Annotated in this window: 48 protein-coding genes (2 of these 48 cut by a window edge); 29 read left to right on the top strand and 19 right to left on the bottom strand. The window is 57.6% G+C overall.

Annotated elements, in window-relative coordinates; all coding sequences use genetic code 11:
• Positions 1 to 230: the end of a DNA-3-methyladenine glycosylase gene (locus tag FEM03_RS19100; RefSeq protein WP_138087896.1), read on the top strand. It extends 403 nt beyond the left edge of the window; the window shows 230 of its 633 coding nt (coding positions 404–633); the start codon falls outside the window, past its left edge; its stop codon occupies positions 228 to 230.
• A 43-nt stretch (positions 231 to 273) separates the two neighbouring features.
• On the opposite strand, the gene FEM03_RS19095 is transcribed toward FEM03_RS19100, so the two are convergent.
• Positions 274 to 459, bottom strand: coding sequence for a hypothetical protein (locus tag FEM03_RS19095; RefSeq protein WP_138087895.1), 186 nt, complete (start codon positions 457 to 459; stop codon positions 274 to 276).
• A 435-nt stretch (positions 460 to 894) separates the two neighbouring features.
• Entirely contained in the window at positions 895 to 1,359 is a 465-nt protein-coding gene (locus FEM03_RS19090; protein ID WP_138087894.1) for a L,D-transpeptidase, read from the bottom strand.
• A 127-nt stretch (positions 1,360 to 1,486) separates the two neighbouring features.
• Between FEM03_RS19090 and FEM03_RS19085 the strand changes: the two genes are divergently transcribed.
• Together FEM03_RS19085 and FEM03_RS19080 are read left to right on the top strand one after the other, a co-directional pair.
• Positions 1,487 to 2,515: an aspartate-semialdehyde dehydrogenase gene (locus FEM03_RS19085; RefSeq protein ID WP_138087893.1), complete on the top strand. Its 1,029-nt coding sequence runs from the start codon at positions 1,487 to 1,489 to the stop codon at positions 2,513 to 2,515.
• A 342-nt stretch (positions 2,516 to 2,857) separates the two neighbouring features.
• On the top strand, positions 2,858 to 4,843 hold the full coding sequence (locus FEM03_RS19080; RefSeq protein ID WP_166443000.1) for a beta strand repeat-containing protein: 1,986 nt from the start codon (positions 2,858 to 2,860) through the stop codon (positions 4,841 to 4,843).
• Between the two features lie 98 nt (positions 4,844 to 4,941).
• On the opposite strand, the gene FEM03_RS19075 is transcribed toward FEM03_RS19080, so the two are convergent.
• The 15 genes from FEM03_RS19075 to FEM03_RS19005 all read right to left on the bottom strand — a co-directional run bounded on the left by FEM03_RS19075 (position 4,942) and on the right by FEM03_RS19005 (position 25,053).
• The gene (locus FEM03_RS19075; RefSeq protein ID WP_138087891.1) at positions 4,942 to 6,102 is read right to left on the bottom strand and encodes an ROK family protein; all 1,161 of its coding nucleotides are present in this window, start codon (positions 6,100 to 6,102) and stop codon (positions 4,942 to 4,944) included.
• Between the two features lie 194 nt (positions 6,103 to 6,296).
• Positions 6,297 to 8,318, bottom strand: coding sequence for an ABC-F family ATP-binding cassette domain-containing protein (locus tag FEM03_RS19070; RefSeq protein ID WP_138087890.1), 2,022 nt, complete (start codon positions 8,316 to 8,318; stop codon positions 6,297 to 6,299).
• A 70-nt stretch (positions 8,319 to 8,388) separates the two neighbouring features.
• Positions 8,389 to 8,928, bottom strand: a complete 540-nt coding sequence (locus tag FEM03_RS19065; RefSeq protein WP_138087889.1) for a hypothetical protein — start codon at positions 8,926 to 8,928, stop codon at positions 8,389 to 8,391.
• Positions 8,929 to 8,932: 4 nt separating this feature from the next.
• On the bottom strand, positions 8,933 to 10,777 hold the full coding sequence (locus FEM03_RS19060; protein WP_138087888.1) for a C39 family peptidase: 1,845 nt from the start codon (positions 10,775 to 10,777) through the stop codon (positions 8,933 to 8,935).
• Complete coding sequence (locus FEM03_RS19055; protein ID WP_240772841.1) at positions 10,777 to 12,294, bottom strand: DUF1501 domain-containing protein; 1,518 nt, start codon at positions 12,292 to 12,294, stop codon at positions 10,777 to 10,779. The genes FEM03_RS19060 and FEM03_RS19055 overlap by 1 nt, the downstream gene beginning before the upstream one ends.
• Positions 12,295 to 12,332: 38 nt before the next feature.
• Positions 12,333 to 15,497 carry a DUF1553 domain-containing protein gene (locus tag FEM03_RS19050; protein WP_240772840.1) on the bottom strand — a complete coding sequence of 1,055 codons (3,165 nt, stop codon included), beginning with the start codon at positions 15,495 to 15,497 and terminating at the stop codon, positions 12,333 to 12,335.
• Positions 15,498 to 15,656: 159 nt separating this feature from the next.
• Positions 15,657 to 17,759, bottom strand: a complete 2,103-nt coding sequence (locus tag FEM03_RS19045) for an alpha/beta hydrolase family protein (protein WP_138087887.1) — start codon at positions 17,757 to 17,759, stop codon at positions 15,657 to 15,659.
• Between the two features lie 104 nt (positions 17,760 to 17,863).
• Positions 17,864 to 18,301 (bottom strand): large conductance mechanosensitive channel protein MscL, encoded by a 438-nt coding sequence (gene mscL, locus FEM03_RS19040; protein WP_138087886.1) that lies wholly within the window; start codon positions 18,299 to 18,301, stop codon positions 17,864 to 17,866.
• 56 nt (positions 18,302 to 18,357) lie between these two features.
• Positions 18,358 to 19,221: a nitrilase-related carbon-nitrogen hydrolase gene (locus FEM03_RS19035; protein ID WP_138087885.1), complete on the bottom strand. Its 864-nt coding sequence runs from the start codon at positions 19,219 to 19,221 to the stop codon at positions 18,358 to 18,360.
• Positions 19,209 to 19,814: a GNAT family N-acetyltransferase gene (locus tag FEM03_RS19030; RefSeq protein ID WP_138087884.1), complete on the bottom strand. Its 606-nt coding sequence runs from the start codon at positions 19,812 to 19,814 to the stop codon at positions 19,209 to 19,211. The genes FEM03_RS19035 and FEM03_RS19030 overlap by 13 nt, the downstream gene beginning before the upstream one ends.
• 95 nt (positions 19,815 to 19,909) lie before the next feature.
• A complete protein-coding gene (locus FEM03_RS19025; protein ID WP_138087883.1) occupies positions 19,910 to 20,599 on the bottom strand; it encodes a MotA/TolQ/ExbB proton channel family protein in 690 nt (229 codons plus the stop codon).
• A 228-nt stretch (positions 20,600 to 20,827) separates the two neighbouring features.
• On the bottom strand, positions 20,828 to 22,243 hold the full coding sequence (locus FEM03_RS19020) for a cryptochrome/photolyase family protein (RefSeq protein WP_138087882.1): 1,416 nt from the start codon (positions 22,241 to 22,243) through the stop codon (positions 20,828 to 20,830).
• A gap of 73 nt (positions 22,244 to 22,316) precedes the next feature.
• Positions 22,317 to 22,982, bottom strand: coding sequence for a hypothetical protein (locus FEM03_RS19015; protein ID WP_166442999.1), 666 nt, complete (start codon positions 22,980 to 22,982; stop codon positions 22,317 to 22,319).
• Positions 22,979 to 23,971, bottom strand: a complete 993-nt coding sequence (locus tag FEM03_RS19010; RefSeq protein WP_138087880.1) for a LysR family transcriptional regulator — start codon at positions 23,969 to 23,971, stop codon at positions 22,979 to 22,981. Before FEM03_RS19010 ends, FEM03_RS19015 begins: the two co-directional genes overlap by 4 nt.
• 200 nt (positions 23,972 to 24,171) lie before the next feature.
• Complete coding sequence (locus FEM03_RS19005) at positions 24,172 to 25,053, bottom strand: DUF3800 domain-containing protein (RefSeq protein ID WP_138087879.1); 882 nt, start codon at positions 25,051 to 25,053, stop codon at positions 24,172 to 24,174.
• A 191-nt stretch (positions 25,054 to 25,244) separates the two neighbouring features.
• Between FEM03_RS19005 and metE the strand changes: the two genes are divergently transcribed.
• Both metE and metF read left to right on the top strand, forming a co-directional pair.
• The gene (gene metE, locus FEM03_RS19000; protein WP_138087878.1) at positions 25,245 to 27,584 is read left to right on the top strand and encodes a 5-methyltetrahydropteroyltriglutamate--homocysteine S-methyltransferase; all 2,340 of its coding nucleotides are present in this window, start codon (positions 25,245 to 25,247) and stop codon (positions 27,582 to 27,584) included.
• Between the two features lie 156 nt (positions 27,585 to 27,740).
• Entirely contained in the window at positions 27,741 to 28,679 is a 939-nt protein-coding gene (gene metF, locus FEM03_RS18995; RefSeq protein ID WP_138087877.1) for a methylenetetrahydrofolate reductase [NAD(P)H], read from the top strand.
• Positions 28,680 to 28,685: 6 nt separating this feature from the next.
• On the opposite strand, the gene FEM03_RS18990 is transcribed toward metF, so the two are convergent.
• Positions 28,686 to 30,272 (bottom strand): hypothetical protein, encoded by a 1,587-nt coding sequence (locus tag FEM03_RS18990; RefSeq protein WP_138087876.1) that lies wholly within the window; start codon positions 30,270 to 30,272, stop codon positions 28,686 to 28,688.
• 175 nt (positions 30,273 to 30,447) lie between these two features.
• On the opposite strand from FEM03_RS18990, the gene FEM03_RS18985 reads away from it, so the two are divergent.
• From FEM03_RS18985 to FEM03_RS18975, 3 genes are all read left to right on the top strand, one after another.
• A complete protein-coding gene (locus FEM03_RS18985; RefSeq protein ID WP_138087875.1) occupies positions 30,448 to 31,182 on the top strand; it encodes a hypothetical protein in 735 nt (244 codons plus the stop codon).
• Positions 31,183 to 31,258: 76 nt separating this feature from the next.
• Positions 31,259 to 32,203, top strand: coding sequence for an alpha/beta hydrolase (locus tag FEM03_RS18980; RefSeq protein ID WP_138087874.1), 945 nt, complete (start codon positions 31,259 to 31,261; stop codon positions 32,201 to 32,203).
• Positions 32,204 to 32,225: 22 nt separating this feature from the next.
• Positions 32,226 to 33,374 carry a hypothetical protein gene (locus FEM03_RS18975; protein WP_138087873.1) on the top strand — a complete coding sequence of 383 codons (1,149 nt, stop codon included), beginning with the start codon at positions 32,226 to 32,228 and terminating at the stop codon, positions 33,372 to 33,374.
• 6 nt (positions 33,375 to 33,380) lie between these two features.
• On the opposite strand, the gene FEM03_RS18970 is transcribed toward FEM03_RS18975, so the two are convergent.
• Positions 33,381 to 38,909, bottom strand: coding sequence for a lamin tail domain-containing protein (locus tag FEM03_RS18970; protein ID WP_166442998.1), 5,529 nt, complete (start codon positions 38,907 to 38,909; stop codon positions 33,381 to 33,383).
• 201 nt (positions 38,910 to 39,110) lie between these two features.
• Here FEM03_RS18970 and FEM03_RS18965 point away from each other — a divergent pair, with 201 nt between their 5' ends.
• The 21 genes from FEM03_RS18965 to FEM03_RS18865 all read left to right on the top strand — a co-directional run.
• Positions 39,111 to 39,515, top strand: coding sequence for a hypothetical protein (locus FEM03_RS18965; RefSeq protein ID WP_138087871.1), 405 nt, complete (start codon positions 39,111 to 39,113; stop codon positions 39,513 to 39,515).
• A 179-nt stretch (positions 39,516 to 39,694) separates the two neighbouring features.
• Entirely contained in the window at positions 39,695 to 40,063 is a 369-nt protein-coding gene (locus tag FEM03_RS18960) for a hypothetical protein (protein ID WP_138087870.1), read from the top strand.
• 26 nt (positions 40,064 to 40,089) lie between these two features.
• Positions 40,090 to 40,506: a hypothetical protein gene (locus FEM03_RS18955; RefSeq protein WP_138087869.1), complete on the top strand. Its 417-nt coding sequence runs from the start codon at positions 40,090 to 40,092 to the stop codon at positions 40,504 to 40,506.
• Between the two features lie 172 nt (positions 40,507 to 40,678).
• Positions 40,679 to 41,158, top strand: a complete 480-nt coding sequence (locus FEM03_RS18950) for a c-type cytochrome (protein WP_166442997.1) — start codon at positions 40,679 to 40,681, stop codon at positions 41,156 to 41,158.
• 9 nt (positions 41,159 to 41,167) lie between these two features.
• On the top strand, positions 41,168 to 41,866 hold the full coding sequence (locus FEM03_RS18945) for an SCO family protein (protein ID WP_138087867.1): 699 nt from the start codon (positions 41,168 to 41,170) through the stop codon (positions 41,864 to 41,866).
• Positions 41,867 to 41,952: 86 nt separating this feature from the next.
• Positions 41,953 to 42,288 carry a heavy-metal-associated domain-containing protein gene (locus tag FEM03_RS18940; RefSeq protein ID WP_138087866.1) on the top strand — a complete coding sequence of 112 codons (336 nt, stop codon included), beginning with the start codon at positions 41,953 to 41,955 and terminating at the stop codon, positions 42,286 to 42,288.
• Between the two features lie 38 nt (positions 42,289 to 42,326).
• Entirely contained in the window at positions 42,327 to 44,504 is a 2,178-nt protein-coding gene (locus FEM03_RS18935) for a TonB-dependent receptor family protein (RefSeq protein WP_138087865.1), read from the top strand.
• Positions 44,505 to 44,679: 175 nt separating this feature from the next.
• On the top strand, positions 44,680 to 45,981 hold the full coding sequence (locus FEM03_RS18930; protein WP_138087864.1) for an ATP-binding protein: 1,302 nt from the start codon (positions 44,680 to 44,682) through the stop codon (positions 45,979 to 45,981).
• 36 nt (positions 45,982 to 46,017) lie between these two features.
• The gene (locus FEM03_RS18925) at positions 46,018 to 46,539 is read left to right on the top strand and encodes a response regulator transcription factor (protein WP_138087863.1); all 522 of its coding nucleotides are present in this window, start codon (positions 46,018 to 46,020) and stop codon (positions 46,537 to 46,539) included.
• A gap of 55 nt (positions 46,540 to 46,594) precedes the next feature.
• Positions 46,595 to 47,551, top strand: a complete 957-nt coding sequence (locus tag FEM03_RS18920) for a PEP-CTERM sorting domain-containing protein (RefSeq protein ID WP_138087862.1) — start codon at positions 46,595 to 46,597, stop codon at positions 47,549 to 47,551.
• 52 nt (positions 47,552 to 47,603) lie between these two features.
• The gene (locus FEM03_RS18915) at positions 47,604 to 48,365 is read left to right on the top strand and encodes a type II secretion system protein (RefSeq protein ID WP_240772844.1); all 762 of its coding nucleotides are present in this window, start codon (positions 47,604 to 47,606) and stop codon (positions 48,363 to 48,365) included.
• Entirely contained in the window at positions 48,366 to 49,205 is an 840-nt protein-coding gene (locus FEM03_RS18910) for a DJ-1/PfpI family protein (protein WP_138087860.1), read from the top strand.
• A 56-nt stretch (positions 49,206 to 49,261) separates the two neighbouring features.
• Entirely contained in the window at positions 49,262 to 50,623 is a 1,362-nt protein-coding gene (locus FEM03_RS18905; RefSeq protein ID WP_138087859.1) for a c-type cytochrome, read from the top strand.
• Positions 50,624 to 50,632: 9 nt separating this feature from the next.
• Positions 50,633 to 51,127 (top strand): c-type cytochrome, encoded by a 495-nt coding sequence (locus tag FEM03_RS18900; RefSeq protein ID WP_138087858.1) that lies wholly within the window; start codon positions 50,633 to 50,635, stop codon positions 51,125 to 51,127.
• 19 nt (positions 51,128 to 51,146) lie between these two features.
• Positions 51,147 to 52,478 carry a c-type cytochrome gene (locus FEM03_RS18895; RefSeq protein ID WP_138087857.1) on the top strand — a complete coding sequence of 444 codons (1,332 nt, stop codon included), beginning with the start codon at positions 51,147 to 51,149 and terminating at the stop codon, positions 52,476 to 52,478.
• Between the two features lie 76 nt (positions 52,479 to 52,554).
• A complete protein-coding gene (locus tag FEM03_RS18890) occupies positions 52,555 to 52,959 on the top strand; it encodes a hypothetical protein (protein ID WP_138087856.1) in 405 nt (134 codons plus the stop codon).
• Positions 52,960 to 53,176: 217 nt separating this feature from the next.
• Complete coding sequence (locus FEM03_RS18885; protein ID WP_166442995.1) at positions 53,177 to 55,300, top strand: TonB-dependent receptor; 2,124 nt, start codon at positions 53,177 to 53,179, stop codon at positions 55,298 to 55,300.
• A 133-nt stretch (positions 55,301 to 55,433) separates the two neighbouring features.
• Positions 55,434 to 56,639, top strand: coding sequence for a zinc metallochaperone GTPase ZigA (gene zigA / locus FEM03_RS18880; RefSeq protein WP_138087854.1), 1,206 nt, complete (start codon positions 55,434 to 55,436; stop codon positions 56,637 to 56,639).
• Positions 56,640 to 56,768: 129 nt separating this feature from the next.
• Positions 56,769 to 57,011 (top strand): type II toxin-antitoxin system RelB/DinJ family antitoxin, encoded by a 243-nt coding sequence (locus FEM03_RS25935; RefSeq protein ID WP_138087853.1) that lies wholly within the window; start codon positions 56,769 to 56,771, stop codon positions 57,009 to 57,011.
• Positions 57,001 to 57,321 (top strand): type II toxin-antitoxin system PemK/MazF family toxin, encoded by a 321-nt coding sequence (locus FEM03_RS18870; RefSeq protein WP_138087852.1) that lies wholly within the window; start codon positions 57,001 to 57,003, stop codon positions 57,319 to 57,321. The genes FEM03_RS25935 and FEM03_RS18870 overlap by 11 nt, the downstream gene beginning before the upstream one ends.
• Positions 57,322 to 57,407: 86 nt before the next feature.
• On the top strand, positions 57,408 to 57,671 hold the start of the coding sequence (locus FEM03_RS18865) for an efflux RND transporter periplasmic adaptor subunit (RefSeq protein WP_138087851.1). 816 nt of this gene lie beyond the right edge of the window; only the first 264 of its 1,080 coding nucleotides appear in the window; it begins with the start codon at positions 57,408 to 57,410; the stop codon falls past the right edge of the window.

Raw genomic sequence — 57,671 nt, 5'->3', positions numbered from 1 at the left:
CCGGTGATCACCACGGACTGCCCCTCACCGGCCCCGAGCGCAGCCCCCTCGGACAATTGCGGCAACCCAAACCCTCTCATACAGTAACCGTGGTCGCTGATGTTCGCGTGGGCATCAGCAAAGCGGCCGAATTCCCCTGGCGATTTCTCGCCGCCAACCATCCCCATGTTAGTGTGTCCTATGGCAAGGTCCCCGGAGCCAAAAGAAAACCGCCGACACCCAAAATTTGAGCGCGGCGGTTCTAAAGTGGAACTGATTCCTAAATCAAAAAACTCAGGCCTTTTTCTTGGCGTCAGGAGCGCAAGTGGCGCAATCTTTTTTGTCCTTCTTGGCGGAGTCACAGCACTCTTTTTTGGCTTTGTCGGTGCCGCAGCAGGAGGAACCTTTTTTGCCGTGCGTGGCGCAGGAGGCGAGGCTGAGAAGAGAAACAGAGGCGATCAGGGTAAGAATACGGGTCATGTTGAATTGGTTGAATTTAAAGATTGAGCAGGAAATCATACGCGCTCAAACACCCGCTTGATACAAAAAAAGGCAAAAAACAAGGCGCGTCGGGAATTCCCAACACGCCTTGATGATTTGGTCAACAAATCAGCAAAAATTGATTATTTGCTGCTGCTGTAGCCCATGTCCACTGGAGGAGGAGGGGCGGAGGTGGTTTTGGATTTGCAGGAGACCATTGCGACGGCGGCCATGGCGAGAGCGAGAAGAGTAAGCTTCATGTAGGATTGAATTAGATTAACGTTTGTTGATTGTGAACATTTGGAAGATTTTCCAAGCGTCCGTTCTGTATAGATGCAAGCAGGAGTTTTGCCAGCAGAAATGATTAAAACATTTCCTTCACATTAACAATCGGGTGCCCTCGTAATCCGCGTGTGTTTTTCTCCGTGGGTTGGTTCATTCATTGACCCATACCGGCATCCCCACCTTCGCTAGATCGTAGAGTTCGACCACATCCTGATTGCGCAGCCGGATGCAGCCGTGACTCGCGCGCTGACCAATTTTGTCCTCTCCATTGGTGCCATGAATGTAAACGTAGCGGCCCAAAGTGTTCGCATTGCGCTCCTCACCCCCCTCGAGCCAGAGAATCCGGCCCAGAATTAAATCTTCGCTTTCCGCCTCACCAGCATGCCATTCACCAACCGGCTCTCTCGCCTTAAAAATCGTGTGCAAACTGGCCCCATCCCCACGCTTTTCCGCGATGCGAAAATGCCCGAGCGGCGTTTTCATCGAACCTTCCTCAAACCCAATGCCAAACTTCGAAGTGCTGCACGGCCAGCTCTTCACCAATCGCGATCCATCCCACAGACTCAGGATCTGGGTGGCGATGGAAACTTCCAATCTTGGTCGGGACAGCAGCATGATGTTGAAGTTGATCGTTTTGCGGAATGTGTCATCTTGACCGCCCTCGGGCAACCGGGGAGGTGCGTTCGCCGAACCAGATGGATCAGCAAAGCGTATCAATCTAACCACACACCACCCTTCCTTAATGAGCAATCTCAAACACGTCGCGATCGTCGGTGCCACCGGCGCGGTCGGCGTGGAAATGCTGCGCTGTCTCGAACAACGCGCCTTCCCCGTCGGTGAACTTACCCTCCTTGCCTCCGCACGCAGCGCTGGCAAGACCATGAAATTTAAGGGTCAGGACATCACCATCAAGGAACTCACCGCCGACGCTTTCACAGGGGTAGACATCGCGCTTTTCAGCGCCGGAGGCGGCATCAGCAAGGAATTCGCCCCGCACGCCACCGCCGCCGGAGCCATTGTGGTCGACAACTCCTCTGCCTTCCGCATGGATGATCAGGTGCCCCTCGTCGTGCCCGAAATCAATGCTGGCGACCTCAAAAACCTTCCCAAAAACATCGTCGCGAATCCGAACTGCACCACTGCCATCACCCTCATGGCGCTCTATCCGTTGCATCAGGCTTTCGGCGTCAAACGCGTCATCGCCGCCAGCTACCAGGCCGTCAGCGGCACCGGTGCACAGGCCATTGAAGAACTCGAAGCCCAAACCCGCGAATGGGCCCGCTCCGAGCGTAAGTGGGACGACGTCCAGGTGGCCAATGAATTTGTCAAAGTCTATCCCCATCAGATTGCCTTCAACGCGCTTCCCCATGTCGACTCCTTCCTCGACGACGGCTACACCAAGGAAGAAATGAAAATGGAAAACGAGGGGCGCAAAATCATGCACCACCCCGACTTCCGCGCCAGCGTCACCTGCGTGCGCGTGCCCGTGTTCCGCGCCCACAGCGTCGCCGTGAACGCCGAGTTCGAGCGCCCCATCAGCCTCGAAGCCGCGCGCGAAGTGCTCAGCGCCGCCCCTGGCCTCGACGTCATCGACGATCCTTCCCTGAAGCAGTATCCTCTCGCCCTGAACGTCGCTGGCAAAGACAACTGTGCCGTCGGACGCCTGCGTATCGACTGCGCCTTGGACAACGGCCTCGCCTTCTGGGTCGCCGGGGACCAGCTCCTCAAAGGTGCCGCCCTCAACGCCGTCCAAATCGCCGAGTGCCTTTAAGCTAAAGCAAGGGGGGTGGACATTTCTGTCCACCTCAACCCCGTCGCGTCCATTATCTGCGACCGTCTGCCCCCACAGCAGACTCCCTAAACGCGTGCACAGCATCACCGGAGGGAACAACCCGGCACCATTTAACGCGGTTTATGTCTTGCCAAAAATAACCCCTCCCCTCACAATTTGAATCACGCGTTTTTTTGAACACGCCGTCCTGACCCTCATCCCTCCCCGCCACTCAACCAATCCTGCGGCCCATCGCTCGCCACCATGACCGTTTTCCTTTCCAAGTCCCGCCGTCCACTCCCGGTCCTTGCGATTGCATTCATTGCCGTCTTTTTGTCCTGCTTGCCCCATGCCAGCGCGGTCAACCTCTTCTGGGACGGCAGCGGAACCTCTTGGGCCGATCCCACTAGTTGGTCCACCCTGCAGACCGCCGCCACCCCTGATCCCGCCAATCCGCCCGGCGCATCCGACATCGCCATTTTCGGCACCACCACCGCCACCGTCGACCAAATCGTCAACCTGAACGGAACCCAATCCGCCCTGGGCCTCGCCACCAACACCTCCAACAATTTCGTCACCACCCTCCTTGGCGGCGGCACTGCCCAAACCCTCAACCTTGGTGCCAGCGGCATCAACCACGTGCGCGGAGCGTTCAACATCGGTTCCAATACCGACCCCCTCGTCAATGCCGTCAATCTCAGCCTTCAAGCCAACCAGACCTGGACCAGTTCCACCACCAATCCCGCTGCCGTCGCCATCAAAGTGTTCAACGGCGTCAGCACTGGCGTTGTCGGAACCGCCCTGCTCACCCTCAACGGCATCAATACCGGTTCCGAAATTAGCGGCATCATCAGCGACGGCATCGGCACCCTCGCCATTGAAAAATCCGGGACTGGAGTCTGGACCCTGTCAGGGGCCAATACCTTCAGCGGCGGCGTCACGCTCACCTCCGGCACGCTCAATCTCCGCAATGCCACCGCCCTTGGCACCGGCACTTTCACCATCAACGGCGGCATCCTCAACAACAGCGGCACCGGCCTCACCGTCACCGGCATCTTCAACAAGGTGCTCAACGGCAGCTTCACCTACGGCACTGTTGGCAGCACCTCCGGCAACAACACCACTATCGGCACTTTCAACGCCGGAACCCCCGTCATCACCCTCACCAACGACATCGAAATCACCGTCCTTGGCAGCACCCGCCTGACCATGACCGGTCACACCATCAGCGGTGCCGGTCACATCCTTACCAAACTCGGCAGCGGAGCCCTTACCCTGGGCGGAACCAATACCGCCACCACCGGAGCCGCCGCCATTCTTGAAGCCACCAACGTCTCGGAAGGCATTCTCGCCTTTATCAAATCTGGCACCTCACCGGGCGACCATCAGCTCGGCGAAACCACCGTTGCCACCGGTGCGACTCTCATTCTCGCCACCAACAACAACGCCACCCCTGTGAATTTTACCACCGGTGCCCTCACCGGAGGCGGCACCATCACCTCAGAAAGCGATCAAACCGGCGGCACCACCCAACGCAACCTGCGCGTCGGAAGTGGCAATGCTTCCGGCACCTTCTCCGGCATCATCACCAACAACGCCGTCCCCGCAACCAACGACGGAGTCATCGCCCTCACCAAACTCGGCACCGGCACCCAGGTCCTCAGCGGCGTCAACACCTACACCGGTGCCACCACCATTTCCGGTGGCACACTCCAGGTTGGCCTCGGTGGCGTGGGCTCCCTCGGCGCAGGCAGCGCTGTCACCGTCAACAACGCCGCTGCCAGCCTCTCCGGCACCGGCACCATCAACGGATCCACCACCATCACCAGCGGCTTTCTCCGACCCGGCGACGACGGTGGCGGACTCACCGGCACCATCACGCTGTCACAACTCGCCCTCAACACGGGCGGCACCGCCGTCCTCCAAATTGAAGGCGCAGGCGACAATGACCGCATCAACATCACCACTGCTGATGCCCTGACCCTCGACGGCAATGTTAACGTCACCACCAGCCTCACCACCGGCACCGGAGCCTTTGACACCGCTTTCGCCGTCGGCAACAGCTTCACCCTGCTCGGCTGGTCCGGCACCCTGGCCGGGACCTTTGATGTCGGAACCAACCTCCGCGATGGCAGCAGCGACAATGGTCTGCAATTCGACCTGCCCGACATCAGCTCCCTCACCCGTCTCTGGGACGTCAGCAACTTTCTCTCCACCGGCGTCATCTCCGTCGCCGCCATTCCTGAGCCCTCAAAAACGCTCCTTGCCCTCGTCGGACTTGGCGCTCTTGTCGTGAGCCGTCGCCGCCGTCAGTCGCGCATCATCTGATGGAGATTGCGAGGCGGGCGCTCCGGCCGTCGATCACCCGAATCTCCCAACCGGCGGCATTTTTTGTCCCCGTCTCCTCCTTGGAGACCGCTCATTCATCAGCCCATGTCATCCGGCCGCCAGCGCTCCAGCGCCAACCCCGCCGCACCGACCGCACCCGCAAATTCACCCAGTTCCGACAAATGAATCGGCACCTGCGGGTAATAGTTGCTCGCGAAAAGTGCGGACATCTCCTTCACCACATCCAGATAAACGTCACCCATCTTTGTCAGCGGACCCGACAACACCACCATCTCAGGATCGGTCACCTGCGCCATTTGCGTGATCAACCAACCATGCACCGCCGCCGCCTCTTTCAAGGCAATCATGGCTGCCGGAACCCGGCCCTCCACCGCGGCCAAAAACGCTTCCATCTCCACCTCTTCGCCACTCAATTGGAAATAACGCGACAACACTGCCGGCACACTTGCCGTCGTCTCAATCGCATTGTCCGCGCCCCAGGACCACTCGTCCTTCTGCGCATCGTAAACCGGACAATTCATCCCCCGCACCTCTCCACCCAGACCGCGATAACCGGTCGACAACTGGCCTTGATGCACAATCCCCGCCGTGATCCCCACACGCACCCCAAGACAGATCAACTCCTGACAACCCCGCGCCACGCCAAACCAGCGTTCCGCCAGCGCCATCGTGCGAATGTTGTTCTCAACAAACGTCTTCGCCCCGGTGACCTCCTGCATCTTCTCCGCCAACGGCACATCAAGAAAACCAGGCACCTGCGCATAATGCAATGCCACGCCGCGAGACGCATCCACGCGACCCGGAGTCGCCAAACCCACCGCCAGCACCGGCATTCCTGCCGCACTGCTCATGTCCTTCAATGCTCCGGCCAGCTCCTCCAAAACAAAATCCACCCCCGCCTTGCCATTCAGCTCATAACTTTTCTGCACAATGTTGTGCTGCGCAAAGTCCACCGCCGTCGCATACAGGCTGCTGGAATAAAAATCCACCCCTACAAAACAGCCTCTCCCCGCATTCGGACGCAAGCGGGTGGGAGGTCTGCCCGCCTCACGAGTTGGTTCCACGGTCTCCGTAAAATACTGCCCCGAAACCAGCGCATCCACATGTCGACCAATCGTTGAAGCCGCCACCCCCAATTCACGCGCCAATTCCACCCGTGAAAGGCCGCCTTTTTCGCGCACTTTACGAATAATCTCAGCCCCAAATTCCGCGTTGTCTTGAACCTTTAATCCTAGCATAAATTGAGAATCGAACCCTTCTTCACCCTGTCTGATGACATTTTCAAGCCATCATGTGTGATTTAGACGCATTAGACAGGCCAACGCTGCTTTTACGTCGAAAATTCATCGAACCGATCTGCACAAACGGTCGCGTTTTTCGCTCTTTGCCCAATTGAAATAAGGCTATTGAAAAAAATAAGCGCACCTTTTTCCTAATCTTCCGCAAATTTCGCCTCCACACGCTCCAGTTCCTCGCTGACTTCCGACCACTGCGAATACGCCCGGCTCAACGACTTCTCCAACTCCGCATACTTCATCGCGATCTCCCGCGCGGCTCCCGCATCTTCGCCATACCCCGGAGCATTCATCAATCCCAACTGGATCGCCTTGTCCTTTTCAATGGTCTCGATCAGCCCCTCCACCTCCTTAAGCTTCGCCTGCAAAGGTTTCAACACCTGCGTTTTTTCCTGCCGGCGCAACGCATCCAAACGCCGACGCTCCTTGTCCTTGCCCGACACCACCGTCTCATCCGCAGCCGCCTTCGCATTCGTCACCGCTGCCGGAGCCACTTTCGCCACGGGAACCGCTGCCGCCACCCGCGCCTGCGACGCCGCACGCGCCTGCTCCTCCGCCCGTTTCTCCAGATAATAACTCAGGTTCCCCAAATACAACCTCGGCGCTTCCCCCACCCTGAACTCCAGCGTCTTGTTCACAATCGGATCAAGGAAATCCCGGTTGTGCGATACAATGACATAACTCCCGCCAAACTCTTCCAGCGCCTTCTGCAGCACTCCCTGCGAACGCATATCAAGGTGGTTCGTCGGTTCATCCAGCACCAAAAAATTCGACGGACGCAGCAACATCCCCGCCAGCGCCAGCCTGCCCCGCTCCCCACCGCTCAACACCTTCACCGACTTCCACACATCATCCCCCTTGAACAGGAAACACCCCAAAAGCGTCCGCATCTCCGACTCCGACATCCGTTTCGCCGCTTTTTCAATCGTCTGAAAAACCGTCAAACTCCCATCCAGCGCATCCGCATGATCCTGCGAATAATACCCGATCGCCACCTTGTGCCCCAGCTCCAGATCCCCTCCTGTGTGCTTCTCCACGCCCGCGACGATCTTGCTGAACGTCGTCTTGCCTGCCCCGTTCACCCCCACAATCGCAATCCGATCCCCCTTAAAAATCTCAAAATCAAATGGCTGCAAAATCATCCGCACCCCATCGTAACTCTTCGCCACTCCTTCCAGCCGCATCACCGAATGACCGCTCTGCGGCGGCTGAGGAAAACGGAACCCAATCTCCGCTTCGTCGCTCTCCAGCTCAATCCGCTCCACCTTCTCCAGCATCTTGATCCGACTCTGCGCCTGCGACGCCTTCGAAGCCTTTGCGCGGAACTTGTCGATGAACTGCTGCGTCTTGGCAATCTCACGATCCTGATTCGCCTTCGCCCGCACCAATTGCTCGCGCCGCGCCGCGCTCTCCCGCAGGAAAAATGAATAATTCCCCTGATACATGCTCGCCCGACCGTTCTCAAACGCCAGCGTCCGGTTCGTCAAATTGTCCAGCAATCGTTTATCGTGACTGATCAAAATGATCGCCCCCGGATACCCCTTCAAATACTCCTCCAACCACACCACCGTCTCAATGTCGAGGTGGTTCGTCGGTTCATCCAAAAGCAACACACTCGGCTCCGCCAAAAGCAACTTGCCCAACGCAATCCGCATCTGCCAGCCCCCGCTGAACTCGTCCGTGAGCCGGTCCAAATCCGAGTGTTTGAACCCCAAACCCGTCATCACTTTCTCAATTCGCGAGCGCATCCGCGACACGTCGTGATGCTCAAGTCGCAACTGCAAATCCCCATAAAGCTCCAGCGCATCCCCGTATTCATCCGACTGCGGATCCATCTCATCCATCGCCGCGCCCACCTCATCCATCTCCTTCTGCAAATTCATCGCGTCCTGAAACGCCGTCTCCGCCTCCGCCAAAATCGTCCTTCCCTTAATTTCCACCCCCTCCTGAGGCAAATATCCCACCTGCACCGTCTTCGCCTTGATGATTTTGCCTTCATCCCCCTGCTCCACCCCCGCGATCATTTTTAGCAGCGTCGATTTCCCCGCCCCGTTCGGTCCCGCCAGCGAAACGCGTTCCCCCGCACGAATGGTAAAATTCACCTCACCGAACAATCGGCGCGGTCCATAAGAGATCCCAAGATTTTCAGCAGCAAGCATGAACCTGCCACCATGCCAGCAAAGTGCCCACGCGCAAGTTCCACAACATTTGACACGCTAGCTTTTTCGTTCAGCTGTATCTCACAAGAAGAAAGACCTCTCCGCTTTCATCATCCCTCAGTAGCCAGCCAAAAATTGCTTCTTCGGGAACAATTATCTCATACCGTCGGCCCTTTTTTCTAGAAGTCGTTGATCTCCAGAATTCAGCTGTCTCAGCTAATTCGTCGATGTCGCCGCCCCAAAAATACTCTGCGTTACGCATCGCCTCTCTTTCATATTCAGGAGGTTGATCAAAAGTTGTAGGCTCTGCATGCTCTTGAGAAAATGGAAAAATATACGGCGTAACATTTCTCAAGCTAGGTGATGCTTCGATAAAGGCAGTGAACGCGGCATCATCGCACCTAAAAGAAATCCAATACACCCTGCTAAATACGTTTCCCTCCGTTTTGGCCTTGTAATCGGAACTTGGAATCGCAGCCAGTCGAGCAGACTTCACCACAGCCTCATGAACTCGTGATTTCTCCCCCCCAGCCCACCACAAACTCAATCCGCCTAGCACTGCCGTCACACCACCGATAAAAATAAAACCCCGTAGCAGCAGCTGTTTCATAAAATCACCGTCCCTTCGGCTCCACCAGATAAACCCCAAACGTCGCATTCACCGCGTCGGTCAGCTTCATCCGCTTCAGCTCATGCCCGGCTCCCCATGAGTCACTGAACAACACCTCCTCACGCGGAATATTATACCCAATAATCAACCGCATGTGACCGCCACCCGCCTGCAAGGCCGTGTTCGGCTCTTCCGGAAACAACCCCAGCTGCAAGGCCCACAACAACGGCACCCCACGGTCAATCTGTTCCTGAATCATCTTCGCAAACCGGTCCGGTCTCGCCTCCCTCGCATCACTGCGTTCCAGCGGAGCCTTCTCCAAGAGCGCTTTGAACCGCACCTTGAACCGCGTGTTGATCTTCTTCAACGCCTCCACAAACGCCGCTCCCGTCGTTCCCCGGTCCGCCTCACTGCCCGCAATCGATGCCAGCTCATGTTGATCACAAGGAATGTTCAAATACCCAAACAACCGCTCGCACGAAGCCACCACACAATACCCTTTCGCCCCCTGATCCACCATCGGGATCCCCGTCACCAGCACATCGCCATTCGACTCCTTCTTCACAAACTGCAAAAGATCCCCACGCTTCAACGTCGTCGTCGACTGACCAATCGCCGCAATGTTCAGCAACTGATCCCTCCTCGCCACCGGCGCAACTCTCAACCTTAAAAACTCCGCCGCCGCCTTCTTCACGGTGGCCTCCGCATTATACTCCAGCAAGGCCAGCGTATGAGGCGTGTTCCACAACCAACTCGTCGTCTTCACCGCCGTCGGAGCCGTCGACCGATGCTCCACCGGCCTCGCACCGAGCAACCCAATCAGTGCCTGACCCGATTTTTTGAACCTCGCATCAAACTCATCCTTCGAAATGGGGCCGCTATCCCCCCGGTTGTATAATGACACATATACCTGAGAAAGTTTGCCATCCGCAAAATCAAACACCGCCTCCTCCACCCGATCGCGACCACCAAACATCGTCAGATCCACCGCCACATTAGAAAATGGCTGCCTCGAAAAACGCGCCGCCGTTTTCTCCGCATTCAACCATTGAAAAATCGGTGTATCCCCCGACCGGTCCACCCCAAACGCCGCCTCGAACTTTGCCGGCGTCATCTCCCACGATTGCGGAAATTTCATCAACCCATCCAGATCACAAAAATACTCCGTCGCTCCCCGCTCCAGTTCCACCACCGGCTGCGCCAGCAACACCGCAGGGTCAGTCCCCGCCGGAGCCAACACAAACCTCACAAGCTTCGCTTCAACCCCCGCATCCAAACACGCTGTCGCCTCCTTGCCCGAGTAGGACTGCGACTCCAATGACCGCACCAACTTGCTTCCAAAATACCGCTTCTGCCCCATCGCTTGCGCTCCCACCAAACCCACCAGGCCCGTCGCACAGGCCGACTTCTTCGCATCAAACTCATCCAGTCCCAACAGCCCATCCACCTCCGTGCCATGCAACACCACCAACACCTCGGTAACCTTGTTGTTGGTAAACTGCACCACCATCGTGTTCACCAACACCGTCCCGCCAAACAAAGACGCTTCGACCTTCACATTGGCAAACGGCTGACGCGAAAAAAACGCGAACCGGTTCCCACTCGTCTCCTCTGCCGCCCACTTAAAAAACGGATTCGACTCAAATCCCTCGGCAGGACACCTTTCGGCAAGCGTCTCAGGTGTCAGATCCCACAAATCCGGCAACTTCAGCACCGCATCCAAATCCAGCTTCAGCTCATGCATTCGCTCCTGGGCCGACGCCACCATCACGCCTCCCATCGACATCAAAATCAACACCACAAACACCCCCGTCCTGGCGACGGAAGCTCGGATTAAGCGCGAAATCATCAGGCCATTATAGCCTTAACCACATTTCCCGCCACATCTGTCAGTCGGAAATCACGGCCTTGGAACCGATAAGTGAAGCGCTCGTGATTGATCCCCAACAGGTGCAGCACCGTTGCATGGAAATCATTCACCGTCACCGCATCGCGGCCCACATTGTATCCCAGTTCATCACTCTCCCCGTAAGTCAGCCCACCCTTGATGCCACCACCTGCCATCCAGAATGTGAAACAATCGCGATGATGATCTCTGCCGTAGGCGGGAGTTCCGGTCTCTTTCTTCGAGAAATTCCCCTGTGAATAACTCGTCCGGCCAAACTCTCCACCCCAGATCACCAAGGTGTCCTTCAACATGTCACGATTCTTCAAATCCGTTAGCAACGCTGCACATGGCTGGTCCACTTCACGAGCCGAAGTCGGATAAGCCGACTCCTCACAAAGCCCGCCATGGTGATCCCAACCCGGATGATACAACTGGATGAACTTCACCCCGCGTTCCGCCAGTCGACGCGCCTGAATGCAATTCGCCGCAAAGCTCCCCGTTTTTTTCGCGTCATCGCCATACAACTTAAAAATGTGCTCCGGCTCGGAACTCAAATCCGTCGCCTCAGGCACACTCGCCTGCATCCGAAAGGCCATCTCATACTGCTCAATCCTCGCATTTACCCCCGCATCCGGCATCGCCCTCATCTTCTCCGTATGCATCTCCTTCAACGCATCCAACATCCGCCGCGTTGATGCCCGCGACACCCCCGCCGGTTCGCTCAAGAACAGCACCGCATCCTTGCCAGTCCGAAAATGCACCCCGGAGTGATGCGACGGCAAAAACCCGCTGTCCCACAACCGGTAACTCAATGGCTGGTCCACTCCGCGCTTGCTGATCAGCACCACAAAACTCGGCAGATCCGCATTGTCCGTGCCCAGTCCATAATTCAACCACGCCCCCATGCTCGGTCTCCCTGGCAACTGAGAACCCGTCTGCATGAACGTCAAAGCCGGATCATGATTCACCGCATCGCTCGTCATGCTCTTCACAAAACAAAGATCATCCGCCACCTTCGCCGTGTGCGGAAATAGCGAACTTATCCACGCCCCACTCTGCCCGTGCTGACGAAACTCAAACGGCGAGCCCACCATCGTGAACTTGCTCTGCGCCCCCGACATTCCCAAAGGTTTGCCGCCCTTTCTGAACGAAGCCGGGAACTCATCCCCTTGGTTCTTCTGCAACACCGGTTTGTAATCAAAACTCTCAAATTGCGACGGACCACCGCTCATGAACAAAAAGATCACCCTCTTCGCCTTGGGCGCAAAATCCGGCAGATGAGACAATCCACCCACCCGAGCCGCCGCCATTGAAGACGCTTCAGCCGCCGCCAACTTTGTCCCTCCCCCACCCATCATGTCCGCCAACGCCATCCCCCCAAGCCCCATCCCCATCTTCGAGAGCACCTCCCGACGCGACATTCCCGCCGCCGACCACGCACCTGTGCAGGCACTCGAATTGGATAAGTCATTCATCATAAGCTTTTCACTTTTCACTTATCCCTTTTCACTCAGTATCACGGCTTCACCACACTGTCCTCATAACCCAACAACGCCCGCGTCAGCATCGTCGAAGCCGCCACCTCCACCGCCGAAAGTTCCTTCGCCACCGGTGCCTCGCCATTCTCACTGCGCAAGCGCTCAGCCTCCTCGGGACATCCTGCAAAATAACTTCGTTGATCCCGCAACAACGCCGTCAACACCTCCCGCTCCATTGCATCAGCTTTGCGCCCGGTGAACAAACGAAAAGCCGTCTCCACGCGCGCCAGATCGTCGCCTGGATGGTCACGCACCAATTTCTCGGCCAACACCCGCGCCGCCTCCAAGAATTGCGGATCATTGAACAACACCAACGCCTGCAACGGCGTCGAACTTCGGTCCCTGCGCGACTTGCAAAATTCCCGCGTCGGCGCATCAAACACCGTCATCGAAGGAGGCGGCAAGGTCCTCCGCCAAAAAGTATAACAACTTCTCCGAAACAATCTCGCCCCGTGATCCTGATGATAACTGTGCTGCGTTCCTGAATCTTCCCACAGGCCGGCCGGCTGATACGGCTTCGTTGGCGGCCCACCCAAATCCTTTACCAACAACCCACTCACCGCCAGCACATTGTCCCGCAACTGCTCCGCCGACAGCCGTGTGCGCGGACCCCGCGCCAGCAACGCGTTGTCCAGGTCATCCTCCAACCAGCGTCGCTCCACCGGCATGCTGTCCTGACCATAAGTTGCCGACAACACCAGCAACCGGCACAGCGCCTTCACATCCCAACCGTTGTCCATGAACCACACCGCCAGCCAGTCCATCAGTTCCGGATGCGTCGGTAGCTGGCCCTGCACCCCAAAGTCCTCACTCGTCACCACCAGTCCGCGCCCGAAAAACTGCTGCCAGATCCGGTTCACAAACACCCGCGCCGTGAGCGGATTGCGACGGTCCACCAACCACTCCGCGTAGCCCAATCGAGTGCGCGGCAGATCCTCCGGAAACTCAAACACACTCGCCGGCACATCCGGCCTCACCCGTTCGCCAATCGCCTGAAAATGCCCCCGCTCCTGCACAAAGGTCGGGCGTCTTTTCTCCTCTGGAATCTCCCGCATCACCATCACCTCCTTCATCCTCATCGCGATGACGTTCTCCTCATCCCGCAACTCCTTCAACTCCTGCGAAAGTTTGCGCCACACCGGATCCTTCTCCCTCAGCCACCACGCGAACCAATCCTCCGGCTTGTTCGCCGCATCCCGATTCCCCAACAACTTCACCTCCACCGGTGCCAGTTCCCGATCCCAAAAATAGAACTCATCCACATAAGTTTTGTCCAGCGACTTGTCGTTGTGCCGACCCGACACCGTCAACGTCGGCGCATTCACCCCGTCCTTGTCCATGAAGGTTGCACTGTGCTTTATGTCCTTGTAGAGCCGGTCCCGATCCACCTCCGTCACCGCAGGCAACCCGTTGAGATACATTTTGATACCCGCCGCACGGCTCGATCCATCATAAGTCACCGTCACCATCGACCAGGCACTCAGCGTCAGCGGCTGATTCATCTTCACCCGCATCGCATTGCCCGGCCAGAAATGACACAACGCAAAAGACAGCCGGTCATCTTCCATCAACAACTCATAACCCTGTGATCCCGCATCCAGTCCCGCCCGCGAATAATGCACCACCAACGCCCGCTCCTGAGACACTGTCGGCTTCAACCAGATGGAAAAACTGAATGGCTGCGTGCGGCTATACTGACCCACTCCAGGAACCGTGACTGCATTGTCCTCTTTAAAATAAAGTGCCTGCCCGATGTGCCCCTCTGCAAAGTCCGTGCGCCGACGCAGCAAGCCCGATCTGTCCGCATCCGCCAAGTTCTTCAGCGTCTTCTCCTCCTTCTGCAAATACCCTTCGAAATCCAGATGCACCAAAGGCTTCGCAGCCGCCGGACGCCCCTCAAGCTCTTTCAGCCACCGCTCAAAACGCCTCTTCGCTTCCGGCAACGTCGCCTCGCGCTCCGCCTCCTTGAACTGCATCTTCAACTTCACATTGGCATGCTGCCGCTCGTCATCACCCTCATAGATGAACATGGATGGCGCAGGAATATTGGTCGTGTAAACTGTATACAACCCGCACTCATCAATGTTGTTCAGAAAAGCCGCCATGCTGTAATACTCGCGCGTTGAAATTGGATCATACTTGTGATCGTGACAACGCGCGCACTCCATGCTGAGTCCCAGGAAAGCAATCCCGTTGGTATTCACCCGGTCGGCCACAATCTCCTGCCGAAACTCCTCCTCATCACTCCCCGCCTCGTTGCTTTGCTGCGGAAGCCGGTTGAAAACCGTCGCCAGATACATGTCCTGCGTCGCCCCCGGCATCATGTCCCCCGCCGTCTGCCACTTCACAAACTGGTCATACGGCAGGTTGTCATTAAACGCCCGGATCACCCAGTCCCGATAAGGCCAGGTCTGACTGTCATGATCCTCATGCCGGCCAAATGTGTCCGCAAACCGCGCCACATCCAGCCACCCCACCGCCATGTGCTCCCCATACTCAGGAGCGGATAACAACCGATCCACCACCTTCGCCCGCGCTCCCTCGGATTGATCCGCAAAAAACGCATCCTGCTCGGCCAGCGTCGGAGGAAGCCCGGTCAAATCAAACGTCACCCGCCGCAACCAAGCCTCACGAGTCGCCTCCGCCGCCTGGTTCATCCCCTTCTCCTCCAAACGCTTCAGCACAAAAGCATCCACCTCATTCACCACCCGCGCCCCTCCCTCGGTTTTCACCGTCGGCACCTGCGGCATCACCGGCGGAATGAACGACCAGTGTTTTTCAAACTTTGCCCCTTCCGCCAACCAGCGTTTGATCAACTCGATCTGCTCCGGCTTTAACGGTTTGTGCTCCTCCGGCGGCGGCATGATTTCATCCACGTCCGTCGTCACAATCCTCTCGATCAGCGTTCCAACATCCGATCTCCCCGGCACAATCGCGTCCATCGCGATCACATTTTCCCGATCGTCCAGTTGCAGATCCGCTTTGCGCTCCTTTTCATCCTGACCGTGACACTTAAAACAGTGCTCCGCCAAAATCGGCTTGATCTCAAAATTGTAACTGACGTCAGCAAAACCAACCGACGCCCATCCAAGGGCCGCAGCAGCTACCGAAAAAGCCAGCGTGCGGGGCAACGCGAAACTCATGAATAGGAAGAAAGAATTACACCAAGAATAGCCGCGCACCCCAGATTATCAAGCAGCATCCCCGCCAGAGCCAATGAGATTCCATTCATAATCCGCCCCCCTGGGAGCGCCGGCCTCCAGACCGGCCATCATTCCCAAGCGCGAAGCGCCACTCTTTCCTCAGTGCCCCTCCTTGCGCAACTGCACCCCCCGCCCCTTCTCCCCACCCCATTCCAGTTTCTCCGCCACCCCCATCGGCAACTCCCAAGCTTCATCTTCACCTCCGTAAATAATCACCCTAGTCCGTTCCGCCGCCATCGCCACCGCCTGAGGCACATCCAAAAACTTCAGCACATTCAAACAATTCGGCGCATTGACCTCCCGATGCGATCCCGGCATCTCATGCAAGTCCAACCGCGTGATGCCTTCCTCAAACAGGGAGGCATAAACCGCATTCACCGCCTGCCCCCTCGAAGCCTGCAGCCACAATTTTGTCTCCTTCAACCCCTCTACCGCCCGCAATCCGCGAATCGCACACCGCACATCCAACACCTGCTCCGTCTCCAGCGTCGTCCCCAACAAATAAAACTTCCTCAACCACTGTGTCCGCTCCTTCTCCGTCCCAACAAACGCCGTCGGCCCCTCCCCACGCGGTGCCACATACGCCATGCCCCACTTAAAATTGCCAAACATCTTCCGCTCCGCCTCAAACGCCTCCTCATCAACCTCCGCCTTCGTTCCCTTCGGCAACAACTCTCCAAACGCTGCTCCATAAGTATTCGCAAAAGTCCCCCATCCTTCATCGTCCAGCACATTCAAAACCACCAAGTCCAACTCCTCAGGCTTCACCTTGGCGGAATGCACCAGAAACAACTCCAACGAAACTTCATCATCTATAAACAGGCGATGCCTCTTCATCACCAGCCCATCTCCCTCCGCCTGATCCTCTGAAACGCTTTTCCCACTTTGATCTCCAATCCTCGCATTCCGAAACGAAGTCTTCGTCTCCAAATCCTTCCTCCACCCATCCCGCATCTTCTCCCACGCCTTCTCATTCCCTGGCACCTCAGACACGACCGCCCCTTTTACAAACACCTCGTCCACCGTCGTGTTGATCTCATCCTTCGGCAACTCCCCCTCAAACACCCGCAGCTTTTCCATCGCCACCCCCGAAGGCACTGCCGCCCCGTCAAAAGTGCTCATCGCCTCCGCTCCCTGCAAAAACCGCGTCATCCAGTGGAACTCACCCACGTTCAGCGGCTGCACATTCGCATGACCGCCCTCCGCAATGTGCAATCCAATGTTCTTCTCCGCCCCCAGCAATCCATAAATCCGCCGCGCCCCCTCATAAACCTTCACCACCCCATCCAGCGGAAAAATCGGATCCTTGTCCGTGTTTGCGATCAACAATGGTCTTGGTGCCACCAGCGCCGCCACCTTGTCGAAATCCCATTGATACGAATTCACCATGAACATGCAGTCGCAATGACCGGACACCTTTCCATCCACCACATGATTTTTTAATGTCGTGATCCCCGCCGTCGGCACCGCCACCTTCACCCGCTCATCCAGCGCCGCCACCCACCAGGAATAGGCGCCGCCGCCACTTCGACCCGCCACCCCAAAGCGCGTTTTGTCCACCTCCGACCGCGTCTCCAGATAATCCAGTCCCCGAATCCCCGCCCAAGCCTCCACCCCCGCTGGCGTATACCCACGCGACATCCACCAGAAGCGCCCCAACCGGTGCGTGCCATGATGATGACCCCGAATCTCCCCCAATTGCACCGTGTCGATGATCAAACAAACAAACCCATGCTTCGCATACCACACCCCATGATGCGAATACCCCGACTTGTTGCCAAAACTCACCCCATCCTTCTGCTTGTCCGCATGCCCGGAAAGATAAAGCACCGTCGGCAACCGCTCGTTCACCACCTTCGGCCGATACAAATTCGCCGTCACATACAACCCCGGCATCGACTGATAATGCAGCTTCTCCACGACGATCCCCTCGTGCTCGAACTCCCCCGTCTTCGTCGCCTTCAAATCCGTCCTCTCCGGCATCGGATCAAGCCCCAGCATCTCCGCCAGCTGCCGACGATATTCCCCCTTCTTCGCCAGCCAATCTTCCTTCGTCTTCACCTCCCGCTCCAGCCCTCCTTCAATCGCCTTCACCTCCTTTTCAAACCACCGATCCATCGCCGTCTCTCCCCTCACCCCCCCACTCCCCATCCCCATCATCCACAAGCTCAAACCCACCAACAAAAAACGCGTGATCGTCATCTCCCCATAACGTCACCAACTCCCCAATTGTAGCAGCCGACGTAAGGAGGCTCCATTTCAGAACCTCCCGACTCGCAAGCCAAGAACCAAGAACCAAGAACCTCCTACTTCTCCTTCAACAAATCCCGAATCTCCCTCAACAGCACCACCTCATCCGGCGGCGGCGAAGGAGCTGCTGGCTCCGCCTCTTTCTTCCTGTGCAGCCTGTTAAGAATTTTGATCAGCATAAAAATGCAAAATGCGACGATCAAAAAGTTGAGGAAAATGGTGAGGAAATTGCCATACGCAAAAACCGGCCCCACCTTCTTCGCTTCCGCGAGAGTGGTCACCCCATTGGCCACCGCCTCCCTGCCTGCCTGCGTCAGCGGCACATACAAACTGCTAAAATCCGCATTCGCCACGATGCCCACAAACGGCATCACCAAGTCCTCCACCGCCGATGCCACAATCTTTCCGAACGCTCCCCCAATGATCACCCCGACTGCGAGATCGATCACATTGCCCCGCATAACGAACGACTTGAACTCTTCGATGATTTTCATAGACCGATTTGAATTGGATTTCTGATTTTCATCGCAGCCAACCGCCTGACCGCGCCTCACAAATTCTCGTCCATCACCCGCGGCAAGTCCACCGACAACAACGACGGATTCGTCTCCGCGCGCCGCCTCCTCATCCGCGCCAGCTTCGCCCCGTCCACCACCACCCGGTTCACCTCAAATCCCGACTCAAAAATCGCCGAACCCGACTCCCGTTCGTCCTTTTCAAACGGAACCTGCGACGGCGTCAACCACGCCAGTCGTCCCACATTTTCATCCACCAACTCCGACTTCGCCCTTCCGACCAAATGGCTCACCCCCACATAACAACCGAGCTCCACCGCCCGCGCACTCGCACATCTTCCCACCCGCTCCACCCCCAGCACACTCTCCGTCGCACTCGGAACCAGAATTAAGTCGACCCCCTTCCCCCGCAGCGCCACTGACAGCTCCGGGATCTCAATGTCCAAACAGATGATCACTGCAAACCTCACTCCGCCCAGCGAAAACAACTGCACTCCCTCCCCAGGAGAAAACGCCGACTCCCAAGGCGTCAGATTCAACTTGTCCTGATACCCCACATGATCGCCCACCACCACCGGAGCCCGATTGCGCAACATCCCATCCGTTCCCACAAACGGCACCGTCCCCAGCACCACCGCCTTGTCCGATCTCGTCAACTTCGACGACATCCCCGGCCACAATTCCTCCCAAAACAATTTCCCCACCGCCTGCAAAGCCCCAGGTCCACCCTCCACAAACCGTTCCAAACCCAGCCACGAAAACTCCGGGAACAACACCACATCCGCCCCACCATCCCAAGCATCCGTCGTTCGCGACACCAAGAAATCGGCAAACGCCTCTGGCGAAGCCGCCTCAGCGCCCACATCACACGTCATCAAATCCACCGTCAGTTCTGCCATGATTTCATCCAAAAGGTTAACATTTTGGGCGACTCCTCCGCCTCCCCCATCTCCTTCCAAACAAAAGTCGTCTGCAACTCTGGATGCTGCACATACCCCTGCGCCCTCCAAAATTCATTCAAGGGCCGATACCCCTTCGGTCTCATCGGATGATCCTCCGCCCGATCCACCGCACAAAAGGTCGTCCACTTCATCCCCAAGCGCTGCGCATGCGCCTCCCTGCGTTTGAAAAACTCCTTCCCAATCCCCCGCCCACGCAACTCAGGCAATAAAATTGACTCCCCAAAATACCCGATCTTTTCTACGTCATACCCCTTTTCCAAAAACGGCTTCTGAAACTCCTCGCCCTCATCCTTCAAAGGCAAACAAGTCGTCGCCCCCAACACCCGCTCCCCCGCCTCATCCGTCACCAGCACCACCAAACTCCCCTCCGACCTCGCATACACCTTCAAATAATCACGCTCATATTCCAGCGATCCATCATACAAATACGGATACTCCCTAAATACTGCTATTCGCAGTTCCCCCAACCCATCCAGCCAGGGCAACAACTCTTCACCTCTGAGCTCAAGAAATCGCGAACCGTCACTCATGCCCCTCTCCTAACCCACCCACTTCAAATTGCAGGCAAATTCAAATCCAAAGTCCCGTCATCTTGGTATTCTTTGTGACAACCACTCCTCAATTCTCACGCCTTCCTGCCACGCTGCTGAGCTTCGCTGTTCCGAAACTCCACAATTTGCGCACCGCCCTCCGCCATCGCCGCAGGCTCCCGATGATCCTCAAGGATGTTCACAATCTCAATTCCCGCGCGCTCCAAATCATGCATCAAATGCCGCGATTTCGCCGCCAGGAACGCATAAAAAAGATAACTCGGAATCGCCACCGCCAGCCCCAAAGCCGACGTCACCAAACTCAGATAAACCCCCTCAGAAACCTGCGCCGGTGTTGCAAATCCTCCGACCTTGTTCAGCAAAGCGAACGTGTTCATCAACCCCGCAATCGTCCCCAACAACCCAATCAGAGGGGCCGCATGCGCAATCCCGTGCAACACACTTAAATAACGCTCCAGCCTCGGCACCTCCAACTGACCCGCCTCCTGCACAATCTCCTTCAACTGCTCCCGCGGGGCATGATGCCTCAAAAGCGCCGCATGCAAAACCCGACCCGCAGGAACCCGGGTCGCCACACACTCCTGCAAAGCCTCCGCATAGTTTTTGCGACGGATCAAACTCGCCAGCCCCGAAAGAAACTCCCCAATGTTCAACTCCGCCCGGTGAAAATACGACAAACGCTCAAAAAATATGGCGATGGCCAACGCCAAACAGCCCAGCAACAAAAACACCAGGGCTCCTCCTTTGGAAATCAGATCAAGCATGGGCAGGGAAAAATCGATCAATCAACATTACAACAGATCGGCCTGCAGAAAGTGGGGTAAGTAAGGCCGGGCGAAACAGTTACAGCGGAAAGCATGCCGCCGCAATGCGGAATTTTCTCCAAGGCATGCACGTGGTTCCTCATGACAAAAGCATCTTGAAAATGAACCCCTTTCGAAGGTTGGCAACCAAAAGATCTAAAAAGCCTACAAGAAAAATCTCACCTCACTTCACCTCTTCTCCTTGCCCTGCTTGAACCGCTCCAGCGTTTTGTCGCGCTCCGCGTGATGATCCACAATCGGCAGCGGATAATCCTTCGCCAATCGCAACTTCGCAGGTTCATGCAACCGCTCCACCGGCACGTCCTTCAGTTCCGGAATCCATTTTTTGATATACATCCCATCCGGATCAAACCGTTTCCCCTGCAACCACGGATTCTGAATCCGAAAATAGGGTGCCGCATCCGCCCCGGTCCCCGCGCTCCACTGCCATCCCCCATTGTTGCTGGCAATCTCCCCGTCAATCAGCTGCTGCATAAAAAAACTCTCTCCAAGTCGCCAGTGACAATGCAGGTCCTTGGTCAAAAACATCGCCACGATCATCCTTAACCGATTGTGCATCCACCCCGTCGCCAGCAACTGCCGCATCCCCGCATCCACCATCGGAAACCCCGTCATCCCCGCTTTCCAGGCTTCAAACAAAGCCTCATCCGAATCCCACCTCACATTGCGGAACTCCGGATTAAAATCCGTCTCCAGCACCTCCGGCCAAAAATGCAGCACCGCCATGTAAAACTCCCTCCAACCCAGCTCCTTCACATACGTCTCCACCCCCTTCCGCTCACCCGTCGACATCTCCTCCGCCTTCTTACGACACCGCGCATACAACTCCCGAATCCCAATCAATCCGTAGCGCAAATCCGGGCTCAGTCCCGACGAATGCATCCCAAAAGGCACATTTCGTTTCTCTGCATACTCCGGCAATCTCCGACTCCCCACAAAATTCTTCATCCGCTCGCGCGCCGCCCGTTCCCCCGCCTCTGGCAACTCCGCCCCGCTCTCCTCCAATCCCCAATGCGCCAAAGTTGGCAACGCCTCCGATTTCACGTTGTCACCCACCGCATTCCCCAAGCTCTTCACCCTTGGCAACGGTTCCGGCTTCGCCAACCCCAACCACACCTTTGAATACGGCGTGTAAACCCGATACGCCGACCCATCCCCCTTCACCACTTCATCCGCCTCATGCAGCACCGCGTCCTTAAACGAGTGAAACGCCACCCCCATCCTCTCACAAACCTCCTTCACCTTTCCTTCTACTTCCTTCCCAAACGGATCAGGATCACGATTCACAAACAGCGCCTCGGCCTTCGTCTCCTTCAGCAACTTTTCCAATTCCCTCTCTGCCGAACCACATCGCAAAACCAACCTCGACCCAATCGCCTCCAAGTTTTTCGCCAGCGACTGCAAATTCCCGCACAAAAACGCCTGCCGGTTCGGCCCCGTCCAATCATGCTTCTTCTTCCAATCGCTCAACACATACACCGGCACCACCTGTTCCGACATCTGCTGCGCGTTCCACAACCCCGCATTGTCCACCAACCTCAAATCTCGTCGAAACCAATGCAAACTCGTCTTGTATTTTTTCATGCTCAAAAACTTAAACGCATCTCGCCCTCACATCGGCGTTCATCCGGGCAAATCCCCACCAAAAATCACCATCTCACTCCTCCAAAGCCATTTCATTCTTCCGATAAATCATCCCAATGAATCGCGCCTGAACCAGCATAAAATAAAACGACAACGCGGCCCCAAAAACCCACCCCACATACGCTGTCCTCTCCCCCAGCATCACCGCCGCGCCTCCCACCAACACCAACACCACCACCAACCCCGCAGAAATCAAATACGACGGCATGCACTTCCAAATCCCCGGCAAAACCCGATGCGGCAATACCGATTCAAACGTCTGATACACCGCCGCATTCAACAACGCCATCGGCACATACATCGCCCCCAGCACCACTGCTCCAAAAAACGCCACATCAAAAAATGCCTCCGACTCCGGCACCAAAAACCCCACCGCCAAAAGCGGTAACCCGCCACATGCCACTGACACCACGACTCGCAGATACGGAAACACCACATCCTCCCACCCATCCGCAATCGAAGGCCAGTCCGGCACCTCCTCTCCTCCCGACACCGTGGTGCCGATCACATCCAGAAAGAAGGTCGCCAGATAAGCCGCCCCCAGCAATGCGGCAATCCCGCCGAAGACCGGTGCCCACCTCGCCACCCCAAAAAACAACAGCGATAGCGTCCCAATCACCAGCATCACCGGCCCAGCCCCGCGAAACGGATAAACAAAAGCATCCTTGATCATCCTCATTCAAAATACAACGCCTCGTCAGCCCAGTTCCTGTCAATTCGGTCTTTCCCTCCCCTAAACGCCCGAACCCCCTGCAATGAGGCAAAACCCCCCCGCCGCATGATCTCCAGAAAATCCCGCATCCACGCCTTCTCCGCCATTTCCTCCGTCGTTGCCGCATAAAGCGCACTCTCCACCCCTTTTTTGCCCAGCGGCCGAGCCACCACATACTCGCGATCCAAAAACGGCTGCACCGCCCATCTCGGCATCGCCGCAATCCCACGCCGACTCGCCACCAGTTGCAAAATCGCCACCGTCAGTTCCGTCGCGCGCCGTTTCCCCGGATCAATCCGCGCCGGAATCAAAAAATCCCGCATCACATCAATCCGGTCATCCGGAATCGGATAACTCACCAACGTCTCCTTCGAAAAATCCTTCGGCGTCAAATACGGCTTGGCCGTCAATGGATGCTCCTTTGCCAGCAACGCCGAAACCTCATAACGAAACAACGGATGAAACACCGTCCGCGCCCGCTTGATCGCATGCGACACAATCACCAGATCTGCCCGGTCCTCGTGCAACAACCCAATCGGGTCCGCATGAAAACCCGACACCAAATCCTGCTCCACCTCCGGCCATCTCTCGCGAAACGCATCCATCGACGGCATCAGCCAGTCAAAACAGGAATGACACTCCACTGCGATCCGCAACTGCCCCGTATTCCCCCCCGCAATCCGCGCCAGATCCCGCTCCGCCTCCGCCATCTGCGACTCCATCAGCTGCGCAAGCTGCAACAACCGCTGTCCCCCCGGCGTCAGCCTCAACGGCACTGACTTCCGCTCAAACAACGCCAGCCCACACAACTCCTCCAACGCCTTCACCTGATGCGACACCGCCGGCTGCGACAAATGCAACCGCGCCGCCGCCTTCGACAAACTGTGCGTCTCCGCAATCGCCGCCAACGTGCGCAGATGACGAAACTCCAACGGTGACGGGGCATTGATCAACATGCAGCCTACGAATACCAAATTTCACTTTAAATCAACAATTTGAATGAACTTGAAAAAACACCCCCACATCTCAACGGGAGTCATCTGATAAAACTTGACTGCCTCAATTAACAATGGGAACTTGGCAATGCACTCTGATGGTCCGAAGCCCCACGCCTCGCGCGGGGTATTGATGTAGGATCAAAGGAGTGCTTTTTTATTTATTTAAGTGAACTCTTTGGCTTGAACAACCAATGGCGATATGACATCGACCAGTTTCCTTCCGGAAACGGCTCACACGCTGTAGAAATTTTGGGATTGAAATGAGGTTTCAATGTGCGGATTTCTGTCAATATGTGCCGGTAAAGCTTATCTTTGGCGAGAGTTCGTTTACCCCTCTGCTTCTGACCTTTGGGTTTTTCTAAATGAAGATTGTTGAGCCTGAAGGCCATCGCGCCCAAAACAATATCCACACACTGCATCAGCACATGTTCCTTGGAATCCACCTCAGTCACATGAGACAGATCAATCTTGAGATTCTTCTCTCGCAAATCTTTGTTGAGCGGTAAAGCAGCAATGTAGGCTTTGAACTGCGCCACTCGTTCGTGAGTATGGGGGAACTGGTCAAAAAACAATCTCAAGCGGGGTCCATCTTGTTGTGTGGGTATATGTGCCAATCCAAATGCGTGTTTGGCGAACTGGTAGTAAAGTTTAAAATAGCTCTCATCCCGTTGCTTTCGGCTAAGTTGCAATTCTGAATCCCTGTTATCACGGAACATCAGCCTCATTCGCACCCCGCCACCACGCAATTCATCAAAAAAACTGGAAATCATCTGCTGATACCCATTAAGCCACGGCTCAGAAACCCGTTGCCACTTGAGCTCCTTCAGAAATCCAATTTCTGCTTTGCGAATTCGTAAACGATTTTCAACTTCAGCGTGTTGGCGCGCAGCGATGATACAGCCTCCGAAGAAATTAGAGAAATAAGATCCATCCTGAACTGATTCATCAGCGAAAATCCAATATTCTTTCTCCACTCCTATCCACCCATCGGGAGGTTTTTGATCACTACCAATAAGATGGGAATTTTCAGTAGACTGCATAGATTAACATCAAATAGTTCGCTGCGATCATCGCAGACCGCAACCCTTTGGCACAAACGCTTTTTAGAAAATCAAGGCTGCATCAACGCAAAAAACATCGCAAGACACTTCCTTATCATTCTTCCGACGAATACAGAACCACACAAAGATGAATTAGCCGAAACCACCCGCCCCACGATGTTGTCCCCCTCATGCACAACATCAACACACACAACCTCGGCTATCCACGCATCGGCGAACAACGCGAACTCAAAAAAGCCACCGAAGCCTACTGGAAAGGCAACCTCTCGCTCGCCGAACTCGAAGCCACCGGACGTCACCTGCGCAAAACCAATTGGCTCAAACAAAAGCAAGCCGGCATCGACCTGATTCCCGTCAACGACTTCACTTTCTACGACCAAACCCTCGACCTCTCCTGCCTGCTTGGCAATATCCCCCCACGCTTCGAATGGCCCGGCGGCGACACCACACTCGACACCCTTTTCACCATCGCTCGCGGCACTCAACCTGCCAGCACCCATGCCTGCGAATCATGCACCCCAACTGCCTCCGTCTCCACCTTCGCCAGTGAGATGACCAAATGGTTCGACACCAACTACCACTACATCGTCCCCGAGTTCCATCCAAACACCCAATTCCAAATCAGCAGCCGCAAAATCTTCGACGAATTCGCCGAAGCCCAAGCCCTCGGTATTAACGCCAAACCCGTCCTCATCGGACCCATCACCTACCTCACTCTCGGCAAATCCCAAGAGGCCGGTTTCGATCCATTTGACCTCCTCGACAGCCTGGTCAGCACCTACGAACAAATCATTAAAAGACTCTCCGCCACCGGAGCCGAATGGATCCAGCTCGACGAACCCATCTTCGCGCTCGACCTCACCCCCACCCAACTAGACGATCTTCAGGACGCCTACCGACGCCTTGCCAGCGTTCGTGGCCAAACCAAGCTGCTCGTGACCAGTTACTTCGGGCCGCTGCGCGAAAACCTCCCTCACTTCCACGCCCTCCCCGTGCAAGCCCTGCACTTCGACCTCGTGCGCGGCGGTGAAGATCTCCCCGATATCCTCACCTCCTTCCCTACCGACAAAATCCTTTCCCTAGGTGTCGTCGACGGACGCAACATCTGGAAAAACGACTGCGAACAGTCTCTCTCCCAACTTCACGACGCCCTGAAAACCGTCGGCCCCGACCGACTATGGATCGCCCCCTCCTGCTCCTTGCAACACAGCCCCGTCACCCTCAACAACGAACCCAACCTCGATGCCGAACTCAAAAACTGGCTCGCCTTTGCCGACCAGAAACTCGAAGAAGTCGTCGACCTCCGCGACCTCCTCACCGGCAGTGGCAGCAACGAAAAACTTGTCGCCAACCGCGCCGCCACCCAAACTCGTCGCACCAGTCCCCGCATTCACAATCCGTCCGTCAAAACCCGGCTCGCCGAAGTCACCCCCGCTGACTTTGACCGCACCTCCCCCTTCCCAAAACGCCAGCAGCTCCAGCACACCAAACTCAAGCTCCCCCAGTTCCCCACCACCACCATCGGCTCCTTCCCCCAAACCGCCGAAGTGCGCTCCGCACGCGCCCGCTGGAAAAAAGGCCAGCTCAGCGACACCGACTACGAGAACTTCCTCAAAGCCGAAACCGCCCGATGCATTGCCTTCCAGGATGAGATCGGTATCGACATGCCCGTCCATGGCGAATTCGAACGCAACGACATGGTCGAATACTTCGGTGAACAACTCGAAGGTTTTGCCTTCACGTCCAACGGTTGGGTGCAAAGCTACGGCTCCCGCTACGTCAAACCCCCCGTCATCTTTGGCGATGTCAGCCGCCCCAAACCCATGACCACCGAGTGGTCTTCCTACGCTCAAACCCTCACAGACCGCCCCATGAAAGGCATGCTCACCGGACCCGTCACCATCCTGCAATGGAGCTTCGTCCGCAACGATCAGCCCCGCTCCACCACCGCCCATCAAATCGCCCTCGCCATCCGCGACGAAGTCCTCGACCTCGAACACATCGGCATCGCCGCCATCCAGATCGACGAACCCGCCATCCGCGAAGGTCTCCCCTTGCGACGCAACGACTGGAAGGCCTATCTCGACTGGGCTGTCAAAGCCTTCCGCCTGAGCGCCGCTGGCGTCAAAAACGACACCCAGATCCACACCCACATGTGTTACTCTGAGTTCAACGACATCATCGCCGCCATCGCCGGTCTCGATGCCGACGTCATCACCATCGAGACCTCCCGTTCCAACATGGAACTCCTCGACGCCTTCGTCGATTTCCAATACCCCAACGAGATCGGACCCGGCGTCTATGACATCCATTCCCCCCGCGTCCCCACCGTCGCCGAGATGGAAAACCTCATGCACAAAGCCGAAGCCCTCATCCCCAGGCGCAACCTCTGGGTCAACCCCGATTGCGGCCTTAAAACCCGAGGTTGGGACGAAGTCAAAACGTCCCTCATCCACATGGTCCAAGCCGCCAAAAACCTGCGCCAATCCATTCCCGTGACACAGGCTTGAAGCCGTGGGTGTCGCAGGCTTGAAGCCTGCCCGGTCGGGTTCTTCCACCCTGCCAAAACCCTCGAAAGTAGAAGGCCCGTCTCGGGCCTTTTCATCCCACCACAAAGGCTCGCGACGAGCCTTCTACTTTTCATCCTCCCCTATCCGCCAAATTCCATGCACATCCGCGACCTCCTCACCCCAACCCGAACCACCCCCACGATCTCCTTCGAATTCTTTCCACCCAACACCACCGAAGCCAGCGACCGCCTCACGGACACCCTCCAGCAACTCACCCCTCTCGCTCCCGATTTCGTCTCCGTCACCTACGGCGCAGGCGGCACCACCCGACACGCCACCCAACAACTCGTCACCCACCTCAAAACCCAAACGCCACTCTCGCCCATCCCCCATCTCACCTGCGTCAACCAACAATCTCACGACATCGACGCCATCCTCGAAAACTACGCCACCCAAGGCATCAGCAACCTTCTCGCCCTGCGCGGCGATGCACCACGTCACACGACCATCACCTGTAACGACTTCCCCTTCGGCATCGACCTCGTCCGCCACATCCAAAAATTCAACCAACGCCAGTTCCATCCCGACCCCCGCGGTTTTGGCATCGGTGTCGCCGGCTTTCCCGAAGGCCATCCCGCCACCCCCAACCGCCTCCTCGAAATGGACCACCTCAAAGCCAAAGTCGATGCCGGAGCCGACTACATCTGCACCCAACTGTTCTTCGACAATCGTGAATACCACGACTTCCGCGAGCGCTGCCACCTCGCCGGCATCCACATTCCCATCATCCCCGGCATCCTCCCCATCACCAGCATGGCCAACCTCCGCCGCATGGCCGAACTCTCCGGCGGCACCCGCATCCCCGCCCGACTCCTCAAAGCCCTCCATCGCGTCCAAGACGACCCCGCCGCCGTCCAACAAATCGGCCTGCATCACGCCACCGAACAAACCTTCGATCTCCTCCATCACAACGTCCCCGGCATCCATTTTTACACCCTCAACCAATCCCAACCCGTCCTCGAAATCCTCTCCCGTGTAGGTTGGAAATCGACAACCCACACGAACCTCAACAGATCATATCCTACTAATCATTGATCAGGACTAATCCGACACCTTGGCCGGCTTGGCATCGGTCGCGTTAGGTGCAGGAGTTGGCTTGGATGCCTCCTCAGCCTTGGGCACCGCTGGTATCACCAACCTTGGCTCCGGTGCTGGAGGCTCACGTCCGGGAAATCCCGGCGGATAACTTGCCCGCCCGCTGAATCGATCATAATTTGAACTTGCTGCACCACTCGGACTCACCGTCACCGCCTGTTGAGTCCCTGCCTCGTAGGCCTGGGGATGATTTTTCTTGATGTCATCCAGCATTTTTCCTATTACTTCAGCCGACACCAGCTGCGACCCACTCCGCAGCACTTGTAGATAGCCCGCCACCGCCCCCTGATACTGCCCCGCTCTTTCCAGATTGTTGGCACCAAGAAACTGCTTCATCGCACTGCTGTCGCTGGTGGTCGCCACCGACTGGATGCGCATCGTAACCGCCACGTCAATCACCCGACTCATCAGGGTCCAGTCCGAAGTGCTGCGGGCTTTTTCCAAAACCCTATGCAAGAACTGCTCGGAACTTTCATCCTCACCAATCACCATGTCCGCAGGAGCACGCAGCAAACGGCCCAGAGCAAATTTGGCCAGCAGGTCACGCACCCGTGTCAGGCCCTGCATGCCTGAGGATGACTCATGACTTGAAAAGCTGATCGAAACACCGATCCCCGCCTGGAAATCTTCGTAGTTCCGTCGGTAATTCCGCAACTGTGAACTCAATCCTGTATCTCCGTAATATCCCCCCAGCTCACGTTGCTGACGGATAAGTTCGTCAATATTTTCAATGGCACCATCGAGATCCTCCAACTGGTTCACCCCGTCTGCAATATCACCTATCTGCTTTTCAACCTCACTTTGTGAAAGTGACCTGCTCTGCAACGCTGGATAGATGCGCTCCGCCACCTCTTGTAACTTGGTCAACAGCTCCGATCGGGGCATGAATTCGGTCAGTTGACTCACCGCAGAACTGCTGTTGGATAAAATCTGCCTGGCAGGGTGATTGTCTCTCGAAACCCTTTTCGCGGATCCCTCAACCGCCAGGAATCCGTCTTGAATGGATGTGAGAATTTGTCGCACCGCCTGCAGCGCATCCCTGTTGAAGAGCACCCGTTCATCGCCCATGCGTTGCGAACTGTAGGCAATTTCTTTCTCCGACTTTAAGATTTCAAAAATTGGACCGTCCAGATCGGCTGCCTTAGTCGCATCCAATCCACTCACCAATGATGTGCGAATGGTTGAATCGAGCTTCTCCTTCAACAGCTGCATTCGCTTGGTTCTCAGCTCCTTCATCTCCTTGATCAACTCACGACAAATTGCCCCCGTTTTGGTGGGGCCAACGAGCCGCTGGACTTCCTCCAGACTCTGCAACACCTCCGACTGCCGCTCCTCCATCCCCAGCTGCTCAGCAGACAGCTGTGCCAATATCGAATCCGCACGGTCCAAGCGTATATCGTCCCCCTGTTTTTTCTCCTTTCCTTCCTTAAGTTCACTCGCCAATTGCAACTTCAGAGATTCCAACAACTTCGCGGGCTCGGCTCGTGCAGAGGACAAGAGCACTAAAATCAAAAACGCCGGGAGATATTTCATCAATTCAGTCTAAGGAGCCCACGGGCGCTGCACAAGATCGAACTATCAGGAAAGTTTCCCGCACCCACCCCCGTTTAGGTGTAACGATTATCGTCGGCATGTCGCTACACGATTAATCACTTCCCTTATATAAGTAAATGTGATGAAGTTGTTCTCCAATTCCAACCACACCACGATGAAACTTTTCGGACTCACTCTCACCCTTGTCACCGTTGCCATCGCCAGCCAGCTTTCCGCCCAAGTTCGCACTTTCACCAGCACGGATGGTCGCTCTCTCACCGCTGAAATCGTTACCGCTACGCCGGACATGGTCACCTTAAAACTTGAAAACGGTTCCACCCCCGTCGTTCCTCTTGTCCGCCTCAGCGAAGCCGACCGTGCCCATATCGCTGCCTGGCGAAAAGCCAACCCGGTCGACATCCGCTACAATTTTAATGTCGATTACGCGAAGTCACGCACCTCAGGTCCGCGCGAGCGCCCCCGCAGCGGCGGCAACAATCCCGTTTTCCGCAGCAAAGAAACCTGGGTCTGCACCTTCAAAATCCAGAACCGTTCCGGTCAGGCCATCGAGAATCTTGAAGTCCAATACCAACTCCATTGTTACGACGACGACGGCAAAAACCGCGTCATTGAGCACAAGTTCGGAAAAAAACAGATCCCACTTATCAAAACCAACGAGATTCTCTCCATCGACGCCGACCCCGTCCAGCTTGAAATCGTCCAACTCGCCGCTGGCTACGTTTGGCAGGATGGACGCAAAAGTTCCGAAGACGATGGAGTCAAGGGTGCCGCAGTGACCCTCCTTCACAACGGCAAAATCGTCCATGAATACACCACCCGCGGCATCACCAAAGCGGTCCGTGGAGAAAAGAAAACCCCGCCCAACCGGGCCGCCAGCGCCAGCCAGTAGATCATCGTCATCAAGACATCGACATCAATAGCCTGAACGAACTCCCGCCAAAACCGCGTTGAGTAGTTCTCCTATCATGATGATCCATTGCGCCCTTGCCCCCCTCCTCGCCGTTCTGGCGACCGTTACTCTCCACGCTGCTCCCAAGGATGATCAATACACCCTCGGTCCCGACTCGCTCCCACAGGAAGGCGTGCCCCACGGCAAAATCATCGCGATGGAACCCTGGAAATCCAAAATTTTTGAAGGCACCACACGCGACTGGTGGCTTTACATCCCCGCCCAATACGACGCGAACCAGCCCACTGCCATCATGGTGTTTCAGGACGGTGGCAAAGCCAAACCCGAAGACCCCAAATTCGGCGGCCCCAACAACGCCGTCTGGGTGTTCGACAACCTCATCCACCGCAAAGAAATGCCCGTCACCATCGGCATCTTCATCAGCCCCGGCATCTTTCCCAACGAAGACCCGAAAAAAGAACCCCGCAAAAATCGCAGCTTCGAATACGACACCCCCGACGCCACCTATTCTAGATTCCTTCTCGAAGAAATCCTTCCCGAAGTCGCCAAATCCTACAACCTGACCACCGACCCCACCCGGCGCTCCATCGTTGGCAACAGCAGCGGCGGCATCTGCGCCTTCACCGTCGCCTGGGAACGTCCCGACGCCTTTCAAAAAGTCGTCTCCCACATCGGCAGCTTCACCAACATTCGCGGCGGCTACATCTACCCTCCCGCCATCCGCCAGACCGCCCTCAAATACGCCAGCAAAACCTACGACACCCCCGAGAAAAAAGAACTCCTCAACCTGCGCCGATCCATTCGAGTCTTCCTTCAGGATGGCGAAAATGATGTCGACAACCAGTTCGGCAGTTGGTGGATCGCCAATCAAGACATGGCCGCCGCCCTAAAATTTGCCGAATGGGACTATAAATTCGTCACCGGCACCGGCACCCACAACGGCAAACACGGTGCCAGCATCTTCCCCGACACCATGCGCTGGCTGTGGCGCAAAAATTGATGACCGACACGCTCCGCCCCACATGTCTCACCTTCGCGCCAACCTCACCTCGGTCCTTGCAATTTTCCTCCTCAGCAGCACAACCACGCACGCCGCAGCGGATCTGGAAATTTCCGAAAACTTGCCACTCCCCGAATGCCACAGCATTGGCTGGGTCAAAGCCAACACGCATGCCAAAGGTTCCAAAACCTGGGACGGCGTGCTCGATGAAGCCAAATGGGGAACGCCCGCCCCCGATCAACTGGTGACCCGCAACTGGGATTGGAAACTCACCGATCAACAATGGCACGAAGCCGTTCAAAAACACGGCGAGGGCAAACACGAAGACGTCAAATTCGACCTGTGGATTCCCCAGGAAACCGAAACCATCAAAGGCGTCGTCGCCATCTCCGGCCACGGCAGCGGCGAAACCCTCTACCAACACGAAGAACTCCGCCGCATCGCCCGCGAACTCAACCTCGCCCTTTTCAAATTCGTCGGCAACCCCATGCAACGAGGCTTCTGGCCCAAAAGCCTGCTCTATGAACGACTCACCACCATGGGTCATAAACTTGATCACCCCGAAGTTGGTAACGCGCCTTTGTTTCTTTATGGCCATTCCAACGGCACCGGCTTCTCCGCCATCTTTCCCACCACCGAAAGTTCACGCGTCTGGGCCTGGGTGTCCATGCGGCCCGGCATCACCTTTCAAGTCTACCAACCCGATGCCGCCCAAGTCCCCGGCCTGGTCATCTTTGGCGAAAACGATTCCTTTCTCGCCCGACCCTCCAGAGAAGAAAACCTCGCCGTGGTCGAAGTCATGCGCAAGAAACACCGCGCCCTCTGGAACTCCGTTGTCGAACCCGATACCGGCCACGGTCCCGGTCCCAAAACCTGGCCGCTCGTCTTCTCCTTCCTGCGCCACACCTTCAACGCCCGAGTCCCCTCCGATGCCAATCCCACCGCTACTCCCGTAAAGCTTGTCCCTCTCCCCGAAACATCCGGACATCTCGGCCAAAACTGGGACAGCAAAAAAGGCGGATATCAAACCCTCCCCATCGCCCCCTTTGCAACCTTCCCAGCCGACAAGTCCACCGCCTCATGGCTGGTCAACCCCGCCTATGCCGCCGACTGGCAGACCTTCCAAGAAAAGGGCCAGCTCCTGCCCATCATCGATTCCAGTAAACCGTAGATCCCATCAAGGCCCCACCACGCGGGCTCTTAAAAATCCTCTCGGTTCCGTCGAACTCATCGGAATCGTATGACGGAAAGTCACCGACTCCGTGCCATCGGCATGCACTTCAGGACTCCCCAATTGCACGCCCGCTCCCAAATTCCAATCCAACAGATCCACCGACGTATCCCCAAACCAACTCACTCCCACCGCCGACCGACTGCGCACCACCTCGACACACAAATAGTCCTCTCCGTTGTCACTCTTCACATCAAACGTCACCGGATTCGCATCTCGGGTCAGTGGATCAAACCCATGCGCCCACTCCTGAAAATTCGTCAATCCATCTCCATCAGGATCGGCATTTGCACCACCAATCAACGCATTCGCCACCTGCGCCGGAGTGAAATACAACGCCTGCCATTGCACCAGCGTCATGCTCGCCGGGATTCCCAAACTCCCCCCATTCACCGGCGATGCCCGCCAGTTCAATGGCTCTTCACCCACCATCGCCAAATCCAGTTTTTCCAGCGAAGGCCCAGTTCCGTTGGCTGCCGTCGGCCATGGAGATGACACTCCAAACGTCACCTGATCGACCCTGATCCATGGCACCTCCGTCACCGCCTCATCATTTAGAAATGGCACCCCCGGCTTCTCCAGCGCAACCAACTCCCCGCTGTTGCTCAAGCCCCCCGTGAACGGTCCAAATATTCGCGTGGCCGCTGGCACTCCATACTTCGTTCGATAATTCGCTGGCGCAATTGGCACCACCAAGATCAACTCCCCGGGAGCGATCACCGTATTCGCCGGAAACCCATAGTTGATCCCGTCAAACTGCCACGTATTCAACGGATTGGCCGTGTCATACAACGCCACCGGCTGTTTGCTGATGTTGCGTAACTCCACGAACTCATCACCACCTGAAAGTGGTCGGTAATGCACCTCACTCATCACCACCGGACCCACCCTCGCCCCAGAATTAATCGCCCCAGGAGTGGCCGTCTTCTGCGCCAGGAAAAACACACTGCCCTGCGAGTTGATGAACCGCCCAAACGTCACGCCAAGCTCACTCGCCTCGAACGCATGACTGTCCGAATAGCCCGTCAGATTTCCCGCTGCATCCGCACTGGCAATTCGCGCCCGCTCCCCGTTGCTGCTGATCGAAAACGGCACCAACCCGGTCGCAAAATCCTCTTCATCAAACACCAGATATCCCCCCGGAGGAATAATGGTCCCATCCGCAATTTGATACTTCTTCGGCGTGCCATTGCTGTCGCTCAACCACCAGTGACTGATGTCCACCGCCACCGCATTCGGATTAAAAAGTTCCACCCAATCCATGTCAAACACCCCTGGATTCGACATCACCTCATTCACCCAAACCGGCAAAGCCGGCGGCGCAGGATCATCCATCCCCGGACTTCCATGCGTGCTTGAGCTGACACGCCAATAAATCGAGTTGTCCGGCTCAGGCACCGTGTTTGGACTCACTGGCACCAATGACGGTCCACCCCCATCCGCCGAAGTCGGCCACGGTGCCTTGTCAGTATAGGTCACCGAAAACACCACCCGGTCCAAGGCATTGATCAACGTCACCATCTCCCCACTGTTCGAAAGCGAAGTTCCCGACGCCCCCCACTCATCAAACACCGTCACCCCCGGATACCGCTCTGCCATCCGGCTGATGCTCTTCGCAATCACCAGATGCGACCCCGCCGCCAATGTCGCCCCCTCCGGAAACGTGTATTCAATTCCCGAACTAAACGTCATCCCACCCAACGACACCGTCTGCGTCCCCACATTCTTGATCTCCAAAAATTCATACTCATCCCCATCGACCAACCCGTTGTCAGCTGGATGATACATCAACTCCGTGAAGATCAGCGGTTCCGCCAAACCTGTGTCAAAATACGCCTCCTGCAGCGGGCTCCACTCCCCGTTGTCCAATCGCACCCGGGCCTTGATCGTCCCCGGATACGTCAACGTCAGTGCCCCGCCGTAAACCGCCCCCGCGATTCCTCCACCCGCCAGACGCGGATCACTGCCATCGGTCGTAAAGTGGATCGTTCCACCCGCGTTCAGATTCGTCATTTCCAACTGGAAACCCGGGGCCACCACTCCGCCGTGCTGACCAAACACCGGAGCCTTCGTTGCCGGCCACAACCCCTCCGCCACAAAATGCGCCGGCACCTCCACCCCGGCCACCTCATCCGTGTATCCATCAAACAACACCCGCCGTCGGCTCGGCGTATTTGCTCCACCACTCGAATACCGCGTCACATTGCCCACCCCATTGAACCATGGCGTCACCTTGTCATTCACCGCCGTCGGCGCTATCAACGGCGCAAACCCCGCCTTCATCGCATTCCAGCCCGCCAACACCCGGGCTCCCGTAAACGCCCCGCCATTAAAAAAATGCTTCTCAATTCGATCCGCAAACAACAGCCGAAACTCCGGACTCTGCCTCAACAAAGTATACAAAATCCGAATCCCCTCCCCCAACCCAGCCCCACTTGGATTTGTGGTTACAATCGCCCCCGTCGTGCCCGCCACGAACATGTTCGTCCGCACGTTGCCGCTAAAATCCCCAAACGCCCCCTCCGCATCCCACAGGTAATACCGGTGTTTTCCGTTCACCGTCCGCTCCCGCGCACAAATATAATTGTTATGCGGCCAGTCCCCCGTCACCCCCACCAGGTTGGTCAGCAAATAATCCACGAAATTGACCATGTCCAACCTCGTCGCCATGCCCTCATAATTCGCGAGCGTCGCCTGCGAGTTGTTCCGCAAATACGTGATCAACTCCTGAAAAGCCAGTCCGTCCCCACTCGAGATCACCGTCACCTGCCGCACATCCCATGCATTTTCCCCACCATGATGCCGCTGCAAAAAGTCCTCTCTCACATGCTCACACAAATTGTAATACCCCTTGTAAACGCCGTTCACATACAAGGTGTTGATCATCCCCCGGCTCCCCACCTGCCCCGTGCTGATGAACAAACGCCGCATGTATTCATCCTCAATGAACGGATTGCTCGGATCATTCTTCCCCGCCCGCACCCGCACATCATGAAACGCATTCACCGGATAATCCGGAAACAACGGCCACTCCAGCGGATCACCCCCAAAATCATTGCGGAAGAAAAAGTTGAACGACGGCTTCTGCGTAAAATCCGTCTGATGCCAGGCCCCGTCATTCGGCGCAGGTGACGCCCCCGGTGCCCGGTTCTGATTCGCCAGCCGATACCGCGGCCGCGCATGATTGCTCCCCGACACCCGCAACCCAAACTCAATGTTCGGTCCCGGCGTCCCATCCGCCCGCAAAATCTCCATGTTCACCGGCTTCTCCGTAAACCGCCCCCGATGCACCACGTTGTTATACGCATTCAAGTCCACCGCCGTTCCCGGCGTCGCCCCCGTCTGCGTCCACATTCCATTGTTTCCCGTCGGTGCGGGTCCCACAAAGTTTGTCTGCGCTCCACCCGAAATCGCCATCACCCCAAACGGCCGGTAAAGCGACCTCTGCTGATCCCCCACCAAACACAACGCCGGGACACTTTGACGCCCCACCGGTTCATTGATCAAGTAACTCCTCGTCGCCACCTTTGAAGCAATCATTCCACTTACAAATGCCCTTGCCCTCACCCCGCTCGAAGCCGTAATCAAAACCGAACTCCCCACCACGCCGTTCGTCTCCGTCGGCTCCGAACCATCCAAAGTATATCGGATCACCGCCCCCGGCGTCGCACAGCTCATCGTGATCGTCCGACCGCTCAAATAGAACCCTCCCGGCTCTGAAAACGTCGGCTCCGCCACGCGACCACTCAATGTCGTCCCACCGTTCACCGCCCCCGGTGTTGGCTCAGGAAAAAACACCAGCGATCCGACTCCATTTCGACCATAACTCTCCGCCGCCGTCTGGGCCCCAAAGGTCACCGTGCTCATCGCCGCCCCTCCCGCATTGCTCAGCACCAGCGTCTCCCCATCCGCACTCAACTTGAAGTTCGCATGATAAAATCCCCCCGCTGCCGGTTCCGTGATGTCGAGATCATCGCACATCACCACCAGATACCCACCGGCTGGAATGGTCGCCCCCGCTGGAAACGACCACTTGTGCGGCTCATCCTCATCATCACTCAATCCCCACCCCGCCAGCGATACCTCCACCGCCCCGCTGTTGTGCAACTCCACCCAATCCGGTGAAGCCTCCGGCGGCTCCGGATTGTCCTCAATGTTCTCATCCTCCGCCGTCACCGGCTCACTCTCTCCCAAAAAATAATTCCACGTCGAAACCGCCGGAACCATCATCCGATTGGTCCCCGCAGGATTCGTCCGCAACTGCGCCCTCATGAACAAATCCCCGTCCGCCAAACTCACGTTATGCACCTGCACCGCCAGCACGTTCTGCCCCTCAATCAATAACTTCCCCGGCGGATCCAGGTTGTAAGTCGCATAACTCCCCGGTGACCTCGCACTCGATGCCACCGCGTTGTGCGGCGTAAATGCATTCGCCTGCTCCAGCCGGTCCCGCGCCACCTCCACCCCGTTCAGATACGCGACAAATCCGTCATCCCAATCCATCAACAACTGCAATGCCGCCGGGTCCGCCACATCCGCCGCCGTCGCCGTAAACACCACCCGCGCATACAACGAAGTCACCATGCCCGTCACCTGACCCGTTAAATTCGTCCCCAATGTCACCCCGCCCGGAGGCGACCCCGCACCAAACGGCGACGATCCCGTCGACCACAACCCATCATCAAAAGACGGTCTTCCCCACGGCACACTCTGCCTTGCCTGAAACATCAAGGTCGGATCAAACAACCCGCCCGAAGGTTCCACCACTCCCGGAAAATATTTCCATGCCGTGTTGTTCGCCACCAATGTCGCCCCCGACAACTTCAAATCCCCCTTAAAATAAAAATTGTTGCTGTTGTTGATCGAAGTCAGCGCATTCGTCGACTGGTTGTGAACCGACGTGTTCTCCCAAAAATTCAACGCATGCACCGCAATCACATTGTCCCCCGTCACCAACACCGAACTCGCCACCGGCAACGTCAGCACCTCCGTCCGCAGATACGGTGTTAAATGGCTCTGCGTATTTGCCGGAGTTCCTGACGCCGCAAACGAATCCCGATACTTAAAATCATTCACCGGCCCCGCATTCCGCCGTGCCACCTCAACACCGTTGATGTAACACACAAACCCATCATTAAACTGCACCTCCAAAGACAACGCCGCAGCACTGGTCGCCTGCCCCGCCGATGCCGCGAAAGACTTCCTCAGATACATCGTCGGCGTCAGATTCTGCATCTGCGTCGCCATGTTCGTCCCGACCACCGGTGCCGGTGATACATTCGTAAACGACCCAAACCCAAACGGCCCCACCCCCGTCTGCCAGGATGCATCATTAAACGTCGGGTCATTCCACGCCTTCCCAAACCCCAGCTTCGGCACCCCCGTCGGCGACCATTTCAACAACCGGTCGGACCCCCTCGCCATCACCTCATTGATCACCACCTGCCCCTCTGCGCTCGCGTTTAAAAGCGCCAATAGAATGAGAGAGAAAAAAGCAGCAACCCGGGATTTCATTAACATCGTTATAGCGGAACCTATTCTCGCCAGGCAACGGAATTGTCACATGGACGCAAAAAAACTTTCCCTCGCAACTAATACCTGAGAGGGCGATTCTATTCTGCCGTATTCCGAATCCCGCTTGACACCACAAATGGATCGTGTCTCATCTCACCCTCGGTGAGACGCCCCATTCAAACCATCCTTTGTCTGATCGCTGCCATTCATTTGGTCGGCGGACATTGGGGCGTCATGCAAGTGATCGCATGGGGCAACATGCTGCACACCTACTCGCAAAACCAAAGCATGGTGGACGCCGTCAAAGACACATTCGATGGCAAGCATCCCTGCCCGATGTGTCTTAAGATTCAGCAGAGCCAAACGGCTGAGTCGGAGCAGCAACCGGCGTCAACGACCCCAGTCGAAATCCATCCTCACTGGCTCGCCCTACCCTCCTGCCGAGACCTTCCTACGGTCTCCTGGAAAGCCGCTCCACCGGAACAGACCATTGCGCTTCGCCATTCACTGACAAGCCAGTGGCAGCTTTCTCCACCGACCCCGCCGCCACGACGCAGCGAGGCTTAAGCATCCGCATCCGTCTAACTCAACGGAAACACCGTGCGCCACACCCGCATGGACTGTTCAACCTTACTGGGTTGTCCCCTACACCATTCAATCGTTGGCGGTCCCCCGTCCGCATTTCCCATGCTGACTCTATCGTGATTATCACCACCACCTACACCCTGTTTAGTTATCCATCACCCATGAAAACATCCATCCTTGCCATAGCCTCCCTCACCCTTGCTCTCATCACCGTCCACGCCGCAGAAATCGACAACAACAAACAAAGCATCAGCGACGTCATGGAGTCCGCCATGAAAGGCTCCACCAGTCTTCACAAAAAAGTCTCCACTGGACAAGGCACCGACGCTGACGCCGCCGAACTGCTCGCCTACTTCAAATCCCTCCCCGCCAACCAACCGCCCCAAGGCGACGACGCAAGCTGGACCGAAAAAACCACCCGACTCATCAACGCTGCTCAAGGCGTCGTTGACAAAAAACCCAACGCCAAATCCGAGCTCCAACTCGCCGGCAATTGCAAAGCCTGTCACAACGTGCACAAAGGCGAATAAGCCATCTTTCAGTCCGCCATCCCTTCATGCAAACCATCGCACGCGCCTCCATCGCTGCCGCCCTGATGATCACCATCGGGCTGCACTGGAGCGCGTTGCAGATGGTCGCCTGGGCCACCATGCTGCCCGACTACACCGCCGAACAGGGCCTCATCGAAGGCATCGCCAACACCTTCAACGGCACCCAACCGTGCCCCATGTGCCGGCAAATCGCTGCAAGCCAGAAAAGCGATCCCCAGTCATCCGCGCCGACCCCTAATTCCAACTCCCGCAAGCTCGATTCCACCGCTCCGAAATGGATCAGTGAACGCCGCAATCTCCCGTCTTTCCATCCACGAGCGACCAACTTTCAGGCCCAGCCACATCCCGCGCTCATCCACCTGCTTGCCACCCAATGGCACAGCCGCCCGCCCACACCGCCGCCACGACCCAGCGCCTGTTGATTTTTCAACACACTGATCACTGATCCAGCGAGATCAACCAGCTCGTCGCCTGCCAAGAAAAAACGCAGCGTGCCGCCAACCAACTTAGTCAGCCGACGCCGGCCTCGCGCCCATCATGCGTGCAACCCTGCGTGTCATTCCATCAAAACTTTCTTCGACTCAATCACCCATCATGACCATTTCAAAATCCATCCTTCCCCTCATCGCCGTCCTCGCCTTCACCACCACCACCCCCGCCCAGGACACCGCGCTCGAAGCACAAAAACAAGCAGGCCAGCAACCCTACATGCCCGTCTGTTCCGCCTGTCACCACCCCCCCGGCATGGCCCTCCCCGGCATGTCCCCGCCCCTCGCCAACTCCGACTGGGTCACTGCCGCCAAACCCGACCGCCTCATCCGCATTGTGCTTCACGGCATGACCGGACTCATCAACATCAACGGCAACCCCTTCCCCCCCCCCCCCCCCGTGATGCCCGGACAAGGCACCCTCAGCGACGAACAAATCGCCAACATCCCCCCCTACACCCGCACCGCCTCCGGCAACACCGCCCCCGCCGTCACCCCCGCCGAAGTCGCCGCCATTCGTGCCGCTGAAAAAGCCCGCACGGGCATGTGGCTTGAAGCCGAACTCCTCAAAATCCCCGTCGAGTAATTCCACTCCATGCAAGCATCCCAACCACCACCAGTTGCCGCCCCTTTCAACCCCTGGCGCTTCTGGTTCATCATCGGCGGCATCTGCGCCCTCGTCATTGCTGCTTCCATGGCATCGACCAAACTGATGCGCAGCAAAAGCGCGTCCGCACGTCCCCTGCTGCGCTACCATCAGATCCCCCCCAACCTCGAAGCCACCGAGCGATCAGGCGGCCCTGTCAACATCGCCAGCCTGAATGGCAAGGTTCGCATCTTCGCCTATATCTACACCATCTGCCCCCACGGCTGCGCCGCCGTCATTGGCGAGATGCTCAAACTCCAAAAGCAGTTCGGTCAACGGGACGACTTCCATCAAGTCTCCATCTCCGTCGTCCCCGAGCATGACACCGCCGCCACGATGGCCGCCTACGCCGAAGGCATCGGCCTCAAACCCGCCGATCCCTGGTGGTTCCTCACCGGAAAACGCGAACCTCTCTGGCAATACATGACCGAGGGCCTGCGACTCGAACCCGCCTCGCCCATCCCCGAAGAAGAACGCCTCCATCCCCTCGACATCTACGCCCACGACCTCCGCGTCGTGCTCGTCGACCGCGAAGGTTACGTCCGTGGTTACTACTCCATCTTCCACCCCCAACCCGAGATCGCCAGCCTCATGTGCGAGCGCCTCCAGCAAGACACCCAACGCCTCCTCAAAAATCCAAAACTCTGACCCCCACTCCATCGCTCCTTACCCAACTAAGAACTAAGCACCAAGAACCAAGAACCAAGAACCCAACTCCATCACTCCACCACTCCATGAAATCCATCCTCCAACTCACTCTCATCATCACCATCTCACTTTCCACCATTCTGCCACTTCCGGCCGCCGACCCAACCAACACCACCACTTACCAAGGCAAAATCAGCGGTCTCTTCTGCCACGCCTGCGCCAGCAAAGTCAAGGCCGCCCTCAGCAAACTCGATGGCGTCACCAAGGTCACCATCACCAAAGGCGAGGAGCAAGGCATCCAAAATCTCCACATCGAAGCCACCCCCACCTCCAAACCTATCACCAAAGACACCGCCATCAAAGCCCTCGGTAAAGACGCCGACAGCTATCACATCCTCAGCCTTTCAAACTCCCCCTCCTAATCATTCAACCCAAGCTAAACACACCGCCAAACATCCACATGAAACATCGACTCCTGTTATCCGCCATTCTCATCGGCCTCACTCCGCTGAGCGCCCAACAATCCTCACTCCCTGCCACCACCACGCTGCCCGAAGTCACCGTCAACGCGACACAAGACAACCCCTCCCTCACCGTCCCTTCCTCCAGCGCCGCCAGAACCGAACTCGCCCGCACTCCTGGCAACACTTCCGTCGTCGATGCGGAAACCTACCGGCTCGGACGCTCCTCCTCTTTCGAAGACATCTTCAGCAGCATCCCCGGCGTCTACTCCCCCGCCCGCGGCAGCGATGGCGATGAAGTGAAACTCTCCATTCGTGGCAGCGGACTTGACCTCGGCTTCCACCTGCGCGGCATCAAACTCCTGCAAGACGGCGTGCCCGTCACCCTCGCCGACGGCTTCGGTGACTTCCAATCCATCGATCCGCTCTCGCTCGACTACGTTGAAGTCTTCCGCGGCTCCAACGCCCTGCGTTACGGCTCCACCACCCTCGGCGGTGCCATCAACTTCGTCAGCCCCACCGGCTACTCCGCCGACCCTTTCCGAATTCGACTCGAAGGTGGCAGCTACGGTTACCTCAACGGCCAGATCAGTTCCGGCGGCGTCAGCGGTCCCTTCGATTATTACATCAGCACCTCCTTCCTCAATCGAGACGGCTTCCAGGAACACTCCGAACTCCGCAACCGCCGTTTCTTCGGCAACTTCGGCTATCGCATCAGCGACGACATCGAAACCCGCTTCTTCCTCACTTATGTTGAAAGCCGTTCGGCCCTTCCCGGCAACCTCACCGCTGACCAAATCAGAACCAACCCACGCGCCGCCTCCGCCGACGCCATCGCGTTCGACCAACGCCGCGACGTCGACTGGTTCCGCATCGCCAACAAAACCACTTTCCAGATCGACAGCGAACAACGCCTCGAGACCAGCCTTTACTACACCTACTTCCTGCTCGACCACCCGCTGTTCTGGAACCCCTTTTTCCTCAACGGCCTCGGCGTCCGATACGGCACCTACAACAGCTTCGGCGGCGAACTTCGCTATCTCAATGAAGCCGACCTCTTCGGCCGCAAAAACCGCCTCACCATGGGCTTCGCTCCGGCCGCCACCTTTCTCCACGATGAACGTCTCATCAACGACTTCGGCAAACGCGGCGCAAGAGTCGGCGACGGCGACACCACCGCCATCAACTACGATTTCTACATCGAAGACCAACACTACCTCACCGACCAATTCTCCCTCATCCTCGGCTCCTCTTTCACTTATGCCGTGCGTAACTTCGACGATAACTTCCTCACCGATCCCAACGGCGACCAATCTCGCGATCAAAGCTACACCGGCTTCAGTCCAAAACTTGGTGCCCTCTATGAACTGAGTCAGCGGACCCAGCTTTTCGCCAATGTCAGCCGCAGCTTCGAGCCCCCCACCACCGTTGAAATCGTCGGTCTCGGCGGACCCGCCGGAGACGTGCTCACCCGTGAAATTTCCGAACAAACCGCCACTACCATCGAAGTCGGCACCCGCGGCGAATCCGGACGTTTCAAGTGGGAGATCGCCTACTACTACTCCTGGCTCAAAAACGAACTGCTCACCCTCAACGACTCCGCCGGCAACCCCCTCGGCACCATCAACGGACCCGACACCCATCATCAAGGCATCGAGTTCGGATTGGACACCGTCCTCTGGCAAAGCAGCCCTCCCGCCATGGCCATCGCCACCAGCGCGAAGTCAGCCAAAGCCGTGATGCCCGTTCAAGCCCATGAAGCAAGCCAGCTAACCTTGAAACAAATCTTCAACTGGAACGACTTCCGTTTCGACAACAGCGAATCCTATGGCGACAACCAGCTCGCAGGAGCCCCGGAATTCTTCTACCGCGCCGAACTTCTCCTCGAACTCAGCAACGGCATCTACATGGGACCCAACTTCCAGTGGGTTTCCAAACTCCCCGCCGACTATGCCAACAGCCTCTATGCCGACGGCTATGCCATCCTCGGATTCCGACTCGGCTACCGCAGCCCCAAAGGCTGGACGATCTTCGCCGAAGCCCGCAACCTCACGGATGAAAACTACGCTTCCTCCGCAGAACCCATCGCCGACGCCCGAACCTCCTTCGGCCCCGCCCAAGTCTTCCACCCCGGCGAGCCCCTCTCCTTCTTCGCCGGTTTTGAATACAAATTTTGATCGGGCCAACCCAATTGCGGCCACCAAAACGACTGGCAGTGGAACGTCCACCTAGATAACACCGCCAGTCTGCGCCATCACCCCCTCTCTCACACCTGAGCCAGGGCCAATCTTACCCTGCGGCGTTCCCTCAAGAACGCCGCAAATTCTTTCCCCAATTACCACGCCGAACTTTGTGACCGCCGCAGTCCCAGTCACCAACCCGGAGCAAGGCCTGCCCGTTCTCGACACCCTCGCCGTCGACTCCCTGATCCGCCTCCGCTGGCTCGCCGTCCTCGGCCAGTTCGTCACCATCCTCACTGCCCGCTTCACCCTTGAGGTCCACATTCAGTGGCTGCCCGTGCTGCTCATCATCGGCACCACCGCCCTCACCAACCTCTTCCTCATCCTCCTCCGCCGCGCAGGCACCTGGCTCAGCATCAGCGCCGTCCCCCACGTCATGGCCTGGGACACCCTGCTCCTCGCCGCCCTGCTTTACTGGACCGGTGGCACCGAAAACCCCTTCACCCTTTTCCTTCTCCTCAACGCCGTCCTTGCCGCCCTCACCCTCAGCCGACTCTCCGCCTGGCTGCTCATGCTCGTCGGCCTCATCTCCCTGCTCGTCCTCATTCAACACCATCATCCTCTCCTCCATCTAAACGGCAAGCCCCTCAGCGCCGATCACCTCCTGGTTGGACGCATCGTTGCCTTCTTCCTCATCAGCAGCACCCTCATCCACCTCGTCCAACGCCTGCGCGGCCAGCTGCGCCGCGAAATGCGCACCCGGCGCCAAACCCAGGAACACCTCGCCGAAGAACGCCGTCACCACAGCATCGCCACCCTCGCCGCCGGAGCCGCCCACGAACTCGGCACCCCCCTCTCCACCATCGCCGTCGTCAGCCGCGAAATGGAACTCGAACTCCAGAACGACGAAGCCGACCACGACCTCACGCAAATGGCCCGCACCATCAACAGCCAGGTCGAACGCTGCCAGCAAATCCTCTCCCGGCTCCGTCCCGAACTCACCCCCATCCCCACCCAAAACTTCCACCTCACCGAACTCCAAACCCAACTCCTCGAACACCTCAACCCTGAAGACCAAACCCGCTGCTTCTTCCACTGGCACCATCCCCACCCCATTCACCTTCCCCTCCAGGCCATCCGCGAAGCCCTCGGCAACCTCATCCGCAACGCCCTCCAGTCCTCCACCCATCATCAACCCGTCGACATCAACGCCCAGCTCGACGCCCACCACATCCACTTCACCGTGCGCGACCACGGCCACGGCATCCCCGCCGCCATCCGCCGCCACCTCGGCGAACCCTTCCTCACCACCAAACCCCCCGGACAGGGCATGGGTCTCGGCCTCCACCTCGTCAAACTCCTCGCCCATCAACTCGGCGGCAGCCTCCACTTCACCCCAGCCCCCGGCGGCGGAGAAACCTTCACCCTCACCCTCCCCAACCATGCGACAAAACACCACACCACAGCCAGTTGAATAACCCCTTCAACCCCTCACCTTGCCCCATTCATCATGAAGCGGATCCTCCTCGTTGACGACGACCTCGTCTTCCGCGAACAACTCGCCCTCGCCCTGCAACGGCGCGGTTACCACTGCCATCAAGTCCCCGACGGCGCGACCGCCCTCCAGCACCTGCAAACCAACCCCATCGACGCCGCCGTCATCGACCTGCGCATGCCCGGCATCAGCGGGATCGAAACCGTCCAGTCCATTCACCAACATCTCCCCACCGCCCGCCTCATCGTCCTCACCGGTTACGGCAGCATCCCCTCCGCCCTCGAAGCCATCCGCCTCGGAGCCTCCGACTACCTCGCCAAACCCGTCAACGCCGACCATATCGCCGCCGCCATCGAAGGCCAACCCATCGACACCCCACCCCCCGACTCCGCTCCCACCCTCGACAAAGTCGAATGGGAACACATCCAACGTGTTCTCTCCGACTGCCACGGCAACATCAGTCAAGCCGCCGAAGTGCTCGGCATCCACCGCCGTTCCCTGCAACGCAAACTCAACCGCTACGCCCCAATCCGCTGAGAGCCGCCATCGTCGATTGACCGAATGAAGCGGCACGGCCCCCGTTGCCCAATGCATGGTGATACCTCCCCTTCCCGGGTGCGGCAAGTTGTCGCACCCCCATGCAAAGCATTGCGCATCACGCCCGCATCGAGCAGGTGAAGAATCGCTTATCCCTCTCGACATGCACAAGCCCTTTAAAACCGCCATAGCAGGACTCGCCGCCCTTGGCGTCACGTCATTTGCAACTTTGCCAGCCGCGACGATTGCTGGCGGAACCGCGACTTGGACCGTAGATGAAGGATTTTCCGACGCTCTCGGCTGGCTGGACTCCAATTTCGGCGGCTCCAAAACTCGTGCGCAAATACTCTCCGGATCGACTGCGGGTGATGCACCTTACAACCGTGTCTCTGGACAATCGGGCACTTTGGGAACATCGACCACGCCCGGCGGTGGCAATACTCCTGGCCGAGTCATCGTGACGGACTCAATCCGCCCTTTCGGAGAAGTGCCGCTCAACAACGCAGGCGGAACCACTCCTGGGATGGTTGGAAGCAGCCGCACCCGTTTGGCCACCACTCTTGACATCGATCCCGCCAACATTCTCGGAAGTTGGTCAGTTTCTAACAACGCCTTTGGTTTCACAGGAAATACCACTTTGGGCGAGCAAATCGCCTTCACCGGAATGCAACGCTGGGGCGGTCCGTTCACCGGTGTATTGCTCTATGGTGATTTCGGACTTCGATACAACGGGACTCAACTGGTTCTCACTTCGAACATCGACTTCTTGCACGCAGAATTTGCAACGTTGGGGAATCCCAACATCACTTATAACAACGGAATACTCTCCATTGCCGGTGATCTTCTTGTCGGTGAAGGCCTGTTCCTTCTCGACCAGACATCAACCATTGGCACCAAATTCGGCACTTTCAGCATGACAGCCACGACGTCGGCGGTGCCTGAGCCCTCACGTGCACTGCTGATCATGTCAGCCTTGGTAGCCGTCGTGTGGCGCAGAAGAAAGTTCTTTTGACCCTTTCCTTTTCAGCTTCTTGGACCGCTCCACCAAAATAACGAGAGGCACCATGCCACGGTCAGCTGCCCGGTTCTCCCCATGCACTCCCCGGGCTTTCACCCTCGTGGAATTGCTTGTGGCCATGGCTATCATTGCCGTGCTTTCCTTTTTGGCGACTGCAGGTTATGCCCGGATCAAGCACCAGGCGCTGCGCACCAAATGCATTGCCAACATCAAGAGCCTGGCAGCGGCCGACATACTCTACTACGGAGATCACGGCATCTTCCCCGCAGTGGAAGGTCTCATTCCCAGCACCATCAGCGCCGCGCGGCTCCAAGCCATGGGCGAGTATATCAACATGCCGGTTCCTGAAGGCAAAGTCAGCACCTGGCCCAGACGTGCACAACAGCCTGATTGGTATAACTGCCCCGCCGCCAGGGAATCAGGATATGCCGAAGGAATGACCGCTGGTGGAGGGGTTTACACGGGTTACATGTATCTCGGTGGGCTGGAAGAATCGCAGTTGATCCTCAGCGGGATGGCCAAACTGACCAATCCCAAACACACCGCCCCCAGAAACAACCTGCGGCGTGGCGTCCTCTGGTGTGATATCCTCTCCGAATTCCGCGGCGCAGGCGAACGACGCTTCGAATGTTTCCATAGCCAACGCGGCGTCCGCCATCCCGACTTTCGCTTTGAAGAACGAGAGATTGAGGGCATGAACCGGGCTTGGTCAGATGGCTCAGTCGAATGGTTGCCGCGACAGCAGCTAAACCTATCCAGCAAGGAGAATCTGCAAATCGAACACTTCATGGGGAACTATTACTATTAAGTGAACTCTCCCAACACGACTTCCCGAAGACACTTCTTCCGCGCCGTTACGGCGGCGGCAGGCACCATGACCTTGCCGCTCCTTTCACAAAACACCCCCGCCGTGCCTCCAACCAATTCCACGCCGTTTTCAGAAGCCGACCTGTTGCGCGCAGGCAGTGAAACCATCTTCATCCTTCTCTACCCAGGCTTCACCGCCATGGACGCCATCGGTCCCGAATACGCCCTCTCCTGCATGATCGGAGCCACCGTAAAATTCATCGCCAAAACCACCGACCCGGTGATCACCGAATCAGGATTCATGGTCACCCCCCATCTCAGCTTCGATCAACTCCCGGAAAAACCAAGCCTGTTCCTCGTCCCCGGCGGCACTCAGGGCGTCGTGCAAATTCTCGATGATGCAGAAACCCTTGCTTTCATCCGCAAAGCCGGGCAGACAGCCGACCTGACCGCAAGCGTCTGCACGGGTTCACTGCTGCTCGGTGCCGCCGGCCTCCTCCATGGCTACGAAGCCACCAGCCATTGGCAGACCCTTGAACTGCTCCCCATCTTTGGAGCCAAACCCAGCCAGAAACGCGTCGTGTTCGACCGCAACCGTGCCACCGCTGCCGGCGTCACCGCAGGCCTCGACCTCTCCCTTGAACTCGTTCGCCGATACCGTGGGGACGGTTATGCCAAGGGCGTCCAGCTCCTCGGCCAATACGACCCCCAGCCACCCTTCCCAGGTGGCGGAAACCCTGCCAGCGCCGACCAGCGATTCGTGATGATGCTCAACGAAATGCACAAACCTTTCGTCACGCAACTGGGTGACAAAATTCGCACCATCATCGAAAAACGGTAAATCCTGCGACATCTTGCCACATTTTCAGCGCCCTCATCCGCGCCGAAACTAAGGGCATGGATTTCCCACCCTATTTTATCGACCACATCGCCGGTGGACGACTGATCATCGGCGTCATCGCCTGCATTCACGTCCTCATCAACCACCCCCTCGCCGTCGGTGCCTACCCCATCCTCACCTGGATGGAATGGTGGGCCCACAAAAACAACCGGCCCGACATCGACCAGCTCGCCTACAAGGTCACCTTCGTCGTCTTCATCGTCACCACCACCGTCGGTGCCCTCACCGGCGTCGGCATCTGGGTTTCCACCTCCGTCTTCGCCCCCTTCGCCATCGGCAGCCTGCTGCGCGTGTTCTTCTGGGGCTGGTTCGCCGAATGGCTCGTCTTCATCACCGAAGTCAGCCTCATCATGTGGTGGTTCCTCAGTTGGAAAAGTGCCAAAACCGACGCCCAAAAGAAAAAACACATAAAAATCGGACTCGCCCTCAGCATCATGTCCTGGTTCACCATGGCCCTCATCGTCGCCGTGCTCGGCTTCATGATGAAACCCGGTGAATGGAGCCAGACCCGCGCCTTCATCGACGCCATGGTCAACCCGCTCTATCTCCCGCAGCTCGGCTTCCGCACTTTTTTTGCCCTCATGACCGGCGCCGTCTTCGTCTGGTTCTGCTCCTTCTACTTCACCAAAAAGCAGCCCGCCGTCCGCTCCTGGCTCGTCTACCGCCTCTCCCACTTCACCCTCATCGGCATGCTCCTCACCCTGCTCTTCGGCCTCTGGTATTGGCAAAACGTCCCCGATGTCATGAAGGCCAACAGCTCCGTCGCCCTGCTCTCCCAGGAGTTCATGGGCTGGTATGACAAATTCTCCGTCCTGCTTGGCTGGACCCTCGTCTCCTTCCTCCTCATCGCCGTCGGTGGACTCTCCTTCGCCAACCTCATCCCCCGCTGGGCCCTCCTCATCCCCAGCTTCATGGGCATCTGGCTGCTCGGCCACTTCGAACGCGCCCGCGAGTTCATGCGCAAACCCTGGGTCATCGGCGAATACATGTATTCCAACGGCGTCCTCAAAGACGAACTCGCCTTCCTGCAAAGCGAAGGCATCCTCAAACACGCCACCTACGTCGCCCATCGCGAAGCCACCCCCGAAAACCAAATCCAGGCCGGTCAGGACGTCTTCATGATCGCCTGTTCCCGCTGCCACAGCACCACCGGCATGAACGGCGTCCTCGAAAAATTCGCCACCATGTATGGCCACGACAAACCCTGGGACGACGGCGCCATGACCGCCTTCATGGCCAACATGCACCAAACCCGCACCTTCATGCCCCCCTTCCCCGGCAACCGCAGCGAAGCCGAAGCCCTCGTCGCCTACCTCCAGGACCTGCGCCAAACCCGCCAGCCCCTCCAAGGTGCCTAAACCGCCGGCATCCGCCTCCCCCAACCGCCAAACCCTGCGCCCGACGAACCCCTCCTCCAAAGCAGTGCCACAACAACCCCGCCACCCGATCCCGCTGTCCTCGCTGCCGGAAAAACCGTTTACAACCAGTTATGCTTCGCCTGTCACCAACCCACCGGACTCGGCATCCCCGGAGCCTTCCCGCCCCTCAAAGACTCCGACTGGATCTCCGCCCCCAACCCGGAGCGCCTCGTCCGCGTCATCCTCCACGGACTCACCGGCCCCATTCAAGTCAACGGCACCCCCTATAACGGCATGATGCCCGGTCACGCCCCCACCCTCAACGACGAAGAAATCGCCGCCGTCCTCACCCACCTCCGCCACGAATGGGGCTCCGGCGCTTCCCCCGTCGACCCCACATCCGTCAAAATCATCCGCGAAAAAGAAGCCAACCGCACCGCCCCCTGGACCCTTCAGGAACTCGAACAACTCCCGCCCGCGCCCGCCAACGTCACCGCCAATTGATCTCCCTTCCTTTCCCTCCATGAACCTGCCTTACTTCATCGCCAACACCCCCGTCCCGCGCGACCTCGCCCTGCCTCTTCCCATTCCTGAAGGTGTCCTCAAGGTCCTGCTAGTCCTCTTCTTCCTCATCCATATCTTCTTCGTCAACCTCATGGTGGGCGGCAGCTTCATCGCCGTCTTCCTTGAATGGCTCGGCCTGCGCCAGAAAAAATGGGACAGCCTCGCCTACGAAATCACCAAAACCGTCACCGTAAACAAAAGCCTCGCCGTCGTCATGGGGATCGGCCCGCTGTTGTGCATCAACCTCGTCTACACCATGCAGTGGTATGCTGCCAACTCCCTCACCGGCCACGCCTGGCTGCTCATCGTCCCCACCGTCATCAGCGCCTTCCTCCTCGCCTATCTCCACAAATACACCTGGCACCGCTGGAACACCGGCGCATGGAAAACCCTCCACCTCGCCATCGGCCTCCTCATGGCCCTCCACTTCCTCTTCATCCCCCTCATCTTCCTTGCCAACATCAACCTCATGCTCTTCCCCAGCGAATGGGAAAAAGTGCAGGGCTTTTTCTCCAGCCTCAAAATCGGCAACGTCCTGCCGCGCTACCTCCACTTCCTCCTCGCCTCCATCGCCATCGCCTCCCTCTTCATGGTCGGCTGGTTCGGACGCAAAACCTACAACATCACGCACCTCCCCGACCACAGCAAAGCCGACCTCAAACGCCTCTTCTACCGCACCGCCGCCGTGCCCACCATGATGCAGTTCCTCATCGGCCCCATCCTCCTCTTCACCCTCCCCTCCATCGGCGTCACCACCCAGCTCTACGTCGTCATCTTCTCCGGAGCCTCCCTCGGTGCCCTCGTCCTCTGGCTGATCCTTCGCGAAACCAAAGCCCCCGACCACCTCGTTGGCAACCGCTACCTCATCATCTGCATCCTCTTCAGCTTCGTCGTCCTCGGCATGGGCAGCGGACGCCACCTCTATCGCGAAGCCGCCCTTGCCAGCCATCAATCCGAGATCAAACAGCGCACCCATGCCTACCAAACCGCCCTCGCCGAATTCCGCAAAAACCACCCCGAAGGCACCGAGGTCACCGCCCCGCAAACCGGCGAACAACTCTTCACTTCCTGCGCTGCCTGCCACGCCCCCGCCACCCAGCTCGTCGGACCCTCCCTCGCCGAAATCGCCCAACTCTACGCCAACAACCCCGAAGGCATCGTCACCTGGGCACGCGCCCCCGGCAAAAAGCGCCCCAACCTCCCGCCCATGCCCCCCTTCGCCCACCTCGGCGACGACAACCTTCGCAAAATTGCCCAATACATGCTCGAAAAAGCCCCTCCAAAACTTTGAATCCGTGGCCACTTGAAAAGTTGGCATAAAGACTGATGACAACCGTTCCCCGTCTGCCAGACTTCCAGACTCTCTCATGACCCGCCACCTCTACCTCCTCGCCCTCTTCCAGCTCGTGGGCGGGCCATTGGTATTGGTCGCTGTCATGACCATGGGCAAGCTCGTAAGCACAGAAGTCCAGCAACAAGGCACCATCACCGCCGCCGTCATCAGCACCCTCGGCGATCAAACCACCTGGCAAAGCGTCGCTGATGCGATGACGCAATATCACTCGACCGCCACCACATCGCTGCCCACCCCCCAAGACCCCTTTCTCCCATCCCTGGACATCCAAGAAAAGAAAATTTTCGCCATCGCGTGGTCGCCAGTGAAATTGCCTGTCCATCACCTCCCCATTCAGGACCACATCTCCGAACCGAAGGCCCCTCCCGGCCCCACCTGGTCCATCGCGCCGCCAAGCCCACCCCCTCGAAGCGTCTAAGCTTTCCCGTCATTCCCAACGAATGACCGCTCACCTCCGCTGCGCCCTTGGTCGACCTAAAAACATGTCGACGTTTCACGGATCGCCGAATCAGCATCTGTCATCCATCTTCATTCGAACAACCTCCGCCGCGTCAGACAACCACATCCAATCGGTCCACCGGCGTCATGTCGGTCACCAGTCCCAAGCCCCGTTCCACCGCTCTCCATTCCATCCCATGAAACGCTTCCATTCACCTCTCGCCATTCTCTTCACCGCCATAACAATCTCCACCCACACCCTCGCCCAGCAAACCGAGGAACTCCAAACCATCACCGTCACCGGCAAAGCCGAAGACCTCCTCGGCCAAACCACCGCCGCCTCCACCGGCTATGCCAGCTCCGAAGACCTCCTCGCCCGTCCCGTCCTACGCCGCGGCGAAATCCTCGAAACCATTCCCGGCGTCATCATCACCCAACACGCCGGCGGCGGCAAAGCCAACCAATACTTCCTGCGCGGCTTCAACCTCGACCACGGCGCCGACTTTGCCACCTCCCTCGAAGGCATGCCCCTCAACCTCCGCACCCACGCCCACGGCCAGGGCTACACCGACCTCAACCCCCTCATTCCCGAACTCCTCAGCGGCGTCAACTTCACCAAAGGCACCTTCACCGCCGCCCAAGGCGATCTCTCCACCGCCGGCAGCGCCGACTTCCTTCTTTTCAATCAACTCCCCAACAACTTCGTCACCATTGAAGCCGGCGAAAACAACTACTACCGCGCCCTCATCGCCGGCACGGTGGACCTCAATCCCACCATCGCCCCGCCCTTCGATCCCAAAAATCCCACCACCGATCTCATGCCAAAGATCCAGCAATCCCTCACCTACGCCCTCGAATACAACACCTACGACGGACCCTGGACCCTCCCCGAAGACTTCGAACGCTGGAACGGACTGCTCCGCTACTTCCGCGGCGACGACGACAACTTCTTCACCGCCACCTTCATGGGCTACCAGGCCGACTGGACCTCCAGCGACCAAATCCCCCAACGCGCCATCAACGACGGACGCATCGACCGACTCGGCCACGTCGACCCCACCACCGGCGGAGAGTCCTCACGCTACAGCCTCAACCTCACCTTCCAAACCCGCGACGGCGATGTCACCACCAAAGGCAATCTCTACGCCATCTACTACGACCTCGACCTCTACTCCAACTTCACCTACTTCCTCGACTACCCCGAACGCGGTGACCAGTTTCAGCAAAAAGAAAACCGCTGGATCCTCGGCGGCAACGTCGCCCGCACTTGGGAGAACCAAAACCTGTTTGGCAAAAAAACCGACTACACCCTCGGCCTCCAAACCCGCCACGACCTCATCGGCGACATCGGCCTCTACCGCACCCAAAACCGCCAGCGTTTCCAAACCATCCGCGAAGATGCCGTCTACGAAGCCAGCCTCGGACTCTTCGCCGAAACCACCATCCACTGGCAGGATTGGTTCCGCACCAACCTCGGCCTGCGCGGCGACCTCTTCTACTTCGACACCCGCCAGAGCAACCTCACCGCCAACGAAGGCGACGATCTCGACGCCATCCTTAGCCCCAAAATCAGCCTCATCTTCGGCCCCTGGAACGAAACCGAACTCTACCTCAACTACGGCCTCGGCTTCCACAGCAACGACGCCCGCGGCGTCAACACCACCATCGACCCCAACTCCGGCGACCCCGTTCCGCCTGTCGATCCCCTCGTCCGCACCCAAAGCGCCGAACTCGGCATCCGCAACCAGGCCATCCCCACCCTCACCAGCACCCTCTCCCTCTTCTGGATCGAAAGCGACAGCGAACTCGTCTACATCGGCGACGCCGGCGCCAACGAACCCGGCCCCGGCTCCCGTCGTTTCGGCCTCGAATTCGCCAACTACTGGCGTCCCGCCAAATGGCTCACCCTCGACGCCGAACTCGCCCTCACTCATGCCCGTTTCACCGACTCCGGCAACGACGACTACATCCCCAGCAGTGTCCCCCTCATGTTCAGCGGCGGCATCACCCTCGGTGCCCAAGGAGCTGACACCGGCCCCTTCGCCACCCTCCGCGCCCGCGCCTTCGACAGCCGACCCCTCATCGAAGACAACAGCATCAAAGGCAAAACCAGCATCCTCTTCAACGCCGGCATCGGCTACCGCCAAACCAAGTGGGAAGCCGCCTTGGAATGCCTCAACCTCTTCGACCGCAAAGACAACGACATCGAATATTTTTATACCAGCCGCCTCCCCGGCGAACCCACCGCCGGCTACGACGACATCCATCTCCACCCCAGCGAACCCCGCACCTTCCGCGTCCGCCTCACCTACCGCTTCTGATCCCGCCCAGGAGAGACATCCGCCCTCATTCTGGGCGCCCTGCTCCATCCTCCTCACCCTCACCGGCTTTTATACTCGCCAAACAATAGCGCAAATCAGTTGCATTACCCATTCACGCAATATACTTGCGTTAATGCACTCAGCCACCCTCCCCGTCACCGTCCTCTCCGGCTTCCTCGGCGCCGGTAAAACCACCCTCCTCAACCACATCCTGCGTAACCGCGAAGGCAAACGCGTCGCTGTCATCGTCAACGACATGAGCGAGGTCAACATCGACGCCGCTCTCGTCAAAAACGGCGACGCCGCTTTCGCCCGAGCCGAGGAAAAAATGGTCGAAATGTCCAACGGCTGCATCTGCTGCACCCTGCGCGAAGACCTCCTCATCGAGATCAACAAACTCGCCCGCGAAGGCCGCTTCGACCACCTCGTCATCGAATCCACCGGCGTCTCCGAGCCCATGCCCGTCGCGGAAACCTTCACCTTCAAAGACGAAAACGGTCGATCCCTCAGCGACGTCGCCAACATCGACACCATGGTCACCGTCGTCGACGCCAAAAACTTCCTCACCGACTTCCGCACCACCCAGACCCTCAAGCAACGCCAGCAAGCCCTCGGTGAAGAAGACACCCGCACCATTGTCGACCTGCTCGTCGACCAGATCGAATTCGCCAACGTCATCCTCATCAACAAAACCGACACCGTCACCCCCGCCGAACTCCAGGAAATCCGCGCCACCATCAGCGCCCTCAACCCCGCCGCCACCATCCACCACACCACCCAAAGCGCCATCCCCCTCAACCACATCCTCGGCACCAACCTCTACCAGCTCGCCCAGGCCGAACAATCCACCGGCTGGCTCGATAGTCTCCAGCACCACACTCCCGAAACCGAAGAATACGGCATCACCCACTTCGTTTACCGCGCCCGCCGCCCCTTCCACCCGCAACGTTTCTCCGACTTCTGCCACTCCCACTGGCAAGGCGTCATCCGCGCCAAAGGCCTCTTCTGGCTCGCCACCCGCCCTGACCTCGCCGGCTTCATTTCCCAAGCCGGCGTCCTGCGCACCACCAACGCCATCGGTCACTTCTGGGCCGCCATCCCCAAATCCGACTGGCCCCAATCCCCCGCCGAACGCGACGAAATCCAAGCCAGCTGGCAAACCCCTTACGGCGACCGCCGACAGGAAATCGTCATCATCGGCAAAGAAATGAACCAACCCGACCTCATCGCCAAACTCGACACCTGTCTCCTCACCGACAAAGAATTTTCCAAAGGCCCCAACGCCTGGCAAAAATTCCCCGATCCCTTCCCAAAATGGCAAATGGGCCATTCACATTGATCCCGAAAAACCTCACCTTGTTTGTGTTCTTTGTGATCCTTCGCGGCAAAAATCCCACACCTTTCAATCTTAAAAATTTCGAATTTCCAAAAGCCTTGCAATTGTAGCCACATTTAGCTACAATTGGACATGGCTACGAGAGAAGCAACCGTCCGGGCCAGAATCCCACAATCCCTAAAGTCCGATACCGACGCTGTCTTTGATGCTCTCGGCATTTCCAGCTCCGAAGCCATTCGACTGTTTCTAACCCAAGTTCGACTCCGTCGTGGATTGCCATTTTCAGTCGTGTTACCACTGAAGGAAGACAACACCGACCTTCTGCTCTCGCCTAAACAACGACAGTCTGCCTTGGACGACTGCTATGAAGACTGAACCGGGTCAAGTCTATCGCGTTGACCTCGGCTACTCAGGAAAAATGCGTATGATGGCCGTCGTCTCGATGAGCGACGAAGATGCCCCGCGCGCCCTCACCATTTGTATCCCGATAACCACCGCCTATCGAAACAGTTGGTATGAAATAGCCCTCACGAAAAAAACATTTCTCAGAGAAACATCCTACGCAAACGTTCAGGGCATTCAGGCCATACAAAACCACGAATTGCAAGGCCCCATCGGGAAGCTCACCGCAGCAGAAATGACCAATATTCGCGCGGCTCTCGCCAAAATGTTTGAAATCCAATAGGTCATCTCACGAACTGCTGCATCAAACCTGCACAACTCCATCCCAACGTTGCCACCCCCGCCATCCTCCCCATAGTGTCAGGCATCATGCCTCGACGTCTTCTTTCCCTCCTGGCCTGGCTGGCCCTGCCCGTTGCAGCCATCAACGCCCAAAATCAGGACGCCCCCAAGCCCGTCACCACCGCCCAAGCCGTCGTCGATCACGTCGTCACCACCCTCGACCTTACGGGCACCATCGTCCCCAAACGCCAGGCAAGCCTTTCCTCGCGCGCCAGCGGCCTCATCCTCAAACTCCCCGTCGATGCCGGCTCAACCGTCAAAACCGGCGACGTCCTCATGGAACTCGACCCC

Origin of the sequence: Phragmitibacter flavus (genome assembly GCF_005780165.1) — a bacterium.
In the GTDB taxonomy this organism is placed as follows: Bacteria; Verrucomicrobiota; Verrucomicrobiia; order Verrucomicrobiales; family Verrucomicrobiaceae; genus Phragmitibacter; species Phragmitibacter flavus.
Note: the sequence above shows the minus strand (reverse complement) of the source record. Positions and strands in the feature narration are given on the sequence as shown.

What these genes read in the sequence shown, in the direction of transcription:
- FEM03_RS19095 (WP_138087895.1), bottom strand. Translation starts at nt 459, where the DNA reads ATGACCCGTATTCTTACCCTGATCGCCTCTGTTTCTCTTCTCAGCCTC.
- FEM03_RS19090 (WP_138087894.1), bottom strand. Translation starts at nt 1,359, where the DNA reads ATGCTGCTGTCCCGACCAAGATTGGAAGTTTCCATCGCCACCCAGATC.
- FEM03_RS19085 (WP_138087893.1), top strand. Translation starts at nt 1,487, where the DNA reads ATGAGCAATCTCAAACACGTCGCGATCGTCGGTGCCACCGGCGCGGTC.
- FEM03_RS19075 (WP_138087891.1), bottom strand. Translation starts at nt 6,102, where the DNA reads ATGCTAGGATTAAAGGTTCAAGACAACGCGGAATTTGGGGCTGAGATT.
- FEM03_RS19070 (WP_138087890.1), bottom strand. Translation starts at nt 8,318, where the DNA reads ATGCTTGCTGCTGAAAATCTTGGGATCTCTTATGGACCGCGCCGATTG.
- FEM03_RS19065 (WP_138087889.1), bottom strand. Translation starts at nt 8,928, where the DNA reads ATGAAACAGCTGCTGCTACGGGGTTTTATTTTTATCGGTGGTGTGACG.
- FEM03_RS19060 (WP_138087888.1), bottom strand. Translation starts at nt 10,777, where the DNA reads ATGATTTCGCGCTTAATCCGAGCTTCCGTCGCCAGGACGGGGGTGTTT.
- FEM03_RS19055 (WP_240772841.1), bottom strand. Translation starts at nt 12,294, where the DNA reads ATGATGAATGACTTATCCAATTCGAGTGCCTGCACAGGTGCGTGGTCG.
- FEM03_RS19050 (WP_240772840.1), bottom strand. Translation starts at nt 15,497, where the DNA reads ATGAGTTTCGCGTTGCCCCGCACGCTGGCTTTTTCGGTAGCTGCTGCG.
- FEM03_RS19045 (WP_138087887.1), bottom strand. Translation starts at nt 17,759, where the DNA reads ATGACGATCACGCGTTTTTTGTTGGTGGGTTTGAGCTTGTGGATGATG.
- mscL (WP_138087886.1), bottom strand. Translation starts at nt 18,301, where the DNA reads ATGAAAATCATCGAAGAGTTCAAGTCGTTCGTTATGCGGGGCAATGTG.
- FEM03_RS19035 (WP_138087885.1), bottom strand. Translation starts at nt 19,221, where the DNA reads ATGGCAGAACTGACGGTGGATTTGATGACGTGTGATGTGGGCGCTGAG.
- FEM03_RS19030 (WP_138087884.1), bottom strand. Translation starts at nt 19,814, where the DNA reads ATGAGTGACGGTTCGCGATTTCTTGAGCTCAGAGGTGAAGAGTTGTTG.
- FEM03_RS19025 (WP_138087883.1), bottom strand. Translation starts at nt 20,599, where the DNA reads ATGCTTGATCTGATTTCCAAAGGAGGAGCCCTGGTGTTTTTGTTGCTG.
- FEM03_RS19020 (WP_138087882.1), bottom strand. Translation starts at nt 22,243, where the DNA reads ATGAAAAAATACAAGACGAGTTTGCATTGGTTTCGACGAGATTTGAGG.
- FEM03_RS19015 (WP_166442999.1), bottom strand. Translation starts at nt 22,982, where the DNA reads ATGAGGATGATCAAGGATGCTTTTGTTTATCCGTTTCGCGGGGCTGGG.
- FEM03_RS19010 (WP_138087880.1), bottom strand. Translation starts at nt 23,971, where the DNA reads ATGTTGATCAATGCCCCGTCACCGTTGGAGTTTCGTCATCTGCGCACG.
- FEM03_RS19005 (WP_138087879.1), bottom strand. Translation starts at nt 25,053, where the DNA reads ATGCAGTCTACTGAAAATTCCCATCTTATTGGTAGTGATCAAAAACCT.
- metE (WP_138087878.1), top strand. Translation starts at nt 25,245, where the DNA reads ATGCACAACATCAACACACACAACCTCGGCTATCCACGCATCGGCGAA.
- metF (WP_138087877.1), top strand. Translation starts at nt 27,741, where the DNA reads ATGCACATCCGCGACCTCCTCACCCCAACCCGAACCACCCCCACGATC.
- FEM03_RS18990 (WP_138087876.1), bottom strand. Translation starts at nt 30,272, where the DNA reads ATGAAATATCTCCCGGCGTTTTTGATTTTAGTGCTCTTGTCCTCTGCA.
- FEM03_RS18985 (WP_138087875.1), top strand. Translation starts at nt 30,448, where the DNA reads ATGAAACTTTTCGGACTCACTCTCACCCTTGTCACCGTTGCCATCGCC.
- FEM03_RS18980 (WP_138087874.1), top strand. Translation starts at nt 31,259, where the DNA reads ATGATGATCCATTGCGCCCTTGCCCCCCTCCTCGCCGTTCTGGCGACC.
- FEM03_RS18975 (WP_138087873.1), top strand. Translation starts at nt 32,226, where the DNA reads ATGTCTCACCTTCGCGCCAACCTCACCTCGGTCCTTGCAATTTTCCTC.
- FEM03_RS18960 (WP_138087870.1), top strand. Translation starts at nt 39,695, where the DNA reads ATGAAAACATCCATCCTTGCCATAGCCTCCCTCACCCTTGCTCTCATC.
- FEM03_RS18955 (WP_138087869.1), top strand. Translation starts at nt 40,090, where the DNA reads ATGCAAACCATCGCACGCGCCTCCATCGCTGCCGCCCTGATGATCACC.
- FEM03_RS18950 (WP_166442997.1), top strand. Translation starts at nt 40,679, where the DNA reads ATGACCATTTCAAAATCCATCCTTCCCCTCATCGCCGTCCTCGCCTTC.
- FEM03_RS18945 (WP_138087867.1), top strand. Translation starts at nt 41,168, where the DNA reads ATGCAAGCATCCCAACCACCACCAGTTGCCGCCCCTTTCAACCCCTGG.
- FEM03_RS18940 (WP_138087866.1), top strand. Translation starts at nt 41,953, where the DNA reads ATGAAATCCATCCTCCAACTCACTCTCATCATCACCATCTCACTTTCC.
- FEM03_RS18935 (WP_138087865.1), top strand. Translation starts at nt 42,327, where the DNA reads ATGAAACATCGACTCCTGTTATCCGCCATTCTCATCGGCCTCACTCCG.
- FEM03_RS18925 (WP_138087863.1), top strand. Translation starts at nt 46,018, where the DNA reads ATGAAGCGGATCCTCCTCGTTGACGACGACCTCGTCTTCCGCGAACAA.
- FEM03_RS18920 (WP_138087862.1), top strand. Translation starts at nt 46,595, where the DNA reads ATGGTGATACCTCCCCTTCCCGGGTGCGGCAAGTTGTCGCACCCCCAT.
- FEM03_RS18915 (WP_240772844.1), top strand. Translation starts at nt 47,604, where the DNA reads ATGCCACGGTCAGCTGCCCGGTTCTCCCCATGCACTCCCCGGGCTTTC.
- FEM03_RS18905 (WP_138087859.1), top strand. Translation starts at nt 49,262, where the DNA reads ATGGATTTCCCACCCTATTTTATCGACCACATCGCCGGTGGACGACTG.
- FEM03_RS18895 (WP_138087857.1), top strand. Translation starts at nt 51,147, where the DNA reads ATGAACCTGCCTTACTTCATCGCCAACACCCCCGTCCCGCGCGACCTC.
- FEM03_RS18890 (WP_138087856.1), top strand. Translation starts at nt 52,555, where the DNA reads ATGACCCGCCACCTCTACCTCCTCGCCCTCTTCCAGCTCGTGGGCGGG.
- FEM03_RS18885 (WP_166442995.1), top strand. Translation starts at nt 53,177, where the DNA reads ATGAAACGCTTCCATTCACCTCTCGCCATTCTCTTCACCGCCATAACA.
- zigA (WP_138087854.1), top strand. Translation starts at nt 55,434, where the DNA reads ATGCACTCAGCCACCCTCCCCGTCACCGTCCTCTCCGGCTTCCTCGGC.
- FEM03_RS25935 (WP_138087853.1), top strand. Translation starts at nt 56,769, where the DNA reads ATGGCTACGAGAGAAGCAACCGTCCGGGCCAGAATCCCACAATCCCTA.
- FEM03_RS18870 (WP_138087852.1), top strand. Translation starts at nt 57,001, where the DNA reads ATGAAGACTGAACCGGGTCAAGTCTATCGCGTTGACCTCGGCTACTCA.